We start from the raw sequence: 57,671 nt of genomic DNA, 5'->3' as shown, positions 1-57,671 counted from the left end.
TGTGGTCCTTCAGCGGCAGGTTGCCGCAGGCGGGGTTCACGACGTGCCTGATCGTCGAGCGGTAGGACCCCATCGTGGTGTCCTCAACGGTCTGCGACTGTTCCTTCTCGTAGACGAACACCTCGCACGCCTGGGCGATCGTGGCGTCCAAACTGAGCACGGGGCCGACGGTGCGATAGCGGATGTCTTCGGCCCGCTTCGCGAGGCCGGTTCGCGCCTCATCCTAGGTGTCCCCAGTGGCCTTCAGGCGGCGCAGCTCGCCGACCTCGTCACGCATCTTCGCAGTGGCCTGCACGCGGCCGGAGGCGAGGGTGCGGATCTGGATCGCGCTGATCTCGCCGGGTTCGGCCCTCGGCCTAGCCATGCCACACCAGCTCCTGGAAGCAGGCGAGCACCTCGGGGCGCAGGTAGCGCAGGTAGCGCACGTGGCGTCCGACGCGACGGAAGGGAGGGCCGTTGTTCGTCTGCCGCCATTCCTCGATGGTGCGCGGCGATACCTGCAGCAGCTCGGCGACTTGTTCGCCGGTCATGATCAGGGACTCGTCTCGAGTATCCATACCCCATAGGTGCGCTCGCCACACCACAGCCATTGCGGCCAGCACTCGGGCGACACGGAACAACCCGTGCCGAGCCTCGGCGAGCACCCTCCGAGAGGGGTTTTGGACCCCGTTTAGGACCCCGCGGCCGGTTCTCGAGTGACCAGGAACCATGAAACTCCTCCGATTCCCGCGGAATCTGGGGAGTTTTGCGCTGGGGTACCTGGACTCGAACCAAGAACAACTGAAACAACAAAAGCCCCAGCGACTACCGGGGCATGAATGGCTGGGATACCAGGACTCGAACCTAGAATGACGGTACCAGAAACCGTAGTGTTGCCAATTACACCATATCCCAAAGCGGAAATCCGCAGCTCCGAGGAGCGCGGCACCGAGAGATAACTCTACCCTGGAACTCCCCTGAACTCAAAACGGGGCGGCCGCACGCGCAACCCGCGCGCGTCGCCACCCCGTTCAGAGCAGAAAAGCTCCGAAAAGCTACCCTTCCAGCGCCGGTGCGTGCAGCGCCAGCAGCTCTTCGTAGGTCTCGCGGCGCGCGACCAGGCGCGCCGCCCCGTCGCACACGAAGACGATTGCGGGCTTCAGTGCCCCGTTGTAGTTGTTCGCGAGGGTGTACCCGTAGGCGCCGGTCGTCGCCACGACCGCGAGGTCGCCCACGCGAGCCTGCGGCAGCGGCGCGCGATCGACGAGTAGGTCGCCCGACTCGCACTGGCGCCCCACAAGCTGCGACGTCTCGGTCCAGGGGTCGAGCGCTCGGTTTGCGAGCAGCGCCTCAAAACGCTGCCCGGTGAGCGCAGCATCCATCTGGTCGGCGAGGCCGCCGTCGACGGCCACGAAGGTGCGTCCCGTGCGCTTCACGGTGGTCACGCGGTAGAGCGTCACGCCGGCACGAGCGACAAGTGCACGACCAGGTTCGATCATGATGCGCGCGCCCGCAGGCAGGTGCTCGCGGGCGGCAGCGACGATCGTGTCGAGGTAGTCCGCAACTGACGGCGCGACCTCGTCGTACGTGTACTTCACGCCGAGCCCGCCGCCCACGTCGTAGACGTCGAACTCGCCGGCGGTCGAGATCTTCGCGACCGCCTCGCCGAACTGCTCGACATCAAGAATCTGCGAGCCGATGTGCAGGTGCACGCCCTCGAACTCGAGCAGCGGGTGCGCCCGCATGCGCTCGATCACGGCCAGCGCCTGATCCATGGGCAAGCCGAACTTCGAGTCGTCTCCCCCGGTCGCCTGCGACGCGTGCGTCTTCGCCTCGACCCCCGGGATCACCCGCAGCAGCAGCTTCTGCGGCTTCGTGAGCAGGCGCTCCAAGCGATCGAGCTCATCAGTGTTATCGACGATGATCGTGTCGATGCCCGCCTCAATCGCCATGCGCAACTCGGCGTCGGTCTTCGCGTTGCCGTGAAAATGCAACTTCGACGGCGACACTCCGGCCGCGAGTGCAAGCCGCAGCTCTCCCCCACCGGCGATGTCGACCGACAGACCTTCCTCGGCGGCGATGCGATACATGCCAACCGCAGGGAACGACTTTGAGGCGAACAGCACCTCGGAGTCGGGCCACCGCTCGCTCAGACCATCGATGAAACGACGGATCTGTCGGCGCAAGCCGGCCTCGTCATACACATACAACGGCGTGCCGTACTGCTCGGCCAGCGCCTCAACGGACACTCCGCCGAGGTGCAGCACGCCGTCAGCATCGACCGCCGATTCTTCGGGCAGGATCGACCACAGCTCATCGAGCCGCGTGCCCTCGGCAGCGGGCTGCGTAAGCACAGGCGCCACAGCAGAAGTCGCAGCAGTATCTGTCGTGGGTGTGGATTCAGTCATGTGGGTACTCCAAAGTTCAGGCCGCGGGGCGTAAGCCGAGCGACCGCGCGAGCGCCAAGACGCCGCAGATACGGGTGGGATGAGTGCGTGCAGCGGCTGCGCTACACGTATCCCGTCCACACCTGCAGCAGATCCACCGGAGGGTGTGTCGGGTGCTCACGAGTCACAATGCGCAACTCCCCCACCTCCTTGCTTCCCTGACCAATGAGTATCGAGTACTCAGTCTCACCGAAAACGTCTACTCGCGATAGGGCGGCGGCTCGACCGGCGTGGACCGAGCCCCAGACTGCTCCTCGGAATGCTTCCGCAGGGCTGACAGTACCGCGCCGCGAATAATCGCCCAAAGAATCCACAGACCGACGATTGTCGCGAACAACCACATCGCGATGTTGAACACGAGCGCCAACTTGGCTGCGCGATCCAGAGCTTCAGCATCCATGCAGCCAGCCTATCGATGGCATGTCAGCAGCTCGGCTCACGCGCAGCACAGCGGGCGAGCACGGCGCACAGACACCACGCTACGCCCGCCCGCCCGCACACGCTTAGTCGCGCGACGCTCCGCGATCCGACGCAGTGCCGACCTGGGCAGCGTCAGACGCCGCCTCCTCCAACTCCCCACCGTCGTACAGATCGCCGTCGGCAGAGCCGAGGCGGTACTTGCCGGGCCCGACGAGCACGATCATGCCGGTGTCGATGCGGCGCCCGAGCACCGAGTTCTTGCGACCGGTGAAGTAGTACCAGACCAGCACGACGGCGGTCCAGATCACGAAGACGATGATGGTGATGGGGCGCAGATCCTTGATGATCCAGAGGCAGCCGATGATCGACAGAATCGGAATCACGGGGTACAGCGGCACGCGGAACTTGCGCTCGAGGTCGGGCTCGCGGCGGCGCAGCACCATGACGGCGACCGACACGACGGTGAAGGCGGCGAGCGTGCCGATCGAGGTCATCTCGGCGAGGAAGTTGATCGGAATCACGCCGGCGAGAATCGCGACGATGATCGACACGATGATCGTGTTGGCGATCGGGGTGCCGGTGCGCGGGTTGACCTTGCTGAAGATCTTCGGCGCCATGCCGTCGCGCGACATGGTGAAGAGGATGCGAGTCTGGCCGTAGAGCACGACGAGCGTGACGCTGAAGATCGAGATCACGGCGCCCGCGGCGACGACGGTGCCGGGCCACGAGGCGCCGACGATGTTCTCGAGAATCGCCGAGAGCCCGGCGCTCTGCCCGTCGAATTCGTCGGTCGCCTGCGCACCGAGTGCGGTGACGGCGACGAGCACGTAAACGGTCGTGACGATGATGAGCGCCGCGATAAGCGCGATCGGCAGGTTGCGACGCGGGTTCTTCGCCTCGTCACCGGCGGTGGCGACGGCGTCGAGCCCGACAAACGAGAAGAAGATGAGCCCGGCACCGGTCATGACACCGGCGAAGCCGAAGGGTGCGAAGTTCGCGAAGTGGTCGATGTTCCAGCCGGTGATGCCGACGGCCACGAAGAAGAGCAGCACAGCGATCTTGATGCCCACCATGATCGTGTTGGTGACGACCGAGTGCGAGGTGCCGCGAATGAGCAGCAGGCAGCAGAGACCGATCAGGATCACCGCGGGCAGGTTGATGATGCCGCCCTCTTCGGGTGCGTAGAGCAGCTCATGCGGAAACTCGAAGCCGAACACGTTCTTGACGAGCTGATTCACGTACTGCGACCAGCCGACCGCCACCGCGGCGGTCGAGACACCGTACTCGAGTAGCAGACACGCCGCGACACCCATCGCCGGCAGCTCGCCGAGCGTGCTGTAGGCGTACGAGTAGGAGGATCCGGAGACCGGCACGGAACTCGCGAGCTCGGCGTAGCACAGCACCGACAGCCCGGCGACGAGGCCGGCGATGATGAACGACCAGATGACCGCGGGGCCCGCGATCGGCACGGCCTCGGAAAGAATGAAGAAGATACCGGTGCCGATCGTGCCACCGACACCGATCATGGTCAGCGGCACGAGGCCGATGCTCCGCTTCAGCTGGCTCCCGCTCTCACCCCCGTCTTGCGGAACGGGCTTCACTCGGAAGAGCTGCTGTCGCAGAGTGCTCGCCATACGTGTGTCTCCAGACTTCGTTGTCGCAGGGCCCGAAGGCCCGGTTATTCGTCCCGAGTCGCATTGCGCGACCGGGTGCCCGGTCTTCCGGGCGATGCCCGTACTTCGGGCAATCCGCGGCGGTGGGCCGCGAAGTCAGAGCGGCGCCGTCGCAGGCGCCGCAGGGCCTCTACCCCCGCAAGACTCGGAAGCGGTCGATCTTCGGATCGATCGCTCCGCGCACGTATCCGGTCGGAGAAGCCGCGACAGCCTGCAAAAAGGCTACCGCCTCTTCGGTGATCTCTTCGCCGGGCATCACGTTGGGAATGCCGGGCGGGTACGCAGCAAGCGTGTCGGCGGAGACCCGGCCGATCGCTTCGGCGGCCGAGACGACCTCGGTCTCGCCGAAGAACCCGTCGCGCGGGCTGACCCGGTAGGCACCGGGCTTCGGCAGGTTCGGGAAGTCGTGGGCGTCGCCGGTGGCCCGGCGCTCGATGTCGGCCTCGGGCGACTCGATGCTCGCGACCATCGCGCGATAGACGGCATCGAAGTTGAACGACTTGCCCGCACCGATCACGGCGACGATCGACGTCGCCGTCGACATTTCGAAGAAGATCTCGTGCTGCTCGATGAGGTGCTGACGCAGCCAGTGCCCGGTGACGCCCGCACCACTCACGTCGATTGGCACGCGCAGCAGATCGGTGTCGACGATGTCGGTAAAGCGGTCGAAGGTGTCGCTCACGATACTGAAGCGGGCATCTGCGCGCAGGATCTCGCGGAAGCGGCGCGCTCCCGCGACCGAGCGCCCGATCGCCTCCTCGCCCGTGGCGAGTGCGTGCCGGGCGATGTCGAGCGAGCCGCGCAGCAGTGCGCTCGTCGAGGTCGACGCGGTCATGCTGAAGGCGCGCTCGATGAGGGGCTCCAGGCGATCCGCGAACGGGCCGTGCCCGAGGTGCAGCATCGCCGACTGCGTGAGCGACCCCGCGAGCTTGTGCGTGCTCGAGATGACGACGTCGGCGCCGAGCCGAGCCGGCGACTCGGGCAGCTCGGGGTGGAAGCCGAAGTGCGGGCCCCACGCGCCGTCGACGATCAGTGGGGCGCCGTGCGCGTGCGCCACCTCCGAGAGCCCCCGTACATCAGCGACCGACCCGAAGTAGCTCGGCGAGATGACGTACACCGCGTGCGCCGGCGCGCCCTGCTGCTCGGCTTCGGTGAGCGCCGCGTCGAGCGCCGCGGGTGACACGCCGTGCGCCATGCCGTGCTCGGCATCGACGTTCGGCATAACGTAGCTCGGCGTGATGCCCGCGAGCAGAATGCCGTCGCTGAAGCTGGAGTGCGCGCTGCGCTGGGCGAGAATGCGATCGCCGAGGCCGCGCGCCGCGAGCGCGATCGTGCGGTTCGCCTGCGAGGCGCCGTTCGTCAGGAACCAGGTGCGCTTGGCCCCCCACGCGTCGGCCGCGAGCGCGAGCGCTTCGTCGAGCGGGGTGACGGTCTGGCCGGGAACGGCGAGATCGACGCCGTCGATGAACATCGGGATGTCGAGGTGCAGCGCGCGCTCGCCGAGGAACTGGGCGAGGCGGCCGCTGAGGTCGTCTTCGGTGCCGCCGTGGCCGGGCACCATCAGTTGCACCGGGCCGCGCGCGACGTGCGCTTCGAGCGCGTCGGCGTAGGGGGCGCGGCTGTGGTCAAGGGCGAACCGGGGCGCGACGGTGAGAACGGAGTGCAGCATGCCTCACATCGTGGCCCTCCGCGCTGCGCGGCGGAATCCCCGCAACCGCTGTGAGGTCACATACACTGTGTGTGACTCGCTTCGATTTGCGTTCGAGATCACGACATGGCATAAGGGACATCATGATCGATCTGCGGCAGCTCCAGGCGCTCCGAGCCGTGCACCGGGAGGGTTCGGTGACGCAGGCCGGGCGATCCCTCGCCTGGAGCCAGCCCACGGTCGATTACCACCTGCGCAATCTCGAGCGCCTCATCGGCTCCCCCGTCATCGCGCGGTCGAAGCGCGGCTCGACGCTGACTCCGGTGGGGGTCTTGGTGCTGGATCGCGGTGAAGAGATCTTGACCCTCACCGATCGGGCGCTGCGCGACGCCCGAGACCTCGCGCAGATGGGTCGCGCACGGCTCAGCTTCGGCACGTTTCCGACGGCGGCCGCAAAGCTGCTGCCGTCGATCGTGGCGCAGGTGGCCGACCTTGGCATCGAGATCGACGCGACGTTGCTTGAGGTCGGGCCGTTGGTCAGCGCGGTGAACGCCCGCACGCTCGACGCCGCGCTGCTCTACTCCGTGCCCGGATACGAGGCGCCCCTGCGCCCCGAGATCATCACGACCGAAGTGCTGCGCGATCCGCTCATGCTCGCCCTCCCCGAGGAGCACCCGCTCGCCGCCCGTGCGACGATCGACCGCGAATCGCTCATGTCGCTGCGGGGCGAGCGCTGGCTGCTCGGCACAAGCCTCGACGACCCCATGGACACCGTGCTGGTCGACGCGTTCGCTGCAGAGGGGCACGAACTCGAGGTCGCGATTCGCACCGACGACTTCCAGGTGATGCTCGGCATGATCGCCGCCGGCATGGTCATCGGCCTCGTCGCCAAACTCGCCGCCGGCCCGCTGCACCCCGGCGTCTTGCTGCGCCCCATCGACGACCCCGGCTTCGCCCGCTCCGTGCTGCTCGCCGCGCCCCGGGAGGGCACCAGCGACCAGCCCACGACGGCGGTGCGGCAGCTCGCCCAGGCGATCCGCCACGCCGTCGCGCTCAGTGAGCACCCGGCGGCGGGGTGAGCGCTGCGCACCGTGAGCGATTCACGACGCGCAGCACCCGTCTCGGCACACTGACGCGCTGCCGCTCGCGGTGAGCTCGGAGACGGAGGTCGCGCAGCACGCATCTCCACGCCACGCATTGATGCCCTCGCGCACCGCGAAGCCGGCGATCACCAGCGCGGCGACCGAGTCAGCCCACGCCCACCCGAACACGCTGTTGAGTACCAATCCGACGAGCAGTGCAGCGGAGAGATACGTGCAGATCAGCGTCTGCTTCGAATCCGCGACCGCCGACGCCGAGCCGAGCTCGCGACCGGTGCGCCGTTCGAACCAGCTCACGAACGGCATGACGATCAGGCTCAGCGCGGCCAAGACGATTCCCACCGTCGAGTGCTGCGGGTCGCGGGCACCCGTGAGAGACAGCACCGCATCACCCGACACGTAGGCGGCGAGCAGAAAGAACGAGATCGCGATGACGCGAAGCGCCGTGCGCTCGCGCCGCTGCGGGTCCGTCGCACTGAACTGCCACGCAACCGCTGCCGCCGAGAGCACTTCGACGATCGAGTCGAGGCCGAATCCGATGAGCGCTGCAGACGAGGCGACCCCACCGGCACTCAGCGCGATGATCGCCTCGATGACGTTCCACGCGATCGTGAACGCCACGACCCAGCGAATGCGGCGACGCAAGATGTCTGGGCGACTGCGCACCGATGCCGTCGCGGTCATGCCGCACCACCCGGGTCACAACAACCCGGCACGCGGCACGAGTCATCCATGCACGGCGCGGCCTCATCGACCGCGAGCGTCACGTCGACCAGCGAGCCGAGCGCCGCCGTCAAGTGCGGGTCTGCAATCTCGTAGCGCGTCTGACGCCCCTCCGGCTCCGCCACGACGATGCCGCAGCCCCGCAGACAGGCGAGGTGATTCGACACGTTCGTGCGCGTGAGGTCGAGATCGCGGGCGAGTTGCGCCGGGTAGCCCGGGGCCTCGAGGAGCGCGAGCAAGATGCGCGATCGCGTCGCATCGGACATCGCCCGACCGAGTCGATTCATGGCGTCAAGGCGATTTGAAATGGTCAGCATGTGCTGACTATACAGCGATCAGTGACCTATTGGGAAGCGCGTCGACCGCAGCCCTTCAGCGGGCCGGCATCCCGACGCCGACCCGCTCGAAGATTCAGCGCTGGTCGAGCTCCGCGCGATCCGACGCCTGATCTTCGGCCGCGTGGGCACCAGCCGCAGCACGCTGCCCGCGCGTCTTTCTGAGGCTCAGCACCGTCGCGACGGTGATCGTGAGGCCGATGAAGCCGAGCGAGAACCAGATCGGAATCTCGGGCACCCAGCGCAGCGGCTCGCCGCCGTTGATGAACGGCAGCTCGTTGACGTGCAGCGCGTGGAAGACGAGCTTGACGCCGATGAACGCGAGGATCACGGCGAGACCCTGCGACAGGTAGACGAGACGCTCGAGCAGCCCGCCGATCAAGAAGAACAGCTGACGCAGGCCCATGAGCGCGAAGGCGTTGGCCGTGAACACGATGTACGCCTCGTTCGTGAGGCCGTAGATCGCGGGGATCGAGTCGACCGCGAAGACGAGGTCGATGAAGCCGATCGCCACGATCGTGAGGAACATCGGGGTGAAGAAGCGCTTGCCGTCGATCTTCGTCGTGAGCTTGTCGCCGTGGTACTCGTCGGTGACGGGCAACACGCGGCGCACGAGCTTCATGAAGCGACCGTTCGCCGGGTCACTCTCATGATTCGAGAACGCCTGCTTCCACGCGAGGAAGAGCAGGAGGGCACCGAAGGCGTAGAAGATCCAGCTGAGGTTCTCGATGAGCGTCGCGCCGACCGCGATGAAGATGCCGCGCAAGATCAGCGCGATGATGATGCCGACCATCAGCACCTTCTGCTGGTACATCTTCGGCACCGCGAACGCGCCCATTACGAGCAGGAAGACGAACAGGTTGTCGATAGACAGCGCCTTCTCGGTCAGGTAGCCCGCGAAGTATTCGCCACCGAAGTTCCAGCCCGAGACGACGCCGATACCGACGCCGAAGGCCAGCGCGAGGCCGATGTAGAACGCCGACCAGCGTGCCGACTCACCAATGGTGGGCTCGTGCGGCTTGCGCACGTGCGCGAAGAACTCGTAGACGAAGAAGGCGATCGTGACAAGGATCGTGATGATCCACACCAACGGCGTGATCTGCATGGGTGCTCCAAGGGTTCGGTGATACTCACCAAGGTCTCCTCCGCTCTGCCCCTGCGAATGCAGTTCAGAGCCAGCGACCCGGGCTGCGACGACGCAACCGTAATGACGGGCACACTGCGAGCGGGAGTACTCCCCTTGCTCGCACCACTGTAGCAGGTGCTGAGTCGAACTGCGCCGAAATCACCCCGCGCGACGTCGCCGCCAGCGCGTGACGCACACCAGCAGCATGCCGCCCACCACCGCGACGGCGCCCAGCGGCGCGACCGCGATGAGCACCAGTGCGGCTCCCGCGGCAGCCACCACCAGCACACCGTCGAGCGCCCACGCGAGCCGCACGAGCACGCTCACGTCACCGACGGGGGTCGGAATCGGGGTGAGCATCGCAATCGAGAGCTGCCCCTTGAGCGCCGCGTTCACCCGGGCGAGCACCGCGACGAGTGCCAGGCCCGTGGCGACGAGCAACGGCGCCAGCACGCTCAGATGCGAGGCATCGGGGCCGTGGCTGATCAAGCCGAGCACGACCAGCGACGCGGCCCCGCCCACCGCCGCGACCAGAGCCGCCACGACCGCCGGAAACACCGCGTGCATCGCCACCAAGCGCTCGTCGCTGACGCCGTAGAGCGGCAAGTCGGAGGCGACGCTCGCCGCGTGTCGCAGCCCGTCGGTGAACGGGCCCACGCCCGCGAACATCAGCACTGCCGCAATCGCGCCGAGCGCCCAGATCGGCGTGGGCGCGGTGCAGGCGAGCACCACCAGCACGCTGCCCGCGGCGATGCCGAGCACACCCGCGAGCAACCGCCCCGGCGTGCGCACCGCACCGACCGCGTCACGGCGCACGAACGTCGCGGTGAGCGAGCGTGCCGGGCGCACCGCACGGAGCGACCGACCGATCTTCGGGCGGGCACCATAGATCGAGATCGCCGCGGCGAAGTCCATGCCGTAGGCGTGCGCGCTGAGTGATTCCCAGCGTGCCGCCTGAGCTTCGAGCGCCGCGCTCTCGAGACGGGTGAGCAGCAGCGGGGCGAGCGCGAGCAGCACCGCCGCGAGCACGGCGAGTGCGGCGAGCGGCGGCAGGCCCGGAATGGCGAGCGCGGCGCCTGCCGTCGAGGCGGTGCCGGCCCAGGCCGAGGCGATCCAGCCCCACGGAGTGACCGAGGTGAGCGCGGTCGCCACGGCACCCGCCGGGGTCAGTAGGGCGACAGCGAGCAGGATCGCCACCCCGCCCGCACCCTCGACCGCCGCACGCGGTGCGGCCTGACCCACGAGCCACGCGACCGTCGCGATGACGCCGGTGAGCGCGCCGAGCACCACCAGCTGCCCCGCGTGCCCCGCACTGATGAGCCCGTGGCTCGCGAGCACGACGGCGAGGAAGCCCGCGACCAACGTGGTCGCGGCCGCGAGCGCAGCACCGGCGAGCAGCACCGCGCCCCCGAACGCGCGGCCGCGCGGCACATCACTGCGGGCGAAGATCGTCGTGAGCAACAAGGGGCGCAGTGCGGGCCCGCGGAATCCGCCGGCGACGAGCGCCAGCGCCCAGAGCACCGCGGCGACGGCCCCCGCGATCGTCGCCGCGCCGGGGGCCGCGAGCGCTGCGAGCGCCTCCGGGGTCGTGGCGACCAGCCAGAGCGCGCGTACGGCCGGGGCGACGCAGATGATCGCCACCATCAGGATGAGGTAGGCGACGTACCCGCGATCCGCCCCGCTGCGCGGCCGGCGCGCACGCCAGATCGCGAGCGCGCGGCCCGAACCCGAACTCATGCCGCCGCCGGCAGGCGCACCGCGCGGCCGTCGAGCCCGCGCTCGAGTACGTCACTGTGCGTGGCGACGACGATCGCGGCACCGCGGGCGCGACGCTTGCGCAGCGCCGCGCCCACCAGCTGAATGCGGTCTGCGTCGAGCCGCTGCTCCGGTTCGTCGAGTACGAGCGCGTCGAACGGGCGGGCGAGCACAAGAGCCAGGCCGAAGAGCTGCGTCTGCCCCGACGAGAGCTCGTGCGGAAAGCGCTCGCCAAGCGACGTCAGCCCCAATTCGTCGAGCACCTCGGCCGCCAGACGCTCGGCGCTCGGCGCGTTGCCGGCCCAAGTCGTCGCCACGAGCCGCACGTGATCGCGCACGGTGAGATCAGGGGCCATCGGCGGAAGGCCGATCATCGCGGCAACCGTGCGGCGCAGCGCCCGGTGCTTCGCAGTGGCGCGCTTGCCCGCGACCGTGACCGACCCGCGTGACGGCTCGCGCATGCCCGCGACCAGTCGCAGCAGGGTCGACTTGCCGGCTCCATTCGGCCCGCGCACGACGACGGCGTCGCCCGCCCCGGCGTGCAGGCTGGTCTCCGGGAGCAGAGTGACGGCCCCCTCGCTGACTACGGCTCGCTCGACCTCGATCATGCATCCATCCTCGCAAACACGAGGGGCGGGCGCACGCCGGATAGCCTGGTCAGCCCCGCACCGGCTCCGCGCCGCGCGGCCGACACCACCCGCCGAGGCGGAGAAATCTCGTCGTGCGGGTGATCCTGCCTGAGATCGACCGCGTGACGCGATTTTTCCTGCGCGACGGAAGGCGCGAAGTCAGCCCCGCACCGGCTCCGCACCGCGCCCGTCGAGCGCGTCGATGTAGCGCAGCACGATGCCCTCGCGCAGCGCCCAGGGCGAGATCGTGAGGGTCTCGACATCGAACACCTTCATCGCCGTGCGCAGCACGACCGCGCCGGCCATGATCTGATAGCCGCGCTCCGGGGTGATGCCCGGCAGGTACTCGCGCACCGCGCCCGGCATCTGGCGCAGCGACGGCTCCCACTCGCGCAGGCCGACATAGTGCAGTTGCGCGAGGTCGCCGGTCACGGGGTCTGACGGTCCGCCGACGAGCCGCGCGAGCGAGCGGATCGTCTTCGACGTGCCCACCACGCGCTTCGGCCGCGGCCGATCGGCGAAGAGGTCGTCGCGCACGCGCGTGAATTCCGCCCGGGCGTGCGCGCGCAAGCGCGAGACCGCTTCGCGGGGCGGCGGATCCTCCGCGAGAAAATTGATTGTGGATCGCCCGGCCCCGAGCGGCAGCGACACCTGCACATCGGGGTACTCATCAGCGCCCTGCGCGATCTCGAACGAGCCGCCACCGATGTCGAACAGCAGCACCTCCCCCGCCGACCAGCCGAGCCAGCGGCGCACGGCGAGCATGGTGATGCGCGCCTCGTCTTCCCCCGACAGCACCCGTAGCACAACACCGGTCTCGCGGGTCACCCGCGAGAGCACCTCGTCGCCGTTCGCGGCCTCGCGGATCGCGCTCGTGGCCGTCGAGATCAGGTCGTCGACGCCGATCTCGCGGGCCGTATCTGCGCACTCGCGAATCGCCTCCACAATGCGCACGACGCCCTCCTCCGAGATGGCACCGTCGGCGTCGAGGTACCGCATCAACCGCAGCACCGAGCGCTGCGAATGGTAAGGCACTGGGCTCGCGCCCGGATGGGCATCGACGACCAGCAGGTGGACGGTGTTTGATCCGACGTCGATCACTCCGAGACGCATGGTGCGATTCTAGTGGGCGTTACGCTGACTGCATGAGCGACGCCGCACTCCACCTGTTCACGATCGATGCGGGATCAGCCCAGCCTCCATTCCGCCAACTGCACGACGCGGTGGTGCGCGCGGTCTCCGACGGCGCCCTGGCGCCAGGCGCACAGCTGCCGACCGTGCGCGGTCTCGCAACCCATCTCGGCGTGGCGGCGAACACGGTGGCCTCGGCCTACCGCGCGCTCGAAGAGAGCGGCGTCATCGAGGGGCGGGGCCGCGCGGGCACGTTCGTGTCGCTCGGCGACGACCCCATCGAGGCCGCCGCACGCGGCATCGCCCTCGCAGCCGTCGCGCAGCTCGCCGAGATCGGCGTCGTCGGTGAGCGCGCCGAAGCGCTGCTCACCGACGCCGTGCGGCGTGCCGCGGCCGGGTGATCCGGCGCGACGTTACTTCTTGTACCAATCGGGTGAGGTCGCCTTCTCACCCGAGGCCGTGATGATCGGGCCGACGTCGGTCGAGTTGGTCGGCGCGGCAAGCGTCACCTCGTTGACCTCGATGCGCGGGGCACCGGCGCTGAGCTCGGTGACCGCTTTGACCTCCTTGCGCACGCCGCCGAGGCGACGACGTCGATCGCTCGAACGCGTCAGGTCGCGGCGCAGACGGCGGTCGCCGTGGTACAGAATCGCCTGCCAATTGACCTCGGCATCGGGGTCTACGAGGCTCTTGGCCTTCTTCCGCTTCGGCTTCGGAGCCACGTAGAGCCAGCCGACCACGCCGAGCACGGCGTCGACGATCGCCGCGCGCACGCCGATGTACGAGACCGCGGCCCAGGTGGCCATGATCGCGTTGAAGCCCGCGAAGATGAAGTTGCCCCAGTTGCCGAGCATGAAGTCGCGGTAGGCGGTGATCACCGAGAACGCGATGATCACGAAGGGCAGAATCACGTAGATCGCGGGCGATGCCGTGCGACCCGTGACCTTCGGGGTACGCGCGAACGGAATCTTCTCACCGGTGACGCCCTGCTGCATCGACTTCAGCACACCCGCCAGGTTCACCGGCAGCAGCACCAGGTTGAAGCCGTAGATGCGGAAGATATCGCTCAGGCGGTGGCCGCTCGCGCGCAGGTCGAGCGCCTGCGAGATGAAGTATGGCAGCGCGGCGGCCACGACGAGCGGGCTCAGCAGACGCGAGTCGAACGGGAAGAAGAGGAGGAAGATCAGGCCGAAGCTCGCCCATGCCAGCGACGACATGTAGTTGGTGCGCAGCAGCTTCTCGGTGAGACGCACGCGCGCCGGGGTGCCCTTGCGGATGCGGATCATCTCGAACATCTTCGGCATGATCAGCAGACCGCCGTTCGCCCAGCGGCGGCGCTGCACGATGAGCGAGCCGAAGTCGGGCGGCGTGGCGCTGTAGCTCAGGCGCTCCGGGTAGTTCTCAAGCGACCAGCCGTGCGCGCCGAGGTCGATGCTCGACTCCGTATCTTCGATGACGGTGCGGTCTTGCACGTACGTCGTGATCTCGAAGCCACCGACCGTCTCGGTGACGGCGATATCGGCAAGCGCTTCCTTGCGAATCACCGCGTTCGCACCCACCCAGAAGGTGGCATTGAAGTAGGTGAGGCCCTGGTGCTGGATGTGCTGCAGGTCGGTCGTCGCGCCGGCGATGCGCTCGATGCGCGTCGGGGCACCGCGGAACGACGAGTACGGCGTCTGCGTCACCGCGACGCGCTCGTTCTCGGGCTGCTCCAGCAAGTAGACGAGACGCACGCAATAGTCGCGCAGCAGTTGGGAGTCGGCGTCGAGCGTCAGCAGATAACGGCTGTCCGGGATCACGAGGTCGGGTTCGACCTCGTCGCGTTCGCGGATCGGCTCAAGCAGCTGCACCCCGGTCTCGTCGGCGATGCGGTAGCGGCCGCCCATCAACGAGATGTACGAGTTCAGGTTCATCGCCTTGTTCGGCTCCTGCGAGAGCGAGGCGTACTTCTTGCGCTCGAAGAAGCTCATGTCGGCGCTGAAGATCCAGATCAAGCGGCGGTACAGCTGCTCGAGGCGCTCGCGATCGGGCGAACCGCCCTGCTCGAACGCAGCATTCAGCGCCAGGCGCGTGAGACGCAGATCGTTCGACAACCCCAGCAGTACCTGTTCGGCGAAGAACTCGGCCATGTGGTCTTCGATCTTCTCCGCCGCCGCGAACTCGTCGAACCACGTCGCTGCCGCGGCATATGCGTCTGCGGCGCGCTTCGCGTCTTCGGGCCCCGGAACCTCGGGGGTCTCTTCTTGGAACCGGCGCATCGCCTCGAGCGCTTCGTGCAGCGGCGACTCGAGTGCCTGCTGGATGTCGTCGAGCAGCCCGCGGGTCTGGTTCAGGCGCGCAAGCGCCTCGCCCTCGAGCCCCTTTTCCTTGTCGTCGATGAGCAGTACGACCCGCACCGACGGGAACTCTTGCAACGCCGCCGACCACAGCGTGTAGCGCACCACCTCCGGTTCCTCGTCGTAGCTCGGGATCAGCACCGTGACGTCGGAGTCAGACTCCGCGAAGTGCTGATCGATGAGCGCGCGCTCCACACGGCGATGCTCACGGAAGCGCACCAGGGCGCCATAACGCGCCGTGAGATACATCAACGCCGAGAAGGTAAGAGCCGTCACCGTCAGCCCATAGACCCACGTCTGCACGTGGAAGATGAACGACTCCGTCGGCCCCTCGATCACCATGCGCACGATCGTCGTGATCATGTAGAAGAACCACGCCAGCACTGTGACGACGATCGCCGCGCGCGCCCACACGACGGCACCGCCACTCGGGCGAGAATGCATGATCGCGAGCGGCTCCGACCGCCGCTCCGCACCCCACTGCCGTCTACGCGCGTTCGCGCTCGCCTCTGTCTGCTTCGCCACCCTTGAAACCCCCTGAAGAACCGGTCGTCCACGCGTCGGTCCTACCGAGAGTGCGCCGAAGCACACGGTCGTCTCTTCGCGGGTTTTCTGTCAGACACTCAGAAAATCACCGAGTATTTGACAAGATTCGTGTTATCGCTCATATAGCATAGCTGACGGAAACAGCCAGTAGAGGGTGCATCCCAGACCCGTCGGGCGAGGGCGCGGGTGAAGGGGCAGCAATGGCGAAGTGGTATCCGGGCAGAAAACTGTCGTGGGCGAGGCTCAGCGTTGTGCTCGTCGTGATCGCGGGGCTCGTGGGCGGAGGCATCTACGCGTGGTCGCGCGTACAAGACGTCGCGGTCGCTACCGAGCGCACCCCGTGGTTCGACTCGTACGTCGACGTCACCGCGACCCCGACGTTCCCCTTCGAATCGCCGGGCGAAGAGGGGCAGAAGAATGTTGTGCTGTCGTTCATCGTCGCGGCACCCGACGACGTCTGCGCGCCGTCGTGGGGCGGCTACTACGGCCTCGATGAGGCCGAGAATTCACTCGATCTCGACCGCAAGCTGCAGCGCCTGCGCAATCTTGGTGGTTCGGCCATGGTGTCGTTCGGTGGGCAGGCGAACCACGACATCGCGTACGAGTGCACCGACGAGGCGAAGCTGGTCGACGGGTACACCAGCGTCGTCGATCGCTATGAACTCGCCAGCATCGATATGGACATCGAGGGCGCGTTCCTTTCTGACGAGGACGGTATCGCGCGTCAGGCCGCAGCCATTCGCACGGTGCAGGATGCTCAGAAAGACGGGCTCGATGTCTGGCTCACGCTGCCGGTCGCACCCGATGGGCTGACGTTCGAGGGCCTCCAGGCGATCCGCGCCTACCTCAAGGCCGGCGTCGACCTCGCGGGTGTGAACGTCATGACAATGAACTACAACTCCGAGAAAGAGAAAGACTTCTACCCGGCGGTCGAGAGCAGCCTCGACGCCACGCAGTCGCAGCTGCGTTCGCTCTACCAGGAGATCGGCGCTCCCATTGGTGAGGCCACCGCGTGGAGCCGTGTCTCGGCGACCCCGATGATCGGCCAGAACGACACGCGCAAAGACATCTTCACCCTCGAAGATGCCCAGAAGCTGGCGACGTTCGCCGACGAACGCGGCATGGCCCGCATGTCGATGTGGTCGCTGAACCGCGACCAGCAGTGCGACGCGAACTGGCCCGACCCGAAGACCGTCTCGGATTCGTGCAGCGGTGTGACGCAGGAGAAGGGTGACTTCACGAAGATTCTGCGCGAGCACCGCTCGGGCGCGATCGCTCAGGTCGCCGAGGAGGTCGACAGCGACGGCCCCGTCGAGCTCGTCGAAGACGACCCCGATACCAGCCCGTACCCGATCTGGAACGAGACAACTGCGTATCCGGCAGAGACCAAGGTCGTCTGGCACCGCAACGTGTACGAGGCGAAGTGGTGGACCGAGGGCGATCAGCCCGATCAGGCCGCCGAGAACGGCTCGCAGCCGTGGCGTCTGCTCGGCCCGGTGCTCGACGGCGAGAAGCCGATCGAACGGCCGAAGCTGCCCGCCGGCGCCTACGCCGGTTGGGATAAGACGAAGGAGTACCGACGCGGCGACCGCGTCATGTTCGATGGTGACGGGTACGAGGCAAAGTGGTACTCGCTGGGCGACAGCCCGGACGCCGCGCTCGTGCAGCCCCAGGATTCGCCGTGGCGGGTGCTCACCGATGCTGAGATCGCGGAGGTGACCGGTTCGTCGAACGAGGCGGCGACGGGCGCGAACGGGTCGGGCGCGGCAGTGCAAGCCGACGCGTCGAGCGACACGGCGGGTGACGCGGGGAGTTAATCCCGGTTCCCGGGAGGTGCGGGATCGCCCGGCGCGTTCGAGCGCCGGGCACCCGGCATCCTAGGCCTCGAAGGCCCCGACGCGTTCGACGCGCACGATCGGCTCGCCCTCTGCCTCTGACTCTGCCAGATCGACCGAGCCTTCGATGGCCCAGTCGTGGTCGCCTGCGGGGTCGAGCAGCACCTGACGGAATCGCCAGAACCCTTCGGGCGCGCTCGATCGGTCGATCTCGAGCAGCCCGGCTGCGCGGGCGTCGGCGTCGACGCGGATATCGTCGTACTCGCTGAAGTAGTCGGCGAGCGCGTCGCGCCAGCGCTGTTCGCCGAAGCCGCGCGATCCGTCGAGGTCGGCGAGCTCGGCATAGCGTTCGAACGAGGCCGCCTGCACCCGGCGAAACAGTGCGTTGCGGAGCATGACCAGGAACGCGCGCTGATTTGTGAGCACCGAGCGGGTCGGCGGCGCGAGCGCGGCCGCAGCTTCGGCGTCGTCGGCGTCAAGCCCGAGCAGTTCGCGTGCCTTGCGGTGCGCCTCGACGTCAGGGTTCGAGAGCTGTTCCCACTCGTCGATGAGGCTCGAGTCGACCTGCCGCACGAGTTCGCCGAGCCAGTCGAGCAGCTCTTCGAGTTCGGGAGTCTTTGCTCGCTCAGGCACGGTGCGCTCGATGGCTCGGAACGCGTCGCTGAGATATCGCAGCACTCCGCCTTCGGAACGCCCCAACTGGTAGAACGACACGAGGTCTCGGAACCCGAAGGCGCGCTCGATCATGTCGCGCACGACCGACTTCGGTCGCAGCGCGAAGTCACGGGCCCACGGCACTTCTTTCGTGTACTCGCCGAACGCTTCGTCGAGCAGCTCTTCCAGCGGCTGCGGATGCGTGACGGCTTCGAGCAGTTCCATGCGCTCGTCGTACTCGATGCCCTCGGCCTTCATTGCGGCGACGGCTTCGCCGCGCGCCTTGTGCTCTTGCGCGCGCAGGATCGCGCGCGGGTCTTCGAGCGTCGCTTCGATGATGGAAATGACGTCGAGCGGGTATTCGGTCGATTCGGGGTCGAGCAGCTCGATGGCAGCAAGGGCGAACGGTGAGAGCGGTTGGTTGAGCGCGAAGTTGGCTTGGAGCTCGACCGTCAGGCGGAGCAGCTGCTGCCCGCGCCCGTCGGTGTGCACTTCGACGATGCCGCCTTGACGCAGAGTGCGGAAGATCGCGAGTGCGGTGCGGGCGTGCGCGAACTGCGCGGAGCGCGGTTCGTGACTGTCGAATACGAGAGTGCGCATCGTCTCGAGCGCTTCGCCCTCGCGGGTTTCTCCGCGACCGATGACACCGAGCACCATCGAGTGCGTCACCCGCATGCGACTGACGAGCGCTTCGGGCTGCGACCCGACGAGCTTCTCGAGCGTGGCTTCGCTCCAAGCGACGAAGCCCTGAGGCGGGGACTTCTTCTTTGCCGGCTTCGCCTTCTTGCCGCCAGACGCCTTCGCGGCCGCTTTCGCCGCTGCTTTGGCGTTCTCGACTTCGTGCTCAGGCGCGAGCGCGATCACGTCGCCCTCGGTGTCGAAGCCCGCTCGACCAGCACGCCCGGCGATCTGGTGGAACTCGCGTGCCGACAATCGGCGCATCTTCTCGCCGTCGAACTTGGTGAGCGCCGTGATGACGACCGTGCGGATCGGCACGTTGATGCCGACGCCGAGTGTGTCGGTGCCGCAGATCACGCGCAGCAGCCCGCGTTGTGCGAGTTGCTCGACCAGACGGCGATACCGGGGCAGCATGCCCGCGTGATGCACGCCGATGCCCGACCGCACCAGGCGTGAAAGCGTCGAGCCAAAGCCGGTCGAGAACCGGAAGTCGCCGATCGCGGCCGCAATCTCGTCGCGACCCGTGCGATCAACGATGCGAATGCTTGCGAGCGCTTGCGCTTGCTCGACCGCGTGCGATTGATTGAAGTGCACGAGATAGGCGGGCACCTGACGATCGTCGAGCAGTTGCTCGACGACCTCGTGCGCCGGAGCGACCTCGTAAGCGAACGACAGGGGTACCGGCCGTTCGACACCGGTGACAAGCGCCGTGTCGCGGCCCGTGCGTCGCGACAGATCATCGGCAAGGTCGGTGACGTCGCCGAGCGTGGCCGACATGAGCAGGAATTGCGCATCGCGCATCAGCAGGAGCGGCACCTGCCAGGCCCAGCCTCGATCGGGCTCTGCGTAGTAATGGAATTCATCCATGACCACCTGCGTGATGCCGCCCGCGGTGCGGTCGCGAATCGCGAGGTTGGCGAGGATCTCGGCGGTGCAGCACAGAATCGGCGCATCCGGGTTGATCGAGCTGTCGCCGGTCACCATGCCGACGCGATCGGCACCGAATACATCGACGAGGTCGAAGAACTTCTCGCTGACGAGCGCTTTGATCGGGGCGGTGTAGACCGTGCGACGCTGCTCGGAGAGTGCAATGAAGTGGGCGCCGAGCGCGACCAGCGACTTTCCGGTGCCGGTCGGCGTCGCCAGAATGACGTTGCTGCCCAGGGCGATGCCGAGCACGGCTTCCTCTTGCGCGGGATACAGGCGGAGCGCGCGTTGCTCCCACGCCCACTCCTCGAACGCTGAGAAGGCGTCATCGGAGGATTCGAAGCGGGTGGAGTCGAGAATCGATCCCAAATTCATGAGTGTTCGGGCTCCTGTCGCGCCTCAGCGCCGGGGGTTTCGTCGCCGCGTTCGAGCTCGGCGAACTTGGTCTGCATCGTCGGGTTGCCACGGGTGAGCTTCTTGATGGTCACGCCTTGCGCTTTATCGTTCGCGAGGCGCAGGTTGTTCTCCGATTTCAGCAGATTGTCTTTCACCTTCTGCATTTCGGCGATCGACGTGTCGATGCGTTTGATCGCTTCTTGGAACTGACGCGACGCCAGTTCGTAGTTCTTTCCAAACGCGTTTTTGAAGGTGTCGAGCTCGGCTTCGAAGTGGGTGATATCGATGTTCTGCGACTTCACCTGTTCGAGCTCCGCCTTGTACTTCAATGAGTTCAGGGCAGCATTGCGCAGCAGGGTGATGAGCGGAATGAAGAACTGCGGTCGAATGACATACATCTTCGGGTACCGGTGCGAGACGTCGACGATGCCGCTGTTATAGAGTTCGCTTTCGGGTTCGAGCAGGCTGACGAGCACGGCGTACTCGCACCCCTTCTCGCGCCGATCCTTGTCGAGCTCTTTCAAGAAGTCTTCATTCTTGTGCTTCGTCGCCGTCGTGTCGGCCTCGTTCTTCATCTCGAACATGATCGAGACGATCTCAAGGCCCGAAACATCGAGGTCTTTGAAGATGTAGTCGCCCTTGCTGCCGGAGCGGGCGTCGTTGTCTTTCTCGAAATACGCGTTCGGAAACGCAGTCGCACGAATCTGGTTGAAAGTTGTCTCGCAGTGCTGCTCGAGCGTCTCGCCGATCATCTTCGTCGACAACCGCGCCTTGAAATCTTTCAACCGCTCAATCTCGCCGTCGCGATCGCGCAACTGCACCGCGTGGAACTCTTTGAGCGACCGCTCGGCGAGCTCTTTCTCGAGTGCCGCACGCTCAAGGCCGCTGCGCAATTCATCGCGCTCGCGCTCGATCACACTGACGGCCTCGGTGATCTCGAGCTTGCGGGCCAACTCGGTCGAGTCGAGTTTCGCGCGCAACTGCTGCACCTCGGCCAGTTGTGCAGCCGCCTGTTCGTGCAGTTCACGTGCGCGCTGCGCCTCGGCGAGTTCGGCCGCGGCCTGCTGCTCTCGCTTCGCCTGCGCGAGGTCATTGACCAGCGCGTCGCGCTCCCGCTCGATGGCGCTGAGGGCTTCGGCGACCGCGAGCTTCTGCGCAGTGGCGCCGGCGTCGAGCCGCGCCGTGAGCTGCTGAATTTCGGCGTCTTTCGCGGATGTGGCCCGCTGCAACTCGCCCGCAGCGGCGGCCTCGGCCAACTCGAGTGCTCGGGCTTGGTCACGCTCGGCGAGTTGCAGACGCTCGTGCAGCTGCGCGTCGAAATCACGGTCGCGTACCTGCTTCAGAATGTCGGCGTACCCGGCTTCGTCGACGGTGAACGCCGTATGGCAGTGGGGGCACTGGATCTCGTGCACGGTGCCTCCTTCAGAGTCGTCGGGAATGCCTACCCACAACACTGGCACAGACCACCGACAATGCAGCGCTCGATCAGCCGAAGACCTCGAAATCACGCAGTCGCTTACGGTCGTCACGCGTCGATGACGACTGCAGATCGAGCAGTTCGGCGTAGATGCCGCCCGATCGAGCGAGCTCCGCAGGGGTACCGATCTCATCGACTCGACCGTCGCGCAGTGTGACGATGCGATCGACCTCGGCGATCGTCGAGAGCCGGTGGGCGATGATCAGGCTGGTGCGCCCACGCATCAAGTCTTCGAGGCCCGCCTGAACGAGACGCTCCGACTTCGTGTCGAGTGCTGACGTCGCCTCGTCGAGCACCAGAATCGGCGCGTCCTTGAGCATGGCTCGAGCCACCGCGATGCGCTGACGCTGGCCGCCCGAGAGCTTCACGCCGCGCTCTCCAATCAGTGTGTCGTAACCGCGGGGGAACCGACGCACGAACACGTCGACGGCAGCGCGCTGCGCCGCCGCTTCGATCTGCTCGCGGGTCGCGTCGGGCTGCCCGTACGCGATGTTCTCAGCGATGGTGCCGGAGAACAGCGCCGGATCCTGAAACACGACCCCGATGCTGCGTCGGAGGTCGTCGATGCTGTCGCCCGCGCCGGCCACCTCGATGGTTCCCGACCGCACACCGTACAGCCCCATCAGCAAACTCGTGAGTGTCGTTTTCCCTCCGCCCGACTCTCCAACGAAGGCCACGCGCTCCCCCGGAGCCACGTCGAACGAGATGTCGGTCAGCACGTCGTCATCGGCGTCGTACCCGAAATGCACGCGGCGGAATGCGACCGCAACACCGCCGGCACGCCCGTCGGCAGACGCACTCGATGACGCGTCAGCCGGTAGCACGTCGACGGGCCGCGAGCCACCGCCGTCGACGACGACCGGGTCGAGATCCATGACCGCGAAGTACGACTGCGAGCCAGCAATGGCTCGCTGCGCGGTGTCGACGACCCAGCTGAGACTCGTCACCGGCTGACGCGCCATGGCCATCAGCTGCACCAGCATGACCATTTCGCCGATCGTGAAGTAGCCCAGCACCGTCCGCGCGAAAATGATGGCGTACAGCCCGAAGAAGATCAGGTGGAGCACCCCCTGGCGCAGTGCATCCATGCGGTGCCAGTGACGTGATTGCTCGGCCGTGAGCGTTTCAGTGGCGTCAAACCGGTCGCGAAAGGCGCGGAGTTCACGGGTTTCACCGACGAACGACTTCACCACGCGCATCTGCCCCACGACCTCCGCGAATCGGCCGGAGGCGACATCGACATGCTCGTTCTTTTCGCCCTCGATGCGTTGCCAGCGGCGGCTCGTGAGTGCGGTGAGCCAGAGGTAAACCGGGTACGCGACGGCGAGCAGCACGGCGAGGGGCCAGTAGAACCAGGCGCTGATCGCGAGCACCGAGATCGTGGTGAGCAGCAGCGTCACAAAGAGGTTCGAAAACGACTTCATGAAGTTGGTGATCTCGGAGATCGAGCGATTGAGCCGTGCCACGATCGTGCCGGTCAACTCGGTGTCGCAGTAGCGCTGCGGCAGCGCGAGCAGCTGGGCGAAGTACCGGGTCGACAGAATCGTGCGCATCTTCGCGCTCATCACGTCGCCCCAGTACCCGCCAATGTTGCCGATGATGGCTTCGATCAGGCTGACCAGGAGCAGTGCTGCGGCGAGCGCGAGCACGGTCGCGATGGTTCGCCCGGGGTCGACGTCCGCAGTCGCAGCACCATCCTCGCTCGCAGCACCGCCGAGTGCCGCGACAATGACGTCGGTCGCGCGGCCGGTGATGAACGGGACGGCCAGACCCGCGGCCGTGACCACCGCCGCGGCGATCATGATGCCGATGTAGTACGGCGTCAGGCTGCGGGTGAATTTCAGGATGCGCATCAGCGTGCCCATGGTTCGGCCTCCTCTGCGGTGTTCGTCATGGCATGCAACGTACCAGCGACCTCCCCCATTCCGGCCGCTGGGTCGGCTCGGGCGAGGGGCGCGCGCGAAACATCGCCGGAGTAGGCTCGGGAGGTATGGCCGTTCCTCATCTGTTCCGCTCGTTCACGATTCGTGATCTCGAGGTGCGCAATCGCCTCTGGGTCGCCCCCATGTGCCAGTACTCGGTCGATACCGAAGACGGCGTGGTCTCCGACTGGCACCTGCAGCACCTGGGAGGGCTCGCCCGAGGCGGGGCGGGTGTGGTGTTCATGGAGGCGACCGCAGTCGCTCCGGAGGGCCGCATCAGTCCGCGCTGCCCGGGCATCTGGAGCGAGGAGCAGGTGGCGCCGTTGCAGCGCATCACGCGCGCCGCCCACGCCCATGGCGCCGCGATCGGCATCCAACTGGCCCACGCCGGACGCAAGGGATCGACGTACCCGTCACTGCCGGGCTTCGCCGATGGCAGTGTGCCCCTCGATGAGGGCGGCTGGCAGACCGTTGCTCCGTCTGCGGTCGCGTTCGGAGAATTCGCGGTGCCCCGAGCATTGGAAGTCGACGAGCTAGCCGAGGTCGTCGAGGCCTTCGTAGCAGCGGCCGATCGCGCCGTGCGCGCCGGCTTCGACCTGGTCGAGATCCACGCCGCGCACGGCTACCTGCTGCAAGAGTTCCTTTCGCCGATCTCGAACCGGCGTACCGACGCCTACGGTGGTCCGCTCGCGCATCGCGCTCGACTGCTCCGCGAGACGGTGCAAGCGATCCGCGCGGCACACCACGGCTTGCCGATCGTCGTGCGGGTCTCGGCCTCCGAGTGGGTCGATGGCGGTTTCGACGTCGCAGAGGCCGCTCAGGTCGCCGCCTGGTTGCAGACTGACGGCGCCGATCTCGTCGATGCGTCGAGCGGCGGCAACGTTCCCGATGCGCGCATTCCGGTGGGGCCGTCGTATCAAGTGCCGCTCGCGGCGCATCTGCGCGCGGCCGACGCGCTCCCCGTGAGCGCCGTCGGGCTCATCACGAGCGCCGCGCAGGCCGAGGGCATTTTGGCGTCGGGTCAGGCCGACATCATCACTCTTGGCAGGCCGCTGCTCGCCGATCCGCATCTGCCGATCGCCTGGGCGCACGAACTCCGAGCTCCGGGTGCCGCTGACCTCGTACCCCCGCAGTACGCGCGCGCACGTTTCTAGAGGGCGCCGCGCAGCAACTCCGCCGATCGGTCCCATAGTTCGCGTGCGATCCAGGGGTCGTGCACCTCGGGGCTCACGCGGTTCGAGATCGCCCGCGACTCGTAGTACGCACCCGGTGCGAACGTGCGTCCGGGCACGCCCTCGGCGAGCCAGACCAATTGATCGGCGCCGCGCTCCGGGCTGACCGTGAAGAGTCGCTGCAGCGGTCCGTGATAGAGCCAGCGCATGACATGAGTGGTGTCGTTTGCGAACCCGGTACCGACGATGCCCGGGTGGAACGCCGCGGCCGAAATGCCTGCGTCGCCGAAGCGGCGCTGCAGTTCGACGGTGAAGAGAATGTTGGCGAGCTTCGCGTTACCGTAGGCCCGCTGCGGGGCGTAGTTGCGGGCGTTCTGCAGATCCTCGATATCGAAGCGGCTGAAAACGCGTGCGGCCAGGCTCGCCGTCTGAATCACGGTGGCCCGCCCCGCGATGAGCGTCGGCATCAGGTCCGTCGTGAGGAGGAACGGCGCCAGGTGATTCACCTGGAACGTGCGCTCGAAGCCGTCGATGGTCTCAGCACGCTCGCCCATGATGCCGCCGGCATTGTTCGCGAGCACGTCGATGCGGGGGTAGGCGTCGGCGAGCGCTGCGGCGAGCGCGCGCACCTGCGCAAGGTCGCCGAAGTCGGCCGTGAACCAGTGCGCGCCGAGCGAGTCGGCGATCGTCGCGGTCGTCTCGGCCGAGCGCCCGACGAGCACCACGGTGTGCCCGCCGCGGTGCAGCCGGCGTGCCGCTGCAGCCCCGATGCCGTCGCTCGCTCCGGTGATGACGATCGTCTTGCCCATGCCGTGCTCCGATCTGCCCTCAACCTGCCCCGGCGCTTGCCGCCCGTGGGCCGTACGCGTACGGTATCAGCAGCGACGCCGCACCGGGCGTTGCCTGCGCCGGAGGTGCGTGATGGTCGATGTCGTACTGTTCCACCATATTCAGGGACGCACTGCGGGCGTGCGCGATCTGGCCGAGCGCATCGCCGGGTCTCGGCACCGGGTGCACACACCAGATCTCTACGCCGGGCGCACCTTCGACTCGATCGAAGACGGGTTCGCGTTCGCCCAGACGCTGGACTCCGGCGACCTGCAGCACACGATCGGCGACGCGCTCGCTCCCCTACCCGATCGCCTGGTCTACGCCGGGATCTCGTGGGGAGTGACGCATGCGCAGCGCCTCGCGCAGACGCGCGCGAATGCCGCGGGCGCCCTGCTGCTCGAGGCGTGCCTGCCGGTCACCGGGGAGTGGGCCATCGGCGCCTGGCCGGCTGGTCTGCCGGCGCAGATTCACGGTCACGATGGCGACGAGTTCTTCGCGCTCGAGGGCGATATCGAATCGGCGCGGCAACTCGTCGTGCAATCGGGCGGCGCGGCGCAGCTCTACAGCTATGCCGGTGACAGTCATCTCTTCTGCGATCGCGCACTCTCGGGCTTCGACGCCGAGGCCACCGATCTGCTCGTGGCACGTGTGGGCGCCTGGCTCGATCAGCTGTGAGCGGTGCCGGATCGCGCGGCGCCCCTCACCCGCGCGATGTCTGCGGTGCGGCCTACACTGAGCGCATGCCTCACGATCTGACTCCGCACGACCAGGTGCGTCTCCGCATGCGGGCGCAGGGCCTCACACTGCATGGCGAGGGCTCGACCGCTGCGGTGCACAGCCCGGCACCGGGCACAGCGGCTGCCGCACACGCTGGCACCGCAGGCACAGGCACGGCACGCACCGGCGCCGAGCGCATCGCCGAAGTCGCCCGCCGCATGCTGGCGGTGCAGGGCAAGACTGGCGTTCGGCTCGCTGGGCGCTGGGAGTTCGGGCCCCTGAAACGACCGTCACCGACGTCGAGGCGGCCTTCGCCGAGCACCGCATCGTGCGTTCGTGGCCGATGCGCGGCACGGTGCACCTCGTCGCTGCCGAAGACATCGGTTGGATGCAGCGTGCGACGAATCACCGCGTACTCGCGGGCGCCCCCAAGCGACGCAAGATGCTCGGCATGAGCGACGCCGCCCTCGAGCGGCTGGTCGAGACGTCGCTCGCCGCGATCGACAGCGTACGGCACAACGCAGCCTCCCCCGGGCTGGATCGCGAAGCACTGTCTGAGGCCTGGACTGCTGCGGGCATCGACTGGCAGAGCTCGTGGAGATATCACCTCATCTGGTGGATCTGCCAGAACGGGTGGGCCACGTTCGGTCCGGTTGGCACGTCGGGAGAACCGCTGCTCGTGCGCTCCAGCGACTGGATCGCGGCTCCCCGCGAACTCTCGGGTGACGAGGCATTCGCAGAGCTCGCGACGCGATATGCCGCAGCGCGCGGCCCGGTCCGCGACACAGACTTCGCGTGGTGGACGGGCTTGACGGTGACCGAGGCCCGCACCGGCATCGTGGCCGCCACCGAATCGGGCGCCCTGGTCGAAGCGCGCGCACTGGACGACGCGGGCGACCCCGTGCACGGCGTCGCCGGCAAGATGTGGGTCGATCCCGTACTGCTTGATGCGACGCCCGATTCCGATGCCGACACCGACAGAGACGCCGGTCTTGCCGAGTGGCAGCTGCTCGCGGCATTCGACGAGCACCTGCTCGGCTATCAGAACCGCGATGCCCAACTCGATCCGAAGCACTTCGAGCGCATCGTGCCCGGCCGCAACGGCATGTTCCTCGCGACCGTCATCAACCGGGGTCGCGTCGTCGGCACCTGGAAGCGCGGTCGCACGAAGGCGGGCGGAATCGAGGTGACTCCCTTCCCCGGAGCACGCATCGACACTGCGGCGCTCGAGGTCGCGAACCAGAGCTGGTCCGAGTTCCACGGGGTTTCCGCGGGTGGCGTAATCGTGCACTGAAGCATACCCCGGACCCGTATTCGCCGAGGCGACCCCGGTACCATTGGGTCATGGAACTCGGCCTGATCGCAGTCGCCGCCGTCGTCGTACTCGTCGGCACCTCGATCCTGGGCGGGCGCATCGGCGTCGCGGCTCCGCTCATCCTCGTCGTCGTCGGCATTGGCGCCGGGTACCTGCCGTTCGTGCCCCGCGTCGAGATCGACCCCGAGATCATCCTGCTCGGCGTGCTCCCGCCGCTGCTCTACTCGGCCGCCGTCAACGTGCCGCTCGTCGACTTCCGCCGCAATTTCAGACCCGTGGTCGGCCTGTCGGTGCTGCTCGTCATCATCTCGGCCGTGATCGTCGGCTTCGTGATCCATCTGCTCGTCCCACCGATTCCACTTGCGGTCGGCATCGCACTCGGCGCGGTGATCAGCCCGACCGACGCGGTCGCCGCTACTTCGATCGGCAAGCGTCTCGGCATGCCCGATCGACTCGTCTCGATACTTGAAGGCGAAAGCCTGGTCAACGACGCGACCTCCCTGGTGCTCCTGAAAACTGCACTCGCCGCCATCGCGGGCAGTTTTGTTTTCTGGGACGCCGCCGGCTCGTTCGGCTACTCCGTGATCGCAGCGATCGCGATCGGCATCGTGATGGGCGTCATCACGGTCTGGGTTCGCTCGAAGCTGCACAACCCGGTTTACGACACCATCATCTCCTTCGTCGTCCCGTTCGTCGCATTCATGCCCGCGGAAGAGATCGGCGCCTCGGGCGTGCTCGCCGTCGTCGTCACCGGCTTGTACACCGGTCACCACGCGGCCAAGCGCTTCAGCCCGCAAGCCCGCATGAATGAACGCCTCAATTGGCGCACCGTGCAGTTCGCGCTCGAGAACGGCGTCTTCCTGGTCATGGGGCTGCAACTGCACACCCTGCTCGACGAGGTCGACGACACCGAACTGCAGCTTGCGCACGTCGCCCTCATCGCGGTCGGGCTCGTCGTCATCCTCATCCTGCTGCGCGGCGCCTTCATGGTGCCCATGATCTGGACGATGCGCGGTGACGAGGGGCGCATTCAGCAACGCAGCGACGGATTCACGCGCATTCTGTCGCGCGCGCGGCGAGCTGACACCGACTCCCGCAAGCTGCGCAAGCTCGAGATTCTGGAGCAGCGTTCGCGCGCCGATCTCGCCCATGAGCAGGAACAGCAGCTGGGCTGGCGAGACGGTGTGCTGCTGTCGTGGAGCGGAATGCGCGGCGTGGTCACGCTCGCTGCCGCGCAATCCATCTCGACCGATGTGCCGTACCGCCCGCAGTTGATCCTCATCGCGTTTCTCGTCGCCGTGCTGACCCTGCTGCTCCACGGGCTCACGCTGCCGCTCTTCATCCGCAAGCTCTGGCCCGAGGGCGCGAACACGGGCTCGAACAGCGGCGAACTGCAGTCTCTCAGCCGCGACCTCTTCGATGCGGCGAACACGGCACTGGAAGACGAACTCGAAATCGACGAAGACAACGACGAAGGTCACGTACTGCCCACGGAAGACGTACTCAAACGCGTGCGGCTGAACGCGAAGAGCGCGCTCGCACCGATCTCGTTCCTGAACGCGCCGGTGACCGGGCCGATTCCGCACCAATCCCAGGAAACGCAGGCGGCATGCTTCCGCCGACTGACTCGGGTCGCCCTCGATGCGCAGCGTGAGGCGCTGCTCGAAGAACGCGCAATCGGCCGCTACAGCTCGCACACCCTGCGCGCCGCAGAACTCGCACTCGACGCGCACGAAGCACGCATCAACCCCAACGCTTTCTAGACGAACTCGACCCCGGCTTCGGCGAGCTCGCGGAGCGAGGCAGTCGATGACTCGGGCGCCACACCCGCGATCAGATCGGTGAGCACCCGCACCTCAAAGCCCGACGCGACCGCGTCCAATGCCGACGCCCGCACGCAGTAGTCAGTGGCGATGCCTGCGATGTCGATCGACTCGATTCCGGCAGATCGCAACACCTCGACGAGGCCGCGCCCGTCGGTCGTGCGGCCCTCGAACGCTGAATACGCCGGCTCGCCCATGCCCTTGCGCACGTGCACGTCGATGCGATCCAGCGGCATCGCGGGGTGGAATTCGGCGCCGTCACTCCCCTGCACGCAGTGCACCGGCCAGGTCGTGATGAAGTCGGGATCGACGCCCGGCGCCGCGAAGTGACCGCCGTTCGAGCCGTCGGCCTCATGCCAATCTCGGGAGGCCACGACGAGTGCATACGACGGCGTCTCGAGCAGTGCAGCGATTCCGATCGCGACGTCCGATCCGCCGATCACCCCGAGCGCACCGCCCTCGGTGAAGTCGTTCTGCACGTCGACGGCAAGCAGCGCCCGGGTCACGATACCTCCATGCGGATCGGATTCTGATGGTGACTGAAGACGATGCTCGTGCGCGTCGACGACACCGCAGGATGCGCGGAGAGGTGCTCGACGACGAAATCGCGCACGTGATCGGAATCTCGCACGGCGAGATGAATGATGAAATCCTCGACACCGCCGAGGAAGAAGAGTTGCATCACCTCGGGGAGGCCTCGCAACTCGTCGCTGAGTTCGGTGATGCGCTGACGAGCCCCCGAGCGAACGGTCACGCTCACGAGCACCTCGAGATCGAGCCCGATCGCGCGCGGATTCACCGACGCCGTGAACCCCGTGATGATCTTGCGCGACACCAGGCTGCGCACGCGGGCGATGCAGGTCGACGCGGCAACCCCCACGCGCTCGGCGAGCTCCGCATTCGTCATGCGCCCGTTCGCCTGCAGCTCGTCGACGATCTTGCGATCCACTTCGTCAAGCTCGATCACACCGCGCAGATTCTTCGAGGTTTCGGCCACTGCAACCCGTCTTTCGCTTATATCTCGATCACATCAACAAAAATTGCCGAAGAGAATTCAGGCCAAGTGTACAACGGGCGAACATACTGCACAATGAGAGGGTTCGACCGCAACGGATCGCGCCGTACCCGGCTCATCCGCGGTCTGGCACCGCATCACTCACCGCAGATTCCATTGGAGCATCTCATGCGCGTCGGCATTCCCACCGAAATCAAGAACAACGAGAACCGCGTCGCCATCACGCAGGCCGGCGTCGTCGAGCTCACCCGTCGTGGCCACGAAGTCTTCGTGCAGGCCGGTGCCGGTGTCGGCTCGGCGATCACCGATGCCGAGTACGCCGCAGCCGGCGCGCAGATCATCGAGAGCGCTGACGACGTGTGGGCTCAGGCCGACATGATCCTCAAGGTCAAGGAGCCGATCGCGGCCGAGTACGACAAGCTGCGCAAGGGCCAGGTGCTCTTCACCTACCTGCACCTCGCCGCCGACAAGACGCTCACCGAGAAGGTGCTCGAGTCGGGCACCACCGCCATCGCGTACGAGACGGTGCAGGCCGGTCGCGCACTGCCGCTGCTCGCCCCCATGTCTGAGGTCGCCGGTCGACTCTCCGCTCAGGTCGGCGCGTACTCGCTGATGAAGGCCAACGGCGGCCGCGGCGTGCTGCTCGGCGGCGTCACCGCGACCCGTCGCGGCAAGGTCGTCGTCATCGGCGGCGGCGCTGCCGGCGAGCAGGCCGCGCGTATCGCGTACGGCATGGGCGCCGAGGTCACCGTCATCGACATCGCGATCCCCCGTCTCAAGCAGCTCGAGGACGAGTTCAACGGTCGCATTCAGACCCGCACCTCGAATGCGCACAACATTACCGAGGCGCTCAAGGACGCGGATCTCGTCATCGGCTCCGTGCTGATCCCGGGCGAGAAGGCACCGAAGCTCGTCACCGACGAGATGGTTGCACAGATGAAGCCGGGCTCGGTGCTCGTCGACATCGCAATCGACCAGGGCGGCTGCTTCGAGAACTCGCGCCCCACCACGCACGACGACCCCACCTTCCAGGTGCACAACTCGATCTACTACTGCGTGGCGAACATGCCGGGGGCTGTCCCCGAGACCTCGACCGCTGCACTCACCAACGCCACCCTCCCCTACGTCGTCGCACTCGCCGACAAGGGCTGGGTCGCCGCATTGAACGCTGACGAGTCGCTTGCCAAGGGACTGAACGCCCACGAGGGCGTGCTGACGTTCAAGGGTGTCTCCGACGCGTTCCCCGAGCTCGCCTACTCGAGCGTCGACGAGGTCCTCGCAGCCAACGCCTAAGGCGTACGCTGGATCCCATGGATCTGAAGTTCTCATTCGGAGGGGCGTCGCCCGATCATCACCACGGTGATGACGGCGGCGCCCCTTCGGGCATTCCCCTCCCCTTCACCACGGTGACCCCCGGTTCGACCAGCACCGTACTCGACGCCTCGGTTCGCCGCGATGGCGGTCTGGTGATCGGCGAGATCATCACCGGCGACGGCGTGACCTACGCTCGGGCAGAGGTCGAAACCGCTGCGGATGCCGATGGGGCGATGCTCGGCAAGGCGGTGCGGTCAGCACTGGCTCGCGCCGTGGCGACGCTCGAAGGGCCGCTCGCCGAGTCGGTGACCGCCGTCGTCATCGACCTCGGGCCGACGGGTGCCGATGCGCTCGCCTCACTCGGCATCGACGCGGAGCAGCCGGTGGTCACCGATCAGCTGCAGAGCCGGATCGGCATCGCGACCGGAACGCCGATCCGACTGGCGGCCTGACCAGCGTCTGAATACGTTGGCCGGGCGGCCGACGTCAGCCGCGTTGGAAGCGGAGGATGCGCTCGAGCGCTTCCGCGACGGCTGATTCTCCGGCCGCATAGGAGAGCCGGATCGATCGCGACCCCCCGATCGGGTCGAAATCGACGCCGGGAACGACCGCGACGTCAGCACCGCTCAGCAGTTCACGGGAGTAGGTCACCGAGTCCGTGAATCGATCGAGCTGCGGGCCGAGTTCGGAGTAGTAGTAGAACGCTCCGTCTGAAGGCGCAGCAACACCCCAGTCGAGGCTCGACTCGGCGTCGAGAATCAGTTGGCGGGCTCGGCCGAACCCGGCGACGATCGCGTCGCGCTCTGCGTAGCTTTCGGGCGTGAACGCGGTGAGGGCGAGCTCTTGTGCGGGGGCGGGGGGCGACAGCGCGAAGTTCGATGCGAGGGCTTCGAACGGTGCGATCAGCGAGTCGGGCAGCAACGCCCAGCCGAGTCGCCACCCGGTCATGCCCCAGTACTTCGAGAACGAGTTGATGACGATCGCTTCCGCGTCGAGTTGACGCGCGGTCACGCCGCGCGCATCCGCGCTTCCGGGATCGGCGAACGTGATGCCGTGATAGATCTCGTCGCTGACGAGTCTGACGCCGCGCAGCGAGCACCAGGCCACGAGTGCGGTCAGCGCCTGGCGATCGAGCATGGTGCCGGTCGGGTTGGCGGGAGACGCCAAGATCAGCCCGGCCAGGTCGCCGCGCTCCGCGACCGCCTGGTCCAGGAGTGCGGGGGTCGGTTGGTACCGCGCCTCCGGGCCCGCGGGAATCTCGACGACCTCGACTCCCAGGGCCGTCAGGATGTTGCGGTAGGCCGGGTACCCCGGGCTCGCGAGCGCCACCCGGTCGCCGGGATCGAAGGCCGCGAGGAACGCGAGCTGGAAGGCTCCCGAAGACCCGGTCGTGATCGCGACCGATGCCGGGTCGACGTCGACTCCGTACCACTCCCGGTAGTGCCCGGCCACGGCTTCGCGTAGCGGTGCCGTGCCCAGCGGGCCGGTGTAGCCCGCCGGGCGCAGCGTGCCAGGTACCGGTCGCGCACTGGGCTCACCCGCGCAGAGCGACACGACGTCGCGCCCCTCGGCTCGGCGCTGGGCGATCTGCTCGGTGATGCGCATGACTTCGAACGCGGGAATGGCAGACCGGCGAGACACGCTCGGGGGTACCGCGACACGGCGCAGGCCGCCTGCGGCGAGTTCGTCGGCGTCGGCGGATGCCCGACCGACCGCGGGATCTGCGCCGCCGCCAGGCAGCGGGGGCAGTCCGCGTGACGGCGGTGTCTTGAAGGGACCTCCGGGATTCACCATGCCTCCACGTTAGCGGCGTGCGCGCGTTCCACAAGACGGAGATACCCCGACAAAGCGCTCACGCCTTCGGCGCTCGTCGGCAGCCCGTCGCCAAGGCGATCCGATGACACGAGATGAGCGGACCATTGCGCGCGACTGATCGCCACGTTGAGTCGATTGCGCATCAGGAGGAACTCCAGGCCGCGCGGCACTTCGGCGGCACTCGACGCCGCGAGCGTGACAATCGCGATCACCGCTTCCTGCCCTTGGAACTTGTCGACGGTGCCGACGCGCACCTCACCCAGGCCATGGGCGCGCAGCGCATCGCTGACGCATTCGACCTGCGCGTTGTAGGCGGCGACCACGATCAGGTCGGCGGCGGTCAACGGCCGTTCCGGCGCTCCGGCCTCGCGCAACCGGCCCGCCAACGCCGCTCGCACGGTCGCGACAACGGTTTCGGCTTCTTCCGGTGATGAGGTCGCGTTGCCGAAGTGCCGCACCGGGTGCCAGTGCAGCCCGGCGGGGCCCACTCCCATCACTTCGCGCCGCGATGCACTGGGATGCGCGCGGAGGCGCCCCTCGTACGCGAGCTCCGAGACGACGTCAGCGAGTTCGGGCCGCATGCGCCGCGTCTCGGCCAGGAAGTACCCCAACTGCTCGGGCAGCGTCTCGTGGTCGCCGACGAGCCAGCCGAGTGCCGAGGTGTCGACGGGCTCGGGGTGCGAGCCCTGCGAGACCTGCGGCAGCTGCTGCGGGTCGCCGAGCAGGAGGAGTCGCCGCGCGGCGACGGATGCCGCGATCGTCGGCGCGAGGGAAAACTGGCCGGCTTCATCGACGACGAGCAGATCGAGCTGCTGCCGACCCACGCGATCTGCATTGCTGAAATCCCAAGCGGTGCCGCCGATGACCGCTCCGCGGCCTGCCCGCTGGTGCCCGGCGAGAAACGCGGCTTGCCCCCCGCTGCGCAGCGCGGTGAACGGAAGTGCGGCGATGTCTGCGGCAGATGCACCGCGCTGCGTCGCCTTGCCGACGAGCCCGGCCGGCAGCCCTGCCGACACGACACCGCTCAACACATTCTCGACGACCCGATGAGATTGGGCGACGACCCCGATCGACCAGCCGTGATGCTCGACGAGGTGCGCAATGACCCGCGCGGCAAGATACGTCTTGCCCGTGCCGGGCGGCCCCTGCACGGCGAGCGCCGAGCGGTCGAGCGCGCGCACGGAGGCGATGACGGCGCCGATGCGGCCCGCTTCGGCGTCACCACCGACGAGCTCGATCGCCTCCGCTGAACGTTCGGAGACGAGTTCGGCGCCGCCACGCAGACGCGGCGGTTGACGTCGCAGAAGATCGACCACGGGGTCGGCGGGGAAGAATCCGGCGTCGAGCGAACGTGCCAGACCCGCACCCCACTCCTCGATCGCGCCTTTCTGGGCACCCGCTCGAGGCGGAGGCCCCGGGGTGAGCGCCACGGGCAGGTCAGAAAACGGCTCGACGCCTGCGGGCACCGTTTCTCGGATCACCGCACCGTCATCTCGGCCCTCGATCACCGTGACCTGACGGGCACCTCGCGCCCCGGGCGCGGCACCGTACTGCGGGAAGGGCGCCGGATAGGCGTACACGGCAAACGCATCACCGTCGTCTCGGAAGCGCGACCCGGGAGCCGCAGCACCGGCGAGTTGCACGTGCCTGCGATCGCTACGGGCGCGCGGAGGCGTGTGCCAGGCTTCGACGACCCGACTCCGTTGCGGGTCAACGATGAGCACATCTCGCGTGTCGGCCCAGTCGTCGACCGGATCGATCAACCGGGCGAAGTGCGCCCACCAGAACGACTTCTGCTCACGCTCGTGATAGTCGATCGCGCTTGCGGCGATGGCTGCCGCAGTGCGGTCGCCGGGCTGCCCGTCGCTCGCGAGACGTTCCGCGTGCGCGGCAAGCGCCACTCCGGTTGCGCTGAGGTCGAGCTGTGGCCCGCCTGCCTCGGCGAGCGGTACCGGTGTATACGGGGTGACTGCGTGAGCCTGGGCAATCTCGAGCAACCAGTTGCGCAGGTGCAGTGTCGAGACGCAATCGTATGCGTTGTAGTCACCGATGGCGTCCATGCGGCGCTGGCCCTCGGCACGGGTATCACTGTCGGCCGAGCTCAACTGAGCGCTCGCTTCGGCGTATTCGGTGACTGATTGGGCGCCCGACGTGACCCCGTCGGCATCGCGGAGCGCATCGCCCATGTAGAGCGGTTCGAGCTTCTTGATGGAGTAGGAGCGTGTGCCAATGCGCAGTGCTGCGCGCACCACCGGGTAGAGGTCGACCAGCACATGGTCGCGGAACAGTGCGTCGACTTCAGCCTCACCGACGCCGTGCCGGGCGGCGATCGATGCCAGGTGCGTGCGCTCGTAGGCGGCGTAATGGTAGATGTGCATGCCCGGGAACCGACGGCGACGTTCGGCGATCAGCTCCAGAAATTGCTCGAGCGCCTCGCGCTCTGCATCGAGGTCGTGCGCCCAGAGCGCGGTGAACTGCTCGTCGACGTCGACCATGCCGAACAGGTAGTCGATGCCCCAGCGGGCTGTGCCATCGGGGCCCGGAGCCCGGTACAGCGGATCGCCCTCGAAATCGAAGAAGAGATCGCCGGCATCCGCGGCGGGGATCGCGGCGAGCGCCGACGCGTCGACGATGGCAACCGGAGGCGGCGCGTCTGCGGTGACTTCGCACTGCAGACGCGCCTGCTCGGCGAGTCGATGCAGTATGGGTGCCGCCACCCCGGGAACCACCGATTCGGAGCTCGGAGCCGACTCGGTGAGCGCTGCGACGCGCTCGAGCGAATCGAAGCCCGCCGCGACGAGCGCATCGCGCTGCGCCGCGCGAATGCCTGCGATGAGCAGCGGATCGCGGGTGCGTTCGATCTCGGGCTCGCACACCTCGCACCGACCGCAAGCAACGACATCGAGCGACCCCCAGGCCACCGGTGGCGCTGATGAGATCTCGCCGTCATGCCCGCGCGCGATCGCGCGCTCCGCAATGAGCGCGTGCAATCGCTCGCGGCGCGCGCGGAACACCGGGGCGATGTCGGCGAGGCGATGACGCGACTGGGCGCCGTCGCCCAGAATGAGCACTGCGCTGTCATGCACGGGGACCCCGACCCGTTCGAGCTGCTCAGCATATGCCGCGAGCTGCATCAGGGCCGTCACCTTTGCGCGCCGAGCGAGTTTCGTGTCTTGCACCTCGAATCGGCCATCGGGGCGGCGTCTGAGGAAGTCGGCGAACCCCACGAAGCCGATCTCGGGAACATTGTCGTGGGCGGGCCGTTGCGCAGGGTCGAAGAACGTGGCCTGAAAGACGACATCGGCACCGCCGAGCAGCGCGTTGACGGTCGCGAAGGCGACCTCGGAGAGGTGCTGCGCCGACATCGATGTCGGGCGCGGAATTTCGACAACGCCGCCGGCGCTCCCGACGGAACCAGGCCCCAGTTCGGCGAGATACGCCTGCAGCACGCGTGCTTCGTGCGCGTCGCCCAGCTGGGCGGCACGACGCAGCATCGGGTCGTCGTCGGGCGGCACGACCACATCGCGCCCGAGCTTGGCGTCGAGCCGACGCAGGAACGCGAACTCGCAGATGCTCGCTGCGGTGAGGTCGCTGGCGCTGGTGACCAGCCGATAGCCCGACCCGTCAGGGTGCTGCTGCACGAACACACGCGCTCCTCTCGTCGATCACGCATCCGATGAGAGACGCGAGGCGCACCCCGAACACGGGGCCGCTGCACTCGACGCTACCGCGCAGCACCGACATTCGTGCGCGCTGCCGCGTCGCCACCGAGCGTCTGCGAGAGCGCCGACCCGGCTTGCCGAACGACGGCTCCGAGCGCATCGAGCTTGTCGCCGAGCCGCTCTTTCGGCCCGCTGACGTTGACCGCGGCAACGATGCGTCCGGTGTGATCGCGCACCGGTGCGGAGACCCCGACGATGCCGGTTTCGAGCTCCTCGTCAAGCAGTGCGTACCCGCACCCCCGAATGCGTTCGATCTCGGCTTGCAGACCTGCATAGTCGGAGATGCGCGAGAGCGCCGGGGGCTCGTCGAGCAGGAAGAACGGGTTCGACTCGCGCCCGAAGACTTGGTCATCGATGACGGTGCGATCCTGCCCGTGCGCCCGGTACCAGGCGTGCAGAGAGGGCTCATCCCAGTCACTGACGAGCACGCGGCCCGATGAGGTGCGCCAGGCCGCGGTGACCGTGCCCTCCCACCCCGCTGATCGGAGCTCGTGGGGGCTGAGTTCGCTCGCCAGCGTGAGTACGTTGCCGTGCGCGAGGACGCAGAGGTGCGCGGTCTCGTGGGTGGCGCGCACGAGACCGCGGAGCACCGGGCGTCCGCTCGCGACCAGTTGCGCTTCAGATGATCGCGCGGCGAGCGCAAAGAGCCTCGGGCCGACCGAATATCGACCCGTGCGGGCGTCGCGAGCCGCGAGCCCCGACTCGGCGAGCGTGGCGAGCGCGCGAGATATCACCGTTTTGCTGCGTCCGGTGAGGCGGGCGAGGTCGGTCACCCCGTACCCGCCGACGCGAGCGGAGCCGTCGCTCGCGAGCAGTTCGAGCAATCGGATGTCTCGGCCGAGCCCTGCGGAATTGGTGCGCCGCGCATCGGCGCCGGTTGGGGCGACGGCCTCGCGGGGTTGCGGATCAGCGGGCGTCGATGCGCTGGGCGTCGATGCTCGTGGCGGCGTCGCATTGGGCTCGCTCACGTCGCCCTCCTCTCAGTTCGCACCTCAGCATGCATCACGGTACCGATATGCGCAACTCTGTTTGCGCATATCGGCGATCAGTTCTTATCGTCATCCTCACTGCCGCACGCTCGGCAGACGAGATCGAAGCGCAGGGCCTCGGCACCTGCGCGCCCTCACCACCCGATTCCCAGACAGCGAGGTCCCCATGGACACGGTTCAGCTCGGCGAATGCTTCGTCGGCAGCGGCGTCAATGCCGCACACATCAACACGGTCTTCGGCGACCGTCGCGGCGCGGTCGGCACCGCGTGGGCGACCGCGCTCGCGTCGCCGAGCGCCGGCTTCGTGCCGTTCGTCGCGGTCATGCAGCCGTCCGTTCCGGTGAAGCCGATGACCCTGTTCGTCTCCAAGGCCGCGCCCGAGGGCGACTTCCACGGCACCGCGATCTGGGGCCCTGCGCAGGCGGGAGTCGCGGCAGGCGTCGCCGACGCCGTCGCCGAGGGCGTGATTTCAGAGGAGTTCGCAGACTCGCACGCGCTCATCGTCGCCGTCTGGGTGAACCCGGGCACCGATGACCACGACGAGATCTACCGCAACAACCGCGAGGCCACCCGCAAGGCGTTGATCGCCGGCGCCGAGAACACCCCGCGCCCGGCCGATGTCGTCGCACTCCGCAATTCCTCGTCAAATCCCTTCTACACCCCCAGCGAGGAGGTGGCGAACAGTGTCGCACGCTGATCTTCGCACCACTGAGAACACCATCGTCGGCTTCATCGGCCTCGGCAACATGGGGTCGGGCATGACCCGCAACCTCCTGAAGGCGGGGTTCCGCCTCGTCGTCACCGACGTGCGCCGCGAAGCCGCTGCCGATCAGCTCGCCGCCGGAGCCGAGTGGGCCGACACCGCCGCCGACGTCGCCCGTCGCAGCGACGTCGTCATCACGATGCTGCCGACGCCGCGCATCATCGAGGCCGCACTGCAGGGCACCGACGGACTGCTCGCCGGGCTCTCGCAGGGCAAGACCTGGATCGACATGTCGACCTCCGTGCCCGACGTCGCCAATCACGTGCGCGCCGAGGCGGCCGAACGCGGCATCGAGATCGTCGATGCCCCGGTGAGCGGCATGTCCGTCGGTGCGGCGAACGGCGCCCTGCAGATCTTCGTCGGTGCGACCGACGACCAGTTCGCCTCCCTGTTCCCGGTCTTCGAGGCGATGGGTGATCCCGAGCGCATTCTGCACGTCGGCCGCCCCGGCGCCGGCTACGCCGTCAAGCTCATGATCAACCAGCTCTGGTTCTCGCACCTCGTGGCGACCGCAGAGGTTCTGGCGATCGGCACGGCAGCCGGAGTCGAACTCGACGTGCTGCGCCGCTCACTCATCGCGAGCCCCGCGAACAGCAATTTCTTGGAGCATGACGTACGGTCGATTCTCGACCACGGCGACTACGACGAAGGGTTCGCGATCGCCCTCGCCTGCAAGGATCTGGGTCTCTCGATCGATCTGTCGCGCTCGGTGGGCATTCCCGCGGAGCTGTCTTCGCTCGTCGAGCAGATCTATCGCCGCGCGAAGCGCAGCTACGGTGATCGCGCCGGCGAGATGACCCCGTTCAAGCTGTATGAAGATCTGCTCGGCGCCGAGCTGCGACTCCCGGCCGGGGCCGACGCCGCCTCGGCGGAGGCGGCCGCGTGAGCGCGGCCCAGCTCCCCGCGGGCACGCCGACACAGCTGCTGATCGGTGGCGAATGGCGCGACGCGAGTTCGGGATCGACCATCACCGTGGTGAACCCGGCCACCGGGGCAGCCCTCGCCTCGGTCGCCGACGCCAGCGTGGCCGATGGTGCCGCTGCGCTCGATGCCGCGGTCGCTGCGCAGGAATCCTGGGCGGCGACGCCGCCCCGCGAGCGCGGTGAGATTCTGCGCCGTGCCTGGGAGCTCACCATTGCGCGCCGCGACGAACTCGCCCGCATCATCACGCTTGAGATGGGCAAGCCGCTGGCCGAATCGGTCGGCGAGGTCGCGTACGGCGCCGAGTTCCTGCGCTGGTTCTCGGAGGAGGCGGTGCGCATCGACGGCCGCTACACGCTCTCCCCCGACGGCCGCAGCCGACTGCTCGTACTGCACCGCCCGGTGGGCCCCAGCCTCTTCATCACCCCGTGGAACTTCCCGCTGGCGATGGCGACGCGCAAGATCGCTCCGGCGCTCGCGGCCGGCTGCACCTCGGTGCTGAAGCCCGCGTCGCAGACGCCGCTCACCGCGCTCGCCTTCGCGGCGATCCTGCTCGAAGCCGGCGTCCCCGCGGGCGTCGTCAATGTCGTTCCGACGTCGCAGGCGGGCGCGGTCACGGGCCCGCTCATCACCGACGACCGACTGCGCAAACTCTCGTTCACCGGCTCCACCCCGACCGGCAAGCGACTCATCCGCGACTCCGCCGACCAGGTGCTGCGCGTGTCGATGGAGCTCGGGGGCAACGCCCCGTTCATCGTGTTCGAAGACGCCGACGTCGATGCGGCCGTCGAGGGAGCGCTCGTCGCCAAGCTGCGCAACGGCGGCGAGGCGTGCGTCGCAGCCAACCGCATGCTCGTGCACGAGCGCGTCGCCGAGGAGTTCTCGCGCAAGCTGATTGCACGTATGGCCGGTTACGTGCAGGGCGACGGTCTCGACGCCGACGTCACCATCGGCCCGCTGATCGATGAGGCCACTCGCGCCAAGGTGTCGGGGCTCGTCGATGAGGCGGTCTCCGAAGGGGCAACCATCGCGCTCGGCGGGGCCGCGCCCTCGGATGCGGCGGGGTACTTCTACCCGCCAACGGTGCTCACCGCAGTGCCCCAGCACGCGCGCATCCTCAGCGAGGAGATCTTCGGGCCGGTCGCGCCCATCGTGACGTTCGCCGACGAGTCGGAGGCGATCCGCCTCGCGAATGCCAGCGAGTACGGGCTGGTCGCGTTCGCCTACACGCGCGATCTCAACCGCGCGCTGCGATTGGCAGAGCGTCTCGAGACCGGCATGTTCGGCCTCAACACCGGGCTCGTTTCGAACCCCGCTGCACCGTTCGGTGGAGTAAAGCAGTCGGGTCTCGGCCGCGAGGGCGGCGCCGAGGGCATCGGCGAATTCCTGGAGACCGTGTACGTCGGCATTGCGGATCCCCTCGCCTCGTAACTCGCCATCGTTCGACCGGCCCGGAAGCCCGCGCTCCCGGGCCGGTCGACTATCGTCAATGACGCCGAAAGCGAAGAACATGACTCAGACCACACCAGCAGCGCAGACGCAGACCGTCGATTTCGATCATCTGCCGCTTAACCGATTCCACTTCCGCGTCACCGCGCTGACCTTCGGCGCGCACTTCAACGACGGCTTCGCCGTGGGTATCATCGGCATGGCCATCGTGCTCGTCGGCCAGCAGGGTGCCATGGAACTGAATGCCTGGTGGACGGGTGCGCTCGGCGCCGGGGCGCTCTTCGGACTCTTTGCCGGGGCCATGCTCTTCGGCTCGGTCGCCGACAGATGGGGCCGCCAGAAGATTTTCACGATCAGCTTCGTCGTCATCACCGTTGCGACGCTCGCGCAGTTCTGGGTGCAGGAGCCCTGGCAGCTGCTCGCGTTGCGCATCATCCTCGGTCTCGGAATCGGCGGTGACTACGCCGTGGGCCACGCGATGCTCGCCGAAATCCTGCCGCAGAAGCGACGCGGTGAAATCCTGGGGTCGTTCTCGGTGATCTGGACCTTCGGGTACGTGCTCGCGACGATGCTCGGCATCTGGTTTATGCAATCCGGCATCGAGGATGCGTGGCGCTGGATGCTCATCGCGCCTGGCTTCATCGCCGCCATCGTGCTGGTCGCCCGTATCGGCACCCCCGAGTCGCCGCGCTGGTTGCAGCGCGAGGGGCGCGATGCCGAGGCGCGCGCGATCCTCGACAAGCACTTCGGCACGAACGTCGTGATGCAGCGCGAGGTCGAAACCGAGGCCGGCGGCTTCTCGGCGCTCTTCAGCCGCAGGTATCTGCGACGCACCCTCTTCAACTGCATCTTCTTCGCCTGCATCGTGATGCCGTACTTCACGATCTACACGTTCTTGCCCAACATCCTCGACAGCATGGGCCTCTCGAACCTCGCGAGCACCGGCAGCGGCTACGCCGTAGAGGTGTACCTCAACGTCTTCCTGCTGGCCGGCGCGCTTGCCGGTATCTGGGCGACGGCCAAGTTCACGCGTCGCGGGTTCCTCATCGGATCGCTCATCGTGCTGACCTGCTCGCTCGTCGCACTGGCGCTCGTGCCGACCGCTGCCACTGTCGTGTCGGTTGCGCTCTTCGCCGTCTTCACGTTCGTGCTGTCTGCCGTCTCGAATCTCGTCGGCGTCTTCCCCGCGGAGAGCTTCCCGACACCCGTGCGCTCCTCGGGCATCGGGTTCGCCACGGCGATCAGTCGACTCGGGTCGGTCATCAGCACATTCCTGCTGCCCGTGCTCATGGCGTCGTTCGGAGTCGGCCCGACCATGCTCGTGCTCGCCGGCGTACTGGCCGTCGGGCTCGTCGTGTCGGTGCTCTGGGCGCCCGAGACGAAGCATCAGTCGCTCAGCGACTCGGGTCTCGTCTCACTCCCGGAGCTGCGGGAGACCGACGCCCACTAGAGCCGGGCGAGCGTGTCGATGTCTTCGAGGAACGCAGACTGCTGTTCCTCGGAGACCGTCGCACGGGTCACGGTGAGCGCGGCCAGGTAGTCGTCACTCGTGAGGTCGGTGCGGGATCCGGTGGCCTGAGCCGCCCCCGCACCGCCCCGAAGCACTCGTGCCAGGGCGTCTTGCGAGGCGCGCCGAGCCGCGTACTCGATATCGGCGGGGGTGAGCCCGTCGCTCTCGTCGACCAAACGAGCGAAGTCGATCGCCCCCGCAACGCCGCTCGGCACGTACCTCCGCCAAATCGCCTCGCGTGCCTCTGCATCGGGCAGACCAATCGGCAGCACATAGTCGAATCTGCCGTGACGCAGGAACGCGGCGTCGAGCGCGCGCACGAAGTTCGTCGCGCAGACAAGCAGCATGCCCTCGCGATCGCGGAAGTCGGCGACGATCTTCAGGAGTTCGTTCGTCACTCCCTGGGTCGGCGTCGGCGGGTCGCTGCGCTGCGACGCGATCTCCTCGACCTCATCGATGAAGACGACGCCGTGCTCGAGTTCCGCGATCTGTTCGAACACGCTGCGCAGCGACGACGCCATGCTCGTGGAACCATCGCCGAGGCGCGACGGGAACACCTCGACGAATGGCCAGTCGAGCCGCGAGGCCACCGCTTTCGCGAACGTGGTCTTGCCGGTTCCGGGCGGCCCGAACAGCATCACCGCGTGGGGCGGCACGACCCCGTATCGATCGGCGAGGTCGGGCTGCGCGAGCGGCGCGACCAGACGCTCTTCCAGCAGCTGCTTCTCGCGGCGCATGCCCGCAACCTGCTCCCAGAGGTGGCGTGGCAGCATGCGCCCACCCAGGTCTTTGAGCACCTCCAGTTCGCGCCGTTGCACAGGCATCTGCCGCTCGAGGTAGCGGAGGTTGTGCTGCAGCTGGAACCCGTTCGCGGTGAGCAGGTCGATGCGACTGCCCTCGGGCATGAGCACCGACAGCGTGCCGAGCCCGAGCGGCGCCATCTTGCGCTCGAGCGCGTCGAGCAGCGCCCCCGAGATGTTCTCCGTGCGCGCGTTCTCATCGACACCGAAGAACACGATCCATCCCTGCGCATGTGCGGCACGACCGACCGCCGCCGCGACGATGCGATCGTCTCGGACGGCGACCATCGCGTGGTCTTCCCGGCACGACGCTGTGACCTCGGCGAGCGAGTAGACGGGCTGCTCCGACGTGGAGCGCGCCTCCCACCACAGCCGAACAACGGCGTCGAGGTCGTCGTCGTGGAATTCGCGGATCGTGATACGAGTCATGCGCTCATGCTGGCAGAGCCGATCCGACCGCAACATGCGCTCTCGGCAACTTGTGGACGAAAGTTCGCGGGTTTTTCCGCCTGTGGAAAGTTCCGCCAGGATGACGGCTCAGGGTCGCCTCCGCTAGACTGGCGGTTGCGAGTCGGCCGTGCCGGCTCGTGCGTCGCTGATTCTCAGCAGGCGGCGGCCCGTGAGCGGCTGCCAGACCTCCGACTCTCCGCGGCGAACGGATGCGCAACCGCGCACTCGCCGACATTGCCGCGACGCTGCTCGTCTCGCCCACCGCACCGGTGCTGCGCGACTGATGCACGCTCGCGCCTGTGCACGAAAGGTCCCCGTGACCGAACAGACCACTCCTCAGACGCCCTCGTTCCTCGAGCTCGGTGTCCCCGCCCCCATCGCCGAGGCACTCGCGAAGAACGGCAAGTCCGCTCCCTTCCCGATCCAGCGCGATACCCTTCCTGACACCCTCGCCGGCCGCGACGTGCTCGGCCGCGGCCGCACCGGCTCGGGCAAGACCATCGCATTCGGCATCCCCCTCGTCGCGAACCTCGCAGAGGGGGCCGCCCAGAAGCGTCGCCCGAACCGCCCGCGCGCCATTGTGCTCGCGCCCACGCGCGAGCTCGTGACGCAGATCGCCGAGACGGTCAAGATGCTCGCCGACCCGGTGGGCGTCAAGGTGACCACCATCTTCGGCGGCGTGCCGCAGCGTCGGCAGGAAGTCGCCCTCGAGGGCGGCATCGACATCGTCGTCGCCGCTCCCGGCCGACTCGACGACCTCATGAAGCAGCGTCTCGTCGACCTCAGCGGCGTCGAGATCACCGTGCTCGATGAGGCCGATCACATGGCCGACATGGGCTTCCTGCCCGTCGTCACCCGTATCTTGAACGCGACCCCCAAGCAGGGCCAGCGCCTCCTCTTCAGCGCGACGCTCGATAACGGCGTCGACAATGTGGTGAAGAAGTACCTGCACAACCCGATCCTGCACTCGGTCGATTCAGCCGAGTCGCCGGTGCCCCAGCTGACGCACCACGTCTTCGAGGTCGCCGGCAAGGAGCAAAAGGAAGCGCTCATCGAGGCGCTCGCCTCGGGCACTGCGCGTCGCATCTTCTTCACCCGCATGAAGCACCAGGCGAAGAAGCTTGCCAAGCAGCTCACGGCCCGCGGCATCCCCGCGGTCGAACTGCAGGGCAACCTGTCGCAGAATGCGCGCGATCGCAACCTCGCCGAGTTCGTCAGCGGTGACGCCAAGGTGCTCGTCGCCACTGACGTCGCCGCCCGCGGCGTGCACGTCGACGGGGTCGATCTCGTCGTGCACATCGACCCCCCGGTCGAGCACAAGGCCTACCTGCACCGTTCCGGTCGCACGGCGCGCGCCGGCAACGAGGGCGATGTCGTCACGCTCGTGCTCCCCGAGCAGCGAGGCGAGATGCGCCAGATCATGCGCGCAGCAAAGATCAACGTCAAGCCCCGCTCGGTGAACCCGAACTCGGCAACCGTCGACCCCGAAGTGCTCGAACTGATCGGCGAGGTCGCGCCGCGCGTCGACGCGCGAGAGACCGAGCGCAAGCGTGCTGAGGCTCAGGCCGCGCAGCAGCGGGCCGCCGGCCACAACCCTGCTGGGCAGGGTTCGAGCACGGGCGCCAATGCGAAACGCAAGCGCAGCCGCGGCGGCCGCGGCCGCGCCTCGGGCACCGGCAGCGCCGGTGGTCAGGGTGGCCAGCAGCAGGGCCAATCGGGCGATGGCCAGGGCCGTCGTTCGGGCGGCCAGGGCCAGGGCGGCCAGCGTCGCCGCCAGGGCGGGCAATCGCAGGGTGAGCGCGGCGACCAGCAGCGCAGCCAGGGCGGCCAGGGCCGCTCGGGCGAACAGCGCGGCGGGGGCGACGGCGCACGTCGTCGCACCGGTCGTCGCGCTCAGGGCGGCGGCAGCAGCACGGTGTACTCCACCAGCAGCTGAAGCCGCTGCGGCGGCCCGTTGCGCCGGTGACCTCGACGCCGGGCGAATCCTCCTGTGAGATGATTCGCCCGGCGTTGTTCGTTGGTCCCCCGCTATCCATAACCCCAGGCACACTTCGCCTCGGATTCGCGTGATCTTCACCTACTCGACGCACGAAATCGGCAATCACCAGCGCGAATTGCGCGGATTTCACGCGTATACTCGCCTGATGGGCGTTTATCGTGATTTGGGGCGGAACCCGGGGGTGTTCCGCGTTTTGGGCTCGCAGCTGCTGGCTCGTTTTCCGTTCGGAATGCTGTCGATCATCGTGCTGCTTCACATTCAGCTCGCCTACGGTGACTACAGTTCCGCTGGGCTCGTACTCGCGACGCAGAGCATCGGCCAAGCAATTTCGGGCCCGCTGAGCAGCCGTCTGATGGGGCGCTGGGGCATGCGCCCGGTGCTGACGGTCACCTCGATCGCCTGCGCCGTGCTGCTCGTGCTGATCGCCATCGTGCATCTGCCACTGGTCATCGTCACCGGCATCGCGCTGCTCGTCGGTCTCTCGACCCCGCCGATCACGCCGGCAGTGCGCACCCTCTACCCGAAACTCGTTCCCGGCAAGCAGCTCTCCGCGCTCTTCTCGCTCGACGCATCGGCGCAAGAGATCATCTGGGTCGTCGGCCCCGTTGTCGCGGTGTTCGTCACTTCCCAGTTCTCAACGACCGCTGGGCTCTGCGTGGCCGCCGGCTTCATGCTGTTGGGCGGCGCGTGGTTCATCTCGAGCCCGGCTCTCGGCACGGTCGTGCTGCCGCCGTCGAAGCGCGGCCTCGGCGCTGTGCTGCGATACCCCACCGTGGTCATCTCGACCGTCATCGGCTTCTTCCTCGTCGCCTCGTTCGCCGCGATCGAAGCCGGCATCGTCGCCGCTTTCGCTGGACCGCACGGTGGTCACGGCAGCATGGAATCGGGAATCGTGCTCGCGGTGTTCGCCGGCGGTTCACTCGTCGGAGGCCTGCTCATCGGCCATCGAGAGATGCGGCCCTGGTCAACAGCGCTGCGCCTGCTCGTCGTGCTCGTCGGTACGCTTGCGTGCCTCGTCAGCCTCAACATCTGGTGGCTCAGCGCGGTGCTCTTCATCGGCGGGCTCGGCACAGCGCCGACGTTTGCGGCGATCTCGACCATCGTGAGTTCCACCGTGCGCTTCTCTGAGACGGCGGAGGCCTACGGCTGGATTGGCACCGGCCAGCTCGTCGGCGTGGCGATCGGTTCGGCGCTCGCCGGAGTCGCGATCGACGCTGCGCAGGCACAGGGCGCCATCCTCGTATCTGCGACGCTGCTGCTCTCCGGCACGATCGTCGCACTCGCAACGATGAAGTGGATGCCCGATCTGCGCGGCCGTTCGATCGAGCCGCCCACTGAGACGGGCACGCTCACGATCCCGCTCCCCTGATCCGGCCGAGTCAGGAGACGCATCGGTAACGATACGGCCACGCGCAGTATTCACACAGCCACGCACGCTCGACAGCGAGAAATTCGCCTCTATCGTGTGACCATGCACCTCCGTCGATCACTGCCCGCGCTCGTCGCGGCCGCGCTCATCATTGCTCCGCTCACCGCATGCACGGCGTTCGGCCCGTCGAGTGCCTCCGATGCCTCGGCCGCCGGCGGCTCGACAGCGCTCCTCGACCAAGCCTTGCCCGAGGGCGGGGTGCAGAGCGGCAAGCAGAGCAGCGAACCGAGCAGTGCTGCAGATGCCGCTGGTGAGTCCGTGATCGCGACCGGCGATCTCACGATTGAGATCGCCGACCCCGAAGACGCGGTGGATCGCGCACGCGCCGCAGTTGCAGAGGTCGGGGGCACGATCGAGTCCGAGAACCTCACGCGAGGCGGCGATGGCTTCTCGGAGAGCGCGAGCTTGACGGTACGCGTCCCCGCCGATCGCATGGATGATGCGTTCGAGGCGCTCACCGGCCTCGGCGAGGTTGTCTCGCAGAATCGCTCATCGGTCGACGTCACCGCTCAGCACGTCGATCTGCAGGCGCGCGTCGACGCGTTGCAAGATTCCGTCACACGACTGACGCAGCTGATGCAGGGCGCGGCGTCGACGAGTGAGCTCATCGAAGCGGAGACTGCGCTATCACAGCGCCAGCAAGATCTCGATGGGCTGCAGGCGCAGCTCGATGCGCTCGAGGATCAGGTCGACCAGTCCACGATCTTCGTCACGATGACAGCGCCGAGCACGCTGCCCGGCGGCGGGCCTCAGAACTTCTGGGAAGGCCTGGTCGCGGGGGTCGGCTCGCTCGGAGCCGCCGGTGCCGGCGCACTCGTGGTGATCGGCGTGCTGCTCCCCTGGCTCGTGCTCGGCGGCGCCGTTGCGGCCATCGCCTGGTGGATCGTACGCTCGGTGCAGCGACGCCGAGCACACGGACGCGAGTCGTAGCAGGCTAATCGGTGGTCGACGTCGGCACCTCGGGTGCGAGGGCCGCGAAGTCGAGCGCGCTCCCGAGAATGCGTTCAGCGGCACGGTGCCCAGACCGCAACGCCGCGGTCACGGTCGCCGGATCCTCCGTCCAGGTCGCCTCGCCGGCGAGGTGCAGCACGGCACCGGCACCCGATGCGTCACCGATCGGCGTCGCGAGCAGATCGTGCTCCTCCGGTCGCGCCCCGGGCGTCATGAACGCGTACGATCCGCGTGCAAACGGATCGTCGCGCCAGCGCGACACGCGCACCACATCGGGGTCGGTGACGGCGACACCGTAAATCTCACGCAACGAGGCAAGCACCGATGCGGCGATCTCGTCGTCGCTCCACTCACGCGTCGCCTTCGCGGCAGGGCCGGCGGCGAACGTCAGCAGGGTCGGCACCCCGTGCAGCCCGGTGAGGTCGTACCACGAATGCCACCACTCCGCCGCCGGCCCCTGTCGACGCACCGCATACACGCGTTCGTCCCAGAAACGCTCCGAGAAACGGAGAAACACTTTCTCGAAGTCGTTCATCTCGAGCCCGGCGAGCGCGTGCGCTACCGGTTCGGGGAGCGCCGGCTCGATGACGAACGCGTCTGATTTGAGCACGCCGACCGGCACGGTCACGACCGCACGGTCGGCGGTGAATTCGGCACGACTCGTGGTGATCCTGACCCCACCGCCCGACCAGTCGACGCGCTGCACCACCTGTTCGAGCCTGATGTCGAGATTGGCACTGAGCCCGTGCGCCAACCGGTCGTACCCGTCAGGAAAGACGACCTCGTCGCCGTCGACCTGATCATCGTCGAGCCCGTGCGCGTCTAGCCGCTCCGCCGACGCGCCGTACTGCTCTTCGGAGCGGTGACGCAGAAACTCCCGCACGCGCGCGCTGCGTTCGTCATCCCACGCGAGTGCGGCGAGGGTGCGGTCGATCGCGTCGGCGTAGCTGGCCCCGGCTTCGGCCGCTGCGATCGTCTCTGCAAGTCGCGCATCCGCTGCGTGCACGTCTGCAATAAATGCACTGGTCTCCGCTGCCGTGAGCGGAGCTCCATCGACGCCGTAGTAGACGATCGGCCGGCCGCCCGGCTGATAGCTGCCGACCGTGAATTCGACCGCGCGCATACCGAACGCGCGCACCACATCGTAGAGCGGATTGTCATCGATGCCATGAATCCACGAGGCTCCGACGTCGGTCGTGACCCCCTCTGAGTGCTCGCTCCACGTGCGTCCGCCGATGCGATCGCGCGCTTCGAGCACGACCACCCGCTGCCCGGCGAGCGCCAGAAACCTCGCCGCAGTCAGGCCGGAAACCCCGGCTCCGACGACCACCGTGTCGAATCGCTCCATTGTGACCTCCCGTGCCCCGCTGCGAGACGCCGCGCACCCCGCTCCTTCGCGTGGTCCTCAGGATAGCGGTGCGCTGCAGTCGAGCGGGAGTGCCCGGCCGCGTCGGCGAGCGAGACCGCAGCCAGTTCACCCGCGAGCGCATCGAGCCTCGCGCAGAGCTCCGCCTCGCGCTCGCGGTGCTCGGGCCGCCGACGCAGCCACGGAGCGAGCAGTCGAGTGACGGCCGGCATCATGACCAGGGTCATGATCGGCGCGACCACGGTCACCACGATCGCCGATCGAGCGGGAATCGCGACCCCGCCCCACCACGGCAGCATCGTAATGACCCACGAAGTCGCCACGTTCACCGGGTACATGCCGATCCAGATCGACAAGACCTTCTTCATCTGCAGCCGCTCACCCATGCGTCTATTTCACGGGAGACGCGTTACGGGGCCGTCACAGGTCGCGTGCGACTCCGTGAAGACCCCGTAACGGTTCGGGCGCTCAGGCTGGTTTACTCGTCGGGAACGAGGATCGGGGTGTCACGGTTGAGACTCTCGCGCCGGAAGTAGGGCTTGGAGTTCGGCCGCAGCCACCAGATGCCGAGCAGCACGAAGCCGAGCAAAATCGCCCCGACGCCGATCACGAACGCGCCGCCGATACCGAAGATGACGGTGTAGCTGTAGTCGACGCTGATCATGTCGATGCACGACTGCACGAACGCGTAGGCGAGCAGGATGCCGCCGAGAGCCGGCAGGATGCCCCGCATCCATAGGTTGCGGGCGCTGTCGCGCAAGGTGTCGCGGAAATACCAGACGCAAGCAAACGAGGTGATCGCGTAGTAGAGCGCGACCGCGAGGCCCATGGAGGTGAGCGAATCGGCGAGCATGTCTTCCGACAGGATCGACATGCCGACGTAGTAGACGATCGCCGCCGCACCCATCACTGTGGTCGAGAACCACGGCGTCTTGAATTTCGGGTGGAGTTCGGCAAACTTCGCGGGCAGCGCCCGGTAGACCGCCATCGAGAGCGTGCCGCGCGCGGTGGGCAAAATCGTCGTCTGCGTCGACGAGGCCGCCGACAGCATCACGCCGAGCAGCAGGAACCAGCCCCACGGCCCGAACAGCGCGCCGCCCAGCACCGTGAAGACATCATCGAGGTTCGCCTCATTGGTGAGACCGAAGCCGGTGTCTCCGAAGCCGGCGAACATCATCACGGCGATCGAGATGCCGACGTACAGCACGATGAGGATCACGATCGTCGAGATCGCCGCCCGCCCCGGGGTCTTCCGCGGGTTCTTCGTCTCCTCGTTCAGCGCGAGGCACGTATCCCAGCCCCAGTAGATGAAGAGCGCGAGCAGCACGGCTTCCATGAAGCCCGACCACGATGTCAGCTCGCCCGGATTGAACCACTGCCAGTCGAAGGCGATCGACCCGGCGTTGCTGCCGTCGAGCGCGTGCCAGAGCGCCAGCCCGCCGAACAGCACCATCGCGACGATCTGGATCGTCATGAGCACCATCTGCAGGCGCTCGCCGATCTGCACGCCGATGGTGCTCACAAAGGTCATCAGCGCCATGAAGACCACCGAGGTCGCCACGACGATCACGCGGTTGTCGGCGAACTCCTCGTTGCCGAGCAGCAGCCAGAAGTACTTTCCGGTGATCTCCCCGACGTTGGCGAGCACCATCACCGCCGACACCGCGACCGCCCAGCCGCCGATCCACCCGGTGATCGGGCCGAACGCCTTGGCGCCCCACACGAACGTCGTGCCGCAGTCGGGCATCTCGCGGTTGAGCTCCTGATACGCGAACGCCGCGAAGACCATCGGAATACAGGCGACGACGAACACGAGCGGCGCCTGCGCGCCCACCGCGACGATCACGTAGCCGAGTGTGGCCGCGAGCGAGTAGAGCGGCGCGGTCGAGGCGAGCCCGATGATGGTCGAGCCCACGACGCCGAGCGCGCCCTGATTGAGTCCCTTGCCGACGTGGATGTGTCCGGTATCCGTGGCATTACTGAGCGTGTGCTTCGCCATTGCAGGCTCCTCCTCGATGAGGTTCGGTACGTCAGCGCTCATCCTATACGCGTCGCGGAAGCTGGCGGAGGGGCGGATGATCCTGCGAGGATGGCGGCAGCCGACCCGAGGAGCCCCGTTGATCCTTCCCGATGCCGCCGTCCCCCTGCTCTTGAAAGCGCTGCGCGCGAATCGCCCCTTCGTTACTGCGCAGGGCGCGCGGGATCGCATCGCCGAGCGCGAGCTGCGTCCCGCGAGCTACGCACCGCCGCAGAAGCTGCCGCACGGGGTGCGGGTCGCCGTGGCCCGGTCGGCCGGCTGGCCCGTGTATACTGTCTCGCCCGCGACGAACGCTCGGCCGAACTCGTCGCGGGCCGTCATCGCGTACGTGCACGGCGGCGGCTGGGTCAATGAAATCTCGGGGTTTCATTGGAAACTCATCGCGCAGCTCGCGCACGAGGTCGAAGCCGACGTGTGCGTCCCCATCTACCCGCTCGTGCCGTTCGGTACCGCGGCCGAGTCGAACGACGGCGTCGTCGCACTCGTCGAGCGGCTGCGCGCCGAAGGTCGCACCGTAGGCCTCGTCGGCGACTCCGCCGGCGGGCAAATCGGGCTCTCAGCAGCGCTCACGCTGCGCGACCACGGCTTCCATCTGACGCACACCGCGCTCATCTCCCCCGCGCTCGACCTCACCTGGGCGAACCCGCGCATTCCCGAGGTGCAGCCCGACGATCCGTGGCTCGGGGTGCCGGGCGGCGAGGTGCTCGCCGAAGCGTGGCGAGGTGAGCTGCCACTCACCGACCCGATCGTGAGCCCGCTCTTCGGCGACCTCACCGGTCTCGGCCCCGTCAGCGTCTACACGGGCACCCACGACGTGCTCTACCCCGACGCGCACGTGCTCATCGAGCGACTCGAAGCGGCGGGCGTACCGCACACCCTGCACGAGGTCTCGGGCCAGGTGCACGTGTACCCGCTGCTGCCCACCCGCATCGGCGCCGCGGCACGACACAACCTGGTGGCGGAGTTGCGCACGGCGTTCCGGTGATCCGCCATTCGCCCGGTCACCAGTGACAACTGATTTCGCAGTTTCGAGGCACATTGACGCGCGAAATGCTCAGCGAAACCCCGGCTTATTCGCATGATTTCGACACGTCGGGCGGTAGTGCTCGGTGGTCAGGGTGTGCGAGACTGGGCGTGCACAAACCCCGACGATCACTAAGGAGTGAGTCACCTATGAGCACGTTCGCCGTCATCAATCCGGCTACGGGCGAGACAGTCGCCGAGTACCCCGACGCGACCGCAGAGGAGATCGAGGCCTCGCTCGCGTCGGCCCAGGAGGCCTACCAGAACTGGTCGCGCAAGACCACGGTCGCCGAGCGCGCCGCCCTCGCCAAGCGGGCCGCAGAGCTCTTCGACGAGCGCAAGGACGAGCTCGGTGCGATCATCAACCGCGAGATGGGCAAGCCCCTCGATCAGTCGATCGGCGAGGCCGAGTTCTCGGGCTCAATCACCGCAGCGTTCGCCGACAACGCCGAGAAGTGGCTGGCCGATGAGCAGCTCGAGGTCGAAGACGGCTTGAAGTCGTTCTTCCGCTTCCAGGGCACCGGCGTGATCCTCGGCATCATGCCGTGGAATTACCCGTACTACCAGGTCGCGCGCTTCGCGGTGCCGAACCTGATTCTGGGCAACACGATCGTGCTCAAGCACGCCGCGCAGTGCCCCGAGTCGGCACTCGCACTCGAGCAGCTCTTCCTCGACGCCGGGTTCCCGAAGGGCGCCTACGTCAACGTGTTCGCCACGCACGAGCAGCTCTCCGACATCATCGCCGACGACCGCGTTCAGGGCGTCTCGCTGACCGGTTCGGAGCGCGCAGGTGCGATCGTCGCCGCTCAGGCCGGCCAACACCTGAAGAAGTGCGTGCTCGAGCTGGGCGGCTCCGACGTCTTCCTCGTGCTCGACACCGACGACCTCGACCACGCGGTCGAGCACGCCGTGGGCGGCCGCATGGAGAACACCGGGCAGGCCTGCAACGGTTCGAAGCGCATCGTCGTCATCGACTCGCTCTTCGACGCATTCGCTGAGAAGTACAAGGCAGCCATCGGTGGCCAGTCGTACGAGGCAGGCGACTTCGGTCCGCTGTCGTCTGCGGCGGCGACCAGCACCCTGACGAAGCAGGTGCAGGGCGCGATCGATCAGGGCGCCGAGGTGCTCGTGGGCAACAACACCCCCGACGGCAACCTCTACACCCCGTCGATCATCACGAACATCACCCCGGCGATGGACGTGTACAGCCAGGAGCTGTTCGGCCCCGTTGCGCAGCTCTACAAGGTGTCGAGCGATCAGGAGGCGATCGATCTCGCCAACTCCTCGCCCTACGGCCTCGGCTCGGTCATCATCTGCGACGACCTCGATCGTGCGGAGCAGGTCGGTAACCAGCTCGACGTGGGCATGGTGTTCATCGGCGGCGCCGGCCTCGAGGGTGCTGACGTACCCTTCGGCGGTGTCAAGAAGTCGGGCTACGGCCGTGAGCTCGGCAAGGTCGGCATGCTCGAGTTCGCGAACAAGAAGCTCTTCCGCTTCGCCGCGAAGTAAGCCGTTCGGCTGCTGACTCGTGCAGTGGCCAGCATGGCTGAGGCCCCCGGATCCGATGCGATCCGGGGGCCTCAGTTGTACGCGCGGTGCGGCACAGGTGAGCGCGGTGCGGGTCAGCGCTCGAGCAGGAACCCGGCGAAGTACGCTGCGACACCCGCCGGATCGTCAAGCGGCAGAATCGCTGAGACGTACTGATCAGGGCGCACGATCACCACGGCACCCTCGCGGCTGATGCCCCGGGCATCGAAGATGTCGTCGTCAGCGTGCGCTGCGTAGACCTTTTCATAATCGGTGAGGCCGAACGGGCCCGACGCGGGCAGGAAGAGCTTCGAGACGCGCTCAAGATCGACGCCGTGGTGGTGCTGCTGATACACGGCCTTGACGTCGAAGATCGCATCGATATCGGCTCTTTCCGGCGTGAATCGGGCGAGCGGGGAATCGGCGGACTCGAGCATCCAGGCCGCCCAGGCGTCGAGCCGCTCGCCGGAAGCGTCGGCGAACGCGTAGACGCGGAATCGACCGTCGGCGCGGTGGTGATGACCGAGATGGATATCGACGGCATCCGAGACCCGCGTGGTGAGCACGGATTTAAAGCGCTTGCCGAGCGTGAAGCCGCTCGCGAGTTCCTGGTGCGCATCGTTCCCGATCAGGATCGAATCGGTGTACTCAGTCATAAAGCCGGCCGGGAACTCGGCCGTGCGTACGTAGAACTCCTCGACCTCGCCGGGGTTCTCGAACTCCTCGGGCTTCTTCGCCATGAGCGTCGACCACTCGTGATCGAAGTCGATGAGGTTCTTGGAGGTCACCCAGCGCTCGTCGGAGTACGTCTGCAGCAACGACTCCGGGCTGCGGCCCTCGAGCACGTAGCCAAGCTTCCAGCCCAGGTTCCACCCGTCTTGCATCGACACGTTCATGCCCTGGCCGGCCTTGGCGCTGTGAGTGTGGCAGGCATCCCCCATCAAGAAGACACGGCCCTTGCCGTCGGGCGACGTCGCGGCGTCGTCGAAGCGGTCGGTGAGCCGGTGCGCCACCTCGTACACGCTGTGCCAGGGCACATCTTTTACATCGAGCGTGTACGGGTGCAGGATCGCGTTCGCTCGGGCGATGACGTCGTCGAGGGCGGTGCCGCGCACCTTTCCCGCATCGTGCTCATCGGTTTCGCCCAGGTCGACGTAGATGCGCGCGAGGTGGTTGCCCTCGCGGGGGATGTGCAGGATGCTGCCCGCCTGCGAATGGATGATGCACTTCTTGCGGAAGTCGGGGAAGTCGGTCACAGCCAGCACGTCCATGACGCCCCACGCGTGCAGCGAGGTCGAGCCGGCGAGCGAGCCGCCGATGGCGCGGCGCACGTTGGAGCGGGCGCCGTCGGCGCCGACCACGTACTTCGCGTGCACGATGACGGTCTCACCGGCGTCGTCGTTCGTCTTCTCGGCGTTGATGCCGGCGCCGGTATAGCCCGTGATGCGATGGAGGGTCACCGTGACCGGGTACTCCCCCTCGCCGGTCACTTCGAGACCCACGAACTCGTACCCGTAGTCGACTTCTCCGCGGGCCGGGGCGCGACGCGCGTACTCGGCGAAGTAGTCGATGACCCGCGCCTGATTCACAATGAGGTGCGGAAACTCGCTGATGCCCTTCGGATCGTCGGGCGTGATCGAGCTCCGCACAATGTTCGCCGGGTTCTCGGGATCGGGGCTCCAGAAATCGGTCTCCGTGATCCGGTAAGCCTCCTGCGTGATCTGCTGCGCGAACCCGAACGCTTGGAAGGTCTCGACGCTGCGCGCCTGGATGCCGTCGGCCTGACCCAGCACGAGGCGACCTTCGCGACGCTCGACCACGCGCGTCACGACATTCGGGAACTGCGCGAGCTGAGCTGCGGTGACGATACCGGCGGGGCCCGAGCCGACAATCAGCACGTCGATGTTCTCGGGCAGATCTGCGGGCCGGTCGAGGCCGACTCCGGCCGCGGGAAGGATGCGGGGGTCGGTGGACACGTACCCGTGGTGGTGGAACTGCACTGTTTCTCCTCACTGCCCGGCGGTACAACCGCTGGGAGCGTGTTCCATAATTGAACACGCAGTCTGAATACTGCACAGAAAGAATATGCGTCGAGCGCGCCGCGCGCAATACGAGCACCGAGCTTCGGCACCGGATCCTGGAGAATGGAGCCATGACCCCTTCGAGCGAAGCTGCATCACCCGACCGGGTGAGCCGTGACCCCGAGTCGAGCAGCACCGCCGAAGCGACCATCGCCGCACGCGCCACCGCCGCTCCGGGCTCCGCGACCGCGGGCTCGCAAACACTGACCCGCGGCCTCCGCGCCCTCGAACTGCTTGCGGAAGCCGGGGCTCCGATCTCGATCGCAGAACTCGCCTCCGGCCTCGGCGTGCACCGCTCGAACGCCTATCGGATCCTTCGCTCGCTCGAGGAACGCCGCTTCGTCGCGCGTGACGAAGCGGGCCTGATTCGTCTGGGGCCCAAGCTCATGGTGCTCGCGCGCGGGGTCGCCCCCGCGCTCCACACGGCGGCAATGCCTGTCATCACGGAGGTCGCCTACGAGCTCGGCATGACAACGTTCGTCACCGTGCTCGATGCCGACGAAGTGGTCACCCTAGTGACGGCGGAGCCCTCGAACGTCGCCGCGACGATCGCCCGCAACCCCGGCGTGCGTCACCCGCTGCACCGCGGTGCCCCGGGTCACGCGATCGAATCTTCGCTCACCCGCGCCGAACGCAAGGCCTACCTCGGCGAACCAGAGATGAGCCGGGCTGGCAGCGAGGCGCGACGCAACGGCTACGCGATCAGCCGAGCAGAGGTCATCGACGACGTCACGGGCATCGCCGTGCCCCTGCGCATCGCGGGTGAACCACCAGCCGCGATCGCGGTGGTGCACTTCAAAGTCCCCGAGACGATCGGCGAGGTCGTCGACGCACTCCAGGAAGCCGCAGAACGGATCGCGCAGAGCTACCGCTAGCCCCGGCAACATCGTTGGGCGCCACCGCGCGCCATCAAG

Annotated in this window: 47 protein-coding genes and 1 tRNA gene (1 of these 48 only partly in view); 19 read left to right on the top strand and 29 right to left on the bottom strand. The window is 67.4% G+C overall.

The features are described 5' to 3' along the window. From ACZF5Y_RS06225 to ACZF5Y_RS06190, 8 genes are all read right to left on the bottom strand, one after another. Window positions 1-160 carry the 5' end (the start) of a tyrosine-type recombinase/integrase gene (locus ACZF5Y_RS06225; protein WP_497534947.1) on the bottom strand. The gene continues 887 nt to the left of window position 1, outside the view, so only the first 160 of its 1,047 coding nucleotides appear in the window; its start codon is at window positions 158-160; its stop codon lies off the left edge, out of view. Between the two features lie 63 nt (window positions 161-223). Beyond that, complete coding sequence (locus tag ACZF5Y_RS06220; RefSeq protein WP_497534946.1) at window positions 224-364, bottom strand: hypothetical protein; 141 nt, start codon at window positions 362-364, stop codon at window positions 224-226. After that, window positions 357-530 (bottom strand): helix-turn-helix domain-containing protein, encoded by a 174-nt coding sequence (locus tag ACZF5Y_RS06215; protein ID WP_497534944.1) that lies wholly within the window; start codon window positions 528-530, stop codon window positions 357-359. The genes ACZF5Y_RS06220 and ACZF5Y_RS06215 overlap by 8 nt, the downstream gene beginning before the upstream one ends. Window positions 531-819: 289 nt before the next feature. Then, window positions 820-894, bottom strand: a tRNA-Gln gene (locus tag ACZF5Y_RS06210). A gap of 140 nt (window positions 895-1,034) precedes the next feature. Beyond that, window positions 1,035-2,387 (bottom strand): diaminopimelate decarboxylase, encoded by a 1,353-nt coding sequence (gene lysA / locus ACZF5Y_RS06205; protein ID WP_497534943.1) that lies wholly within the window; start codon window positions 2,385-2,387, stop codon window positions 1,035-1,037. A 238-nt stretch (window positions 2,388-2,625) separates the two neighbouring features. Continuing rightward, a complete protein-coding gene (locus ACZF5Y_RS06200) occupies window positions 2,626-2,826 on the bottom strand; it encodes a hypothetical protein (RefSeq protein WP_497534942.1) in 201 nt (66 codons plus the stop codon). A 103-nt stretch (window positions 2,827-2,929) separates the two neighbouring features. Then, window positions 2,930-4,480, bottom strand: a complete 1,551-nt coding sequence (locus ACZF5Y_RS06195; protein WP_497534941.1) for an APC family permease — start codon at window positions 4,478-4,480, stop codon at window positions 2,930-2,932. 169 nt (window positions 4,481-4,649) lie between these two features. Continuing rightward, window positions 4,650-6,188: an aminotransferase class I/II-fold pyridoxal phosphate-dependent enzyme gene (locus ACZF5Y_RS06190; RefSeq protein WP_497534940.1), complete on the bottom strand. Its 1,539-nt coding sequence runs from the start codon at window positions 6,186-6,188 to the stop codon at window positions 4,650-4,652. A 122-nt stretch (window positions 6,189-6,310) separates the two neighbouring features. Between ACZF5Y_RS06190 and ACZF5Y_RS06185 the strand changes: the two genes are divergently transcribed. After that, entirely contained in the window at window positions 6,311-7,246 is a 936-nt protein-coding gene (locus ACZF5Y_RS06185) for a LysR family transcriptional regulator (RefSeq protein ID WP_497534939.1), read from the top strand. A gap of 21 nt (window positions 7,247-7,267) precedes the next feature. Here the strand turns inward: ACZF5Y_RS06185 and ACZF5Y_RS06180 are convergent, their stop codons facing one another. From ACZF5Y_RS06180 to ACZF5Y_RS06155, 6 genes are all read right to left on the bottom strand, one after another. After that, window positions 7,268-7,951, bottom strand: a complete 684-nt coding sequence (locus ACZF5Y_RS06180) for a cation diffusion facilitator family transporter (protein ID WP_497534938.1) — start codon at window positions 7,949-7,951, stop codon at window positions 7,268-7,270. Next, a complete protein-coding gene (gene cmtR / locus ACZF5Y_RS06175; RefSeq protein WP_497534937.1) occupies window positions 7,948-8,307 on the bottom strand; it encodes a Cd(II)/Pb(II)-sensing metalloregulatory transcriptional regulator CmtR in 360 nt (119 codons plus the stop codon). Before cmtR ends, ACZF5Y_RS06180 begins: the two co-directional genes overlap by 4 nt. A 94-nt stretch (window positions 8,308-8,401) precedes the next feature. Next, complete coding sequence (locus ACZF5Y_RS06170) at window positions 8,402-9,430, bottom strand: TerC family protein (protein WP_497534936.1); 1,029 nt, start codon at window positions 9,428-9,430, stop codon at window positions 8,402-8,404. A 180-nt stretch (window positions 9,431-9,610) separates the two neighbouring features. Then, on the bottom strand, window positions 9,611-11,188 hold the full coding sequence (locus ACZF5Y_RS06165; protein ID WP_497534935.1) for a hypothetical protein: 1,578 nt from the start codon (window positions 11,186-11,188) through the stop codon (window positions 9,611-9,613). Continuing rightward, window positions 11,185-11,814 carry an ABC transporter ATP-binding protein gene (locus ACZF5Y_RS06160; RefSeq protein WP_497534934.1) on the bottom strand — a complete coding sequence of 210 codons (630 nt, stop codon included), beginning with the start codon at window positions 11,812-11,814 and terminating at the stop codon, window positions 11,185-11,187. The genes ACZF5Y_RS06165 and ACZF5Y_RS06160 overlap by 4 nt, the downstream gene beginning before the upstream one ends. 180 nt (window positions 11,815-11,994) lie before the next feature. Continuing rightward, window positions 11,995-12,948 (bottom strand): Ppx/GppA phosphatase family protein, encoded by a 954-nt coding sequence (locus tag ACZF5Y_RS06155; protein ID WP_497534933.1) that lies wholly within the window; start codon window positions 12,946-12,948, stop codon window positions 11,995-11,997. 32 nt (window positions 12,949-12,980) lie between these two features. On the opposite strand from ACZF5Y_RS06155, the gene ACZF5Y_RS06150 reads away from it, so the two are divergent. After that, window positions 12,981-13,367: a GntR family transcriptional regulator gene (locus ACZF5Y_RS06150; protein WP_497534932.1), complete on the top strand. Its 387-nt coding sequence runs from the start codon at window positions 12,981-12,983 to the stop codon at window positions 13,365-13,367. A 12-nt stretch (window positions 13,368-13,379) separates the two neighbouring features. Here the strand turns inward: ACZF5Y_RS06150 and ACZF5Y_RS06145 are convergent, their stop codons facing one another. Continuing rightward, a complete protein-coding gene (locus ACZF5Y_RS06145; protein WP_497534931.1) occupies window positions 13,380-15,746 on the bottom strand; it encodes a glycosyltransferase family 2 protein in 2,367 nt (788 codons plus the stop codon). Between the two features lie 302 nt (window positions 15,747-16,048). On the opposite strand from ACZF5Y_RS06145, the gene ACZF5Y_RS06140 reads away from it, so the two are divergent. Then, window positions 16,049-17,665: a chitinase gene (locus tag ACZF5Y_RS06140; RefSeq protein ID WP_497534930.1), complete on the top strand. Its 1,617-nt coding sequence runs from the start codon at window positions 16,049-16,051 to the stop codon at window positions 17,663-17,665. Between the two features lie 60 nt (window positions 17,666-17,725). On the opposite strand, the gene ACZF5Y_RS06135 is transcribed toward ACZF5Y_RS06140, so the two are convergent. The 3 genes from ACZF5Y_RS06135 to ACZF5Y_RS06125 all read right to left on the bottom strand — a co-directional run bounded on the left by ACZF5Y_RS06135 (window position 17,726) and on the right by ACZF5Y_RS06125 (window position 23,680). Next, window positions 17,726-20,317, bottom strand: coding sequence for a DEAD/DEAH box helicase (locus ACZF5Y_RS06135; RefSeq protein WP_497534929.1), 2,592 nt, complete (start codon window positions 20,315-20,317; stop codon window positions 17,726-17,728). After that, complete coding sequence (locus ACZF5Y_RS06130) at window positions 20,314-21,750, bottom strand: DUF2130 domain-containing protein (protein WP_497534928.1); 1,437 nt, start codon at window positions 21,748-21,750, stop codon at window positions 20,314-20,316. The genes ACZF5Y_RS06135 and ACZF5Y_RS06130 overlap by 4 nt, the downstream gene beginning before the upstream one ends. A 73-nt stretch (window positions 21,751-21,823) precedes the next feature. After that, complete coding sequence (locus tag ACZF5Y_RS06125) at window positions 21,824-23,680, bottom strand: ABC transporter ATP-binding protein (protein WP_497534927.1); 1,857 nt, start codon at window positions 23,678-23,680, stop codon at window positions 21,824-21,826. Between the two features lie 125 nt (window positions 23,681-23,805). Between ACZF5Y_RS06125 and ACZF5Y_RS06120 the strand changes: the two genes are divergently transcribed. Further along, window positions 23,806-24,891 (top strand): NADH:flavin oxidoreductase/NADH oxidase, encoded by a 1,086-nt coding sequence (locus ACZF5Y_RS06120; RefSeq protein WP_497534926.1) that lies wholly within the window; start codon window positions 23,806-23,808, stop codon window positions 24,889-24,891. On the opposite strand, the gene ACZF5Y_RS06115 is transcribed toward ACZF5Y_RS06120, so the two are convergent. After that, a complete protein-coding gene (locus ACZF5Y_RS06115) occupies window positions 24,888-25,718 on the bottom strand; it encodes an SDR family NAD(P)-dependent oxidoreductase (protein WP_497534925.1) in 831 nt (276 codons plus the stop codon). The two genes, ACZF5Y_RS06120 and ACZF5Y_RS06115, sit on opposite strands and share 4 nt — an antisense overlap. A 112-nt stretch (window positions 25,719-25,830) precedes the next feature. Between ACZF5Y_RS06115 and ACZF5Y_RS06110 the strand changes: the two genes are divergently transcribed. The 3 genes from ACZF5Y_RS06110 (at window position 25,831) to ACZF5Y_RS06100 (ending at window position 29,535) form a co-directional block, all read left to right on the top strand. Further along, window positions 25,831-26,415 carry a dienelactone hydrolase family protein gene (locus ACZF5Y_RS06110; protein WP_497534924.1) on the top strand — a complete coding sequence of 195 codons (585 nt, stop codon included), beginning with the start codon at window positions 25,831-25,833 and terminating at the stop codon, window positions 26,413-26,415. Window positions 26,416-26,719: 304 nt separating this feature from the next. Beyond that, window positions 26,720-27,751 carry a winged helix DNA-binding domain-containing protein gene (locus tag ACZF5Y_RS06105; protein WP_497535305.1) on the top strand — a complete coding sequence of 344 codons (1,032 nt, stop codon included), beginning with the start codon at window positions 26,720-26,722 and terminating at the stop codon, window positions 27,749-27,751. Between the two features lie 50 nt (window positions 27,752-27,801). After that, complete coding sequence (locus ACZF5Y_RS06100; RefSeq protein WP_497534923.1) at window positions 27,802-29,535, top strand: cation:proton antiporter; 1,734 nt, start codon at window positions 27,802-27,804, stop codon at window positions 29,533-29,535. On the opposite strand, the gene ACZF5Y_RS06095 is transcribed toward ACZF5Y_RS06100, so the two are convergent. Together ACZF5Y_RS06095 and ACZF5Y_RS06090 are read right to left on the bottom strand one after the other, a co-directional pair. Continuing rightward, entirely contained in the window at window positions 29,532-30,101 is a 570-nt protein-coding gene (locus tag ACZF5Y_RS06095) for a nicotinamidase (RefSeq protein WP_497534922.1), read from the bottom strand. The two genes, ACZF5Y_RS06100 and ACZF5Y_RS06095, sit on opposite strands and share 4 nt — an antisense overlap. Next, complete coding sequence (locus ACZF5Y_RS06090) at window positions 30,098-30,592, bottom strand: Lrp/AsnC family transcriptional regulator (protein WP_497534921.1); 495 nt, start codon at window positions 30,590-30,592, stop codon at window positions 30,098-30,100. The genes ACZF5Y_RS06095 and ACZF5Y_RS06090 overlap by 4 nt, the downstream gene beginning before the upstream one ends. A 186-nt stretch (window positions 30,593-30,778) precedes the next feature. On the opposite strand from ACZF5Y_RS06090, the gene ald reads away from it, so the two are divergent. Beyond that, on the top strand, window positions 30,779-31,903 hold the full coding sequence (gene ald / locus ACZF5Y_RS06085; RefSeq protein ID WP_497534920.1) for an alanine dehydrogenase: 1,125 nt from the start codon (window positions 30,779-30,781) through the stop codon (window positions 31,901-31,903). A 17-nt stretch (window positions 31,904-31,920) separates the two neighbouring features. Then, complete coding sequence (locus ACZF5Y_RS06080) at window positions 31,921-32,376, top strand: hypothetical protein (RefSeq protein WP_497534919.1); 456 nt, start codon at window positions 31,921-31,923, stop codon at window positions 32,374-32,376. Window positions 32,377-32,410: 34 nt separating this feature from the next. Here ACZF5Y_RS06080 and ACZF5Y_RS06075 read toward each other — a convergent pair whose 3' ends face one another. The 3 genes from ACZF5Y_RS06075 to ACZF5Y_RS06065 all read right to left on the bottom strand — a co-directional run bounded on the left by ACZF5Y_RS06075 (window position 32,411) and on the right by ACZF5Y_RS06065 (window position 38,429). Next, window positions 32,411-33,718 (bottom strand): pyridoxal phosphate-dependent aminotransferase, encoded by a 1,308-nt coding sequence (locus ACZF5Y_RS06075; RefSeq protein ID WP_497534918.1) that lies wholly within the window; start codon window positions 33,716-33,718, stop codon window positions 32,411-32,413. After that, on the bottom strand, window positions 33,712-37,386 hold the full coding sequence (locus tag ACZF5Y_RS06070; RefSeq protein WP_497534917.1) for a TM0106 family RecB-like putative nuclease: 3,675 nt from the start codon (window positions 37,384-37,386) through the stop codon (window positions 33,712-33,714). The genes ACZF5Y_RS06075 and ACZF5Y_RS06070 overlap by 7 nt, the downstream gene beginning before the upstream one ends. A 77-nt stretch (window positions 37,387-37,463) precedes the next feature. Beyond that, complete coding sequence (locus ACZF5Y_RS06065) at window positions 37,464-38,429, bottom strand: IclR family transcriptional regulator (protein WP_497534916.1); 966 nt, start codon at window positions 38,427-38,429, stop codon at window positions 37,464-37,466. Window positions 38,430-38,616: 187 nt separating this feature from the next. On the opposite strand from ACZF5Y_RS06065, the gene fae reads away from it, so the two are divergent. The 4 genes from fae to ACZF5Y_RS06045 all read left to right on the top strand — a co-directional run bounded on the left by fae (window position 38,617) and on the right by ACZF5Y_RS06045 (window position 43,033). Next, a complete protein-coding gene (gene fae / locus ACZF5Y_RS06060) occupies window positions 38,617-39,147 on the top strand; it encodes a formaldehyde-activating enzyme (RefSeq protein ID WP_497534915.1) in 531 nt (176 codons plus the stop codon). Further along, window positions 39,134-40,099 (top strand): NAD(P)-dependent oxidoreductase, encoded by a 966-nt coding sequence (locus ACZF5Y_RS06055; RefSeq protein WP_497534914.1) that lies wholly within the window; start codon window positions 39,134-39,136, stop codon window positions 40,097-40,099. The genes fae and ACZF5Y_RS06055 overlap by 14 nt, the downstream gene beginning before the upstream one ends. After that, on the top strand, window positions 40,096-41,565 hold the full coding sequence (locus ACZF5Y_RS06050) for an NAD-dependent succinate-semialdehyde dehydrogenase (protein WP_497534913.1): 1,470 nt from the start codon (window positions 40,096-40,098) through the stop codon (window positions 41,563-41,565). The genes ACZF5Y_RS06055 and ACZF5Y_RS06050 overlap by 4 nt, the downstream gene beginning before the upstream one ends. A gap of 79 nt (window positions 41,566-41,644) precedes the next feature. Next, window positions 41,645-43,033, top strand: a complete 1,389-nt coding sequence (locus tag ACZF5Y_RS06045) for an MFS transporter (RefSeq protein WP_497534912.1) — start codon at window positions 41,645-41,647, stop codon at window positions 43,031-43,033. Here the strand turns inward: ACZF5Y_RS06045 and ACZF5Y_RS06040 are convergent. Then, window positions 43,030-44,322, bottom strand: coding sequence for an ATP-binding protein (locus ACZF5Y_RS06040; protein ID WP_497534911.1), 1,293 nt, complete (start codon window positions 44,320-44,322; stop codon window positions 43,030-43,032). The genes ACZF5Y_RS06045 and ACZF5Y_RS06040 overlap by 4 nt on opposite strands. A gap of 337 nt (window positions 44,323-44,659) precedes the next feature. Between ACZF5Y_RS06040 and ACZF5Y_RS06035 the strand changes: the two genes are divergently transcribed. The 3 genes from ACZF5Y_RS06035 to ACZF5Y_RS06025 all read left to right on the top strand — a co-directional run bounded on the left by ACZF5Y_RS06035 (window position 44,660) and on the right by ACZF5Y_RS06025 (window position 48,701). Continuing rightward, window positions 44,660-46,279, top strand: coding sequence for a DEAD/DEAH box helicase (locus tag ACZF5Y_RS06035; RefSeq protein ID WP_497534910.1), 1,620 nt, complete (start codon window positions 44,660-44,662; stop codon window positions 46,277-46,279). A gap of 178 nt (window positions 46,280-46,457) precedes the next feature. After that, complete coding sequence (locus ACZF5Y_RS06030; protein ID WP_497535304.1) at window positions 46,458-47,711, top strand: MFS transporter; 1,254 nt, start codon at window positions 46,458-46,460, stop codon at window positions 47,709-47,711. A gap of 102 nt (window positions 47,712-47,813) precedes the next feature. After that, on the top strand, window positions 47,814-48,701 hold the full coding sequence (locus ACZF5Y_RS06025; protein WP_497534909.1) for a DUF4349 domain-containing protein: 888 nt from the start codon (window positions 47,814-47,816) through the stop codon (window positions 48,699-48,701). Between the two features lie 4 nt (window positions 48,702-48,705). Here ACZF5Y_RS06025 and ACZF5Y_RS06020 read toward each other — a convergent pair whose 3' ends face one another. The 3 genes from ACZF5Y_RS06020 to ACZF5Y_RS06010 all read right to left on the bottom strand — a co-directional run bounded on the left by ACZF5Y_RS06020 (window position 48,706) and on the right by ACZF5Y_RS06010 (window position 52,087). Then, window positions 48,706-50,070, bottom strand: a complete 1,365-nt coding sequence (locus ACZF5Y_RS06020; RefSeq protein ID WP_497534908.1) for a flavin monoamine oxidase family protein — start codon at window positions 50,068-50,070, stop codon at window positions 48,706-48,708. Then, complete coding sequence (locus ACZF5Y_RS06015; RefSeq protein WP_497534907.1) at window positions 50,022-50,474, bottom strand: hypothetical protein; 453 nt, start codon at window positions 50,472-50,474, stop codon at window positions 50,022-50,024. Before ACZF5Y_RS06015 ends, ACZF5Y_RS06020 begins: the two co-directional genes overlap by 49 nt. Before the next feature lie 92 nt (window positions 50,475-50,566). Continuing rightward, entirely contained in the window at window positions 50,567-52,087 is a 1,521-nt protein-coding gene (locus ACZF5Y_RS06010; RefSeq protein WP_497534906.1) for an APC family permease, read from the bottom strand. Between the two features lie 118 nt (window positions 52,088-52,205). Between ACZF5Y_RS06010 and ACZF5Y_RS06005 the strand changes: the two genes are divergently transcribed. Beyond that, the gene (locus ACZF5Y_RS06005; RefSeq protein WP_497534905.1) at window positions 52,206-53,111 is read left to right on the top strand and encodes an alpha/beta hydrolase fold domain-containing protein; all 906 of its coding nucleotides are present in this window, start codon (window positions 52,206-52,208) and stop codon (window positions 53,109-53,111) included. A gap of 188 nt (window positions 53,112-53,299) precedes the next feature. Continuing rightward, the gene (locus ACZF5Y_RS06000) at window positions 53,300-54,658 is read left to right on the top strand and encodes an NAD-dependent succinate-semialdehyde dehydrogenase (protein ID WP_497534904.1); all 1,359 of its coding nucleotides are present in this window, start codon (window positions 53,300-53,302) and stop codon (window positions 54,656-54,658) included. Window positions 54,659-54,771: 113 nt separating this feature from the next. On the opposite strand, the gene ACZF5Y_RS05995 is transcribed toward ACZF5Y_RS06000, so the two are convergent. Next, the gene (locus ACZF5Y_RS05995) at window positions 54,772-56,676 is read right to left on the bottom strand and encodes an FAD-dependent monooxygenase (protein WP_497534903.1); all 1,905 of its coding nucleotides are present in this window, start codon (window positions 56,674-56,676) and stop codon (window positions 54,772-54,774) included. 152 nt (window positions 56,677-56,828) lie between these two features. Between ACZF5Y_RS05995 and ACZF5Y_RS05990 the strand changes: the two genes are divergently transcribed. Further along, entirely contained in the window at window positions 56,829-57,632 is an 804-nt protein-coding gene (locus tag ACZF5Y_RS05990) for an IclR family transcriptional regulator (protein WP_497534902.1), read from the top strand. The last annotated feature ends 39 nt before the right edge of the window (window positions 57,633-57,671 follow it).

The organism is Leucobacter sp. WKLB1, from assembly GCF_059696215.1.
The sequence above is the reverse complement of the archived record's forward strand: the minus strand, read 5'-3'. Positions and strand labels throughout refer to the sequence as shown.

What these genes read in the sequence shown, in the direction of transcription:
- ACZF5Y_RS06200 (WP_497534942.1), bottom strand. Translation starts at nt 2,826, where the DNA reads ATGGATGCTGAAGCTCTGGATCGCGCAGCCAAGTTGGCGCTCGTGTTC.
- ACZF5Y_RS06195 (WP_497534941.1), bottom strand. Translation starts at nt 4,480, where the DNA reads ATGGCGAGCACTCTGCGACAGCAGCTCTTCCGAGTGAAGCCCGTTCCG.
- ACZF5Y_RS06150 (WP_497534932.1), top strand. Translation starts at nt 12,981, where the DNA reads ATGAGCGACGCCGCACTCCACCTGTTCACGATCGATGCGGGATCAGCC.
- ACZF5Y_RS06135 (WP_497534929.1), bottom strand. Translation starts at nt 20,317, where the DNA reads ATGAATTTGGGATCGATTCTCGACTCCACCCGCTTCGAATCCTCCGAT.
- ACZF5Y_RS06145 (WP_497534931.1), bottom strand. Translation starts at nt 15,746, where the DNA reads ATGCATTCTCGCCCGAGTGGCGGTGCCGTCGTGTGGGCGCGCGCGGCG.
- ACZF5Y_RS06020 (WP_497534908.1), bottom strand. Translation starts at nt 50,070, where the DNA reads ATGGAGCGATTCGACACGGTGGTCGTCGGAGCCGGGGTTTCCGGCCTG.
- lysA (WP_497534943.1), bottom strand. Translation starts at nt 2,387, where the DNA reads ATGACTGAATCCACACCCACGACAGATACTGCTGCGACTTCTGCTGTG.
- ACZF5Y_RS06160 (WP_497534934.1), bottom strand. Translation starts at nt 11,814, where the DNA reads ATGATCGAGGTCGAGCGAGCCGTAGTCAGCGAGGGGGCCGTCACTCTG.
- ACZF5Y_RS06120 (WP_497534926.1), top strand. Translation starts at nt 23,806, where the DNA reads ATGGCCGTTCCTCATCTGTTCCGCTCGTTCACGATTCGTGATCTCGAG.
- ACZF5Y_RS06165 (WP_497534935.1), bottom strand. Translation starts at nt 11,188, where the DNA reads ATGAGTTCGGGTTCGGGCCGCGCGCTCGCGATCTGGCGTGCGCGCCGG.
- ACZF5Y_RS06080 (WP_497534919.1), top strand. Translation starts at nt 31,921, where the DNA reads ATGGATCTGAAGTTCTCATTCGGAGGGGCGTCGCCCGATCATCACCAC.
- ACZF5Y_RS06040 (WP_497534911.1), bottom strand. Translation starts at nt 44,322, where the DNA reads ATGACTCGTATCACGATCCGCGAATTCCACGACGACGACCTCGACGCC.
- ACZF5Y_RS06190 (WP_497534940.1), bottom strand. Translation starts at nt 6,188, where the DNA reads ATGCTGCACTCCGTTCTCACCGTCGCGCCCCGGTTCGCCCTTGACCAC.
- ACZF5Y_RS06000 (WP_497534904.1), top strand. Translation starts at nt 53,300, where the DNA reads ATGAGCACGTTCGCCGTCATCAATCCGGCTACGGGCGAGACAGTCGCC.
- fae (WP_497534915.1), top strand. Translation starts at nt 38,617, where the DNA reads ATGGACACGGTTCAGCTCGGCGAATGCTTCGTCGGCAGCGGCGTCAAT.
- ACZF5Y_RS06180 (WP_497534938.1), bottom strand. Translation starts at nt 7,951, where the DNA reads ATGACCGCGACGGCATCGGTGCGCAGTCGCCCAGACATCTTGCGTCGC.
- ACZF5Y_RS06100 (WP_497534923.1), top strand. Translation starts at nt 27,802, where the DNA reads ATGGAACTCGGCCTGATCGCAGTCGCCGCCGTCGTCGTACTCGTCGGC.
- cmtR (WP_497534937.1), bottom strand. Translation starts at nt 8,307, where the DNA reads ATGCTGACCATTTCAAATCGCCTTGACGCCATGAATCGACTCGGTCGG.
- ACZF5Y_RS06045 (WP_497534912.1), top strand. Translation starts at nt 41,645, where the DNA reads ATGACTCAGACCACACCAGCAGCGCAGACGCAGACCGTCGATTTCGAT.
- ACZF5Y_RS06215 (WP_497534944.1), bottom strand. Translation starts at nt 530, where the DNA reads ATGACCGGCGAACAAGTCGCCGAGCTGCTGCAGGTATCGCCGCGCACC.
- ACZF5Y_RS05990 (WP_497534902.1), top strand. Translation starts at nt 56,829, where the DNA reads ATGACCCCTTCGAGCGAAGCTGCATCACCCGACCGGGTGAGCCGTGAC.
- ACZF5Y_RS06185 (WP_497534939.1), top strand. Translation starts at nt 6,311, where the DNA reads ATGATCGATCTGCGGCAGCTCCAGGCGCTCCGAGCCGTGCACCGGGAG.
- ACZF5Y_RS06140 (WP_497534930.1), top strand. Translation starts at nt 16,049, where the DNA reads ATGGCGAAGTGGTATCCGGGCAGAAAACTGTCGTGGGCGAGGCTCAGC.
- ACZF5Y_RS06075 (WP_497534918.1), bottom strand. Translation starts at nt 33,718, where the DNA reads ATGGTGAATCCCGGAGGTCCCTTCAAGACACCGCCGTCACGCGGACTG.
- ACZF5Y_RS06220 (WP_497534946.1), bottom strand. Translation starts at nt 364, where the DNA reads ATGGCTAGGCCGAGGGCCGAACCCGGCGAGATCAGCGCGATCCAGATC.
- ald (WP_497534920.1), top strand. Translation starts at nt 30,779, where the DNA reads ATGCGCGTCGGCATTCCCACCGAAATCAAGAACAACGAGAACCGCGTC.
- ACZF5Y_RS06125 (WP_497534927.1), bottom strand. Translation starts at nt 23,680, where the DNA reads ATGGGCACGCTGATGCGCATCCTGAAATTCACCCGCAGCCTGACGCCG.
- ACZF5Y_RS06015 (WP_497534907.1), bottom strand. Translation starts at nt 50,474, where the DNA reads ATGGGTGAGCGGCTGCAGATGAAGAAGGTCTTGTCGATCTGGATCGGC.
- ACZF5Y_RS06170 (WP_497534936.1), bottom strand. Translation starts at nt 9,430, where the DNA reads ATGCAGATCACGCCGTTGGTGTGGATCATCACGATCCTTGTCACGATC.
- ACZF5Y_RS06110 (WP_497534924.1), top strand. Translation starts at nt 25,831, where the DNA reads ATGGTCGATGTCGTACTGTTCCACCATATTCAGGGACGCACTGCGGGC.
- ACZF5Y_RS06025 (WP_497534909.1), top strand. Translation starts at nt 47,814, where the DNA reads ATGCACCTCCGTCGATCACTGCCCGCGCTCGTCGCGGCCGCGCTCATC.
- ACZF5Y_RS06010 (WP_497534906.1), bottom strand. Translation starts at nt 52,087, where the DNA reads ATGGCGAAGCACACGCTCAGTAATGCCACGGATACCGGACACATCCAC.
- ACZF5Y_RS06115 (WP_497534925.1), bottom strand. Translation starts at nt 25,718, where the DNA reads ATGGGCAAGACGATCGTCATCACCGGAGCGAGCGACGGCATCGGGGCT.
- ACZF5Y_RS06155 (WP_497534933.1), bottom strand. Translation starts at nt 12,948, where the DNA reads ATGCGTCTCGGAGTGATCGACGTCGGATCAAACACCGTCCACCTGCTG.